General features: G+C 72.1%; 40 protein-coding genes and 1 pseudogene (1 of these 41 cut by a window edge). 24 read left to right on the top strand and 17 right to left on the bottom strand.

Going from position 1 to position 57,671, the window contains the following annotated elements; all coding sequences use genetic code 11:
* Positions 1-914 carry the 5' portion of an MFS transporter gene (locus AC07AB_RS05735; protein WP_478560573.1) on the bottom strand. It extends 343 nt beyond the left edge of the window, so the window shows 914 of its 1,257 coding nt (coding positions 1-914); the start codon lies at positions 912-914; the stop codon falls past the left edge of the window.
* A 78-nt stretch (positions 915-992) separates the two neighbouring features.
* Here AC07AB_RS05735 and AC07AB_RS05730 point away from each other — a divergent pair, with 78 nt between their 5' ends.
* The gene (locus AC07AB_RS05730; RefSeq protein WP_478560569.1) at positions 993-1,916 is read left to right on the top strand and encodes a LysR family transcriptional regulator; all 924 of its coding nucleotides are present in this window, start codon (positions 993-995) and stop codon (positions 1,914-1,916) included.
* A gap of 250 nt (positions 1,917-2,166) precedes the next feature.
* On the opposite strand, the gene AC07AB_RS05725 is transcribed toward AC07AB_RS05730, so the two are convergent.
* From AC07AB_RS05725 to AC07AB_RS05715, 3 genes are all read right to left on the bottom strand, one after another.
* The gene (locus tag AC07AB_RS05725) at positions 2,167-3,285 is read right to left on the bottom strand and encodes a serine hydrolase domain-containing protein (RefSeq protein WP_478560566.1); all 1,119 of its coding nucleotides are present in this window, start codon (positions 3,283-3,285) and stop codon (positions 2,167-2,169) included.
* Positions 3,286-3,549: 264 nt separating this feature from the next.
* Entirely contained in the window at positions 3,550-4,212 is a 663-nt protein-coding gene (locus tag AC07AB_RS05720; protein WP_478560563.1) for an SGNH/GDSL hydrolase family protein, read from the bottom strand.
* A 404-nt stretch (positions 4,213-4,616) separates the two neighbouring features.
* Positions 4,617-5,738, bottom strand: a complete 1,122-nt coding sequence (locus AC07AB_RS05715; protein ID WP_478560561.1) for an FAD-dependent oxidoreductase — start codon at positions 5,736-5,738, stop codon at positions 4,617-4,619.
* Positions 5,739-6,085: 347 nt separating this feature from the next.
* Here AC07AB_RS05715 and AC07AB_RS05710 point away from each other — a divergent pair, with 347 nt between their 5' ends.
* The 8 genes from AC07AB_RS05710 (at position 6,086) to AC07AB_RS05675 (ending at position 18,092) form a co-directional block, all read left to right on the top strand.
* Positions 6,086-9,346, top strand: coding sequence for a BTAD domain-containing putative transcriptional regulator (locus AC07AB_RS05710; protein ID WP_478560558.1), 3,261 nt, complete (start codon positions 6,086-6,088; stop codon positions 9,344-9,346).
* A gap of 30 nt (positions 9,347-9,376) precedes the next feature.
* Positions 9,377-10,804, top strand: a complete 1,428-nt coding sequence (locus AC07AB_RS05705) for a methyltransferase (protein ID WP_478560555.1) — start codon at positions 9,377-9,379, stop codon at positions 10,802-10,804.
* Positions 10,805-11,012: 208 nt separating this feature from the next.
* Complete coding sequence (locus tag AC07AB_RS05700) at positions 11,013-12,038, top strand: methyltransferase (RefSeq protein WP_478560552.1); 1,026 nt, start codon at positions 11,013-11,015, stop codon at positions 12,036-12,038.
* Positions 12,035-13,234, top strand: coding sequence for a prenyltransferase (locus AC07AB_RS05695; protein ID WP_478560549.1), 1,200 nt, complete (start codon positions 12,035-12,037; stop codon positions 13,232-13,234). Before AC07AB_RS05700 ends, AC07AB_RS05695 begins: the two co-directional genes overlap by 4 nt.
* Entirely contained in the window at positions 13,231-14,220 is a 990-nt protein-coding gene (locus tag AC07AB_RS05690; RefSeq protein WP_478560546.1) for a tocopherol cyclase family protein, read from the top strand. Before AC07AB_RS05695 ends, AC07AB_RS05690 begins: the two co-directional genes overlap by 4 nt.
* Positions 14,217-15,380, top strand: coding sequence for a cytochrome P450 (locus AC07AB_RS05685; protein ID WP_478560544.1), 1,164 nt, complete (start codon positions 14,217-14,219; stop codon positions 15,378-15,380). Before AC07AB_RS05690 ends, AC07AB_RS05685 begins: the two co-directional genes overlap by 4 nt.
* 46 nt (positions 15,381-15,426) lie before the next feature.
* A complete protein-coding gene (gene hppD / locus AC07AB_RS05680) occupies positions 15,427-16,755 on the top strand; it encodes a 4-hydroxyphenylpyruvate dioxygenase (RefSeq protein WP_478560541.1) in 1,329 nt (442 codons plus the stop codon).
* Entirely contained in the window at positions 16,752-18,092 is a 1,341-nt protein-coding gene (locus tag AC07AB_RS05675) for an NAD(P)/FAD-dependent oxidoreductase (protein ID WP_478560538.1), read from the top strand. The genes hppD and AC07AB_RS05675 overlap by 4 nt, the downstream gene beginning before the upstream one ends.
* A gap of 262 nt (positions 18,093-18,354) precedes the next feature.
* Here the strand turns inward: AC07AB_RS05675 and argG are convergent, their stop codons facing one another.
* Positions 18,355-19,803 carry an argininosuccinate synthase gene (gene argG, locus AC07AB_RS05670; RefSeq protein WP_478560535.1) on the bottom strand — a complete coding sequence of 483 codons (1,449 nt, stop codon included), beginning with the start codon at positions 19,801-19,803 and terminating at the stop codon, positions 18,355-18,357.
* A 196-nt stretch (positions 19,804-19,999) separates the two neighbouring features.
* Between argG and AC07AB_RS05665 the strand changes: the two are divergent.
* From AC07AB_RS05665 to AC07AB_RS05610, 12 genes and pseudogenes are all read left to right on the top strand, one after another.
* Positions 20,000-20,188, top strand: a pseudogene (locus AC07AB_RS05665) (response regulator transcription factor); the annotation flags it as partial.
* 217 nt (positions 20,189-20,405) lie between these two features.
* Entirely contained in the window at positions 20,406-21,551 is a 1,146-nt protein-coding gene (locus tag AC07AB_RS05660; RefSeq protein WP_478560532.1) for a serine hydrolase domain-containing protein, read from the top strand.
* Between the two features lie 326 nt (positions 21,552-21,877).
* The gene (locus tag AC07AB_RS05655; RefSeq protein ID WP_478560529.1) at positions 21,878-22,234 is read left to right on the top strand and encodes a phosphopantetheine-binding protein; all 357 of its coding nucleotides are present in this window, start codon (positions 21,878-21,880) and stop codon (positions 22,232-22,234) included.
* Positions 22,231-25,683: a non-ribosomal peptide synthetase gene (locus tag AC07AB_RS05650; protein WP_478560527.1), complete on the top strand. Its 3,453-nt coding sequence runs from the start codon at positions 22,231-22,233 to the stop codon at positions 25,681-25,683. The genes AC07AB_RS05655 and AC07AB_RS05650 overlap by 4 nt, the downstream gene beginning before the upstream one ends.
* Complete coding sequence (locus AC07AB_RS05645; RefSeq protein ID WP_478560524.1) at positions 25,680-28,427, top strand: type I polyketide synthase; 2,748 nt, start codon at positions 25,680-25,682, stop codon at positions 28,425-28,427. Before AC07AB_RS05650 ends, AC07AB_RS05645 begins: the two co-directional genes overlap by 4 nt.
* Positions 28,424-31,855, top strand: coding sequence for an amino acid adenylation domain-containing protein (locus tag AC07AB_RS05640; protein ID WP_478560521.1), 3,432 nt, complete (start codon positions 28,424-28,426; stop codon positions 31,853-31,855). Before AC07AB_RS05645 ends, AC07AB_RS05640 begins: the two co-directional genes overlap by 4 nt.
* Positions 31,852-32,709, top strand: coding sequence for a thioesterase II family protein (locus AC07AB_RS05635; protein ID WP_478560518.1), 858 nt, complete (start codon positions 31,852-31,854; stop codon positions 32,707-32,709). Before AC07AB_RS05640 ends, AC07AB_RS05635 begins: the two co-directional genes overlap by 4 nt.
* Positions 32,696-32,884 (top strand): MbtH family protein, encoded by a 189-nt coding sequence (locus tag AC07AB_RS05630; RefSeq protein ID WP_478560515.1) that lies wholly within the window; start codon positions 32,696-32,698, stop codon positions 32,882-32,884. Before AC07AB_RS05635 ends, AC07AB_RS05630 begins: the two co-directional genes overlap by 14 nt.
* Before the next feature lie 66 nt (positions 32,885-32,950).
* Positions 32,951-34,576: an amino acid adenylation domain-containing protein gene (locus AC07AB_RS05625; protein ID WP_478560512.1), complete on the top strand. Its 1,626-nt coding sequence runs from the start codon at positions 32,951-32,953 to the stop codon at positions 34,574-34,576.
* A gap of 21 nt (positions 34,577-34,597) precedes the next feature.
* Positions 34,598-37,687 carry a condensation domain-containing protein gene (locus AC07AB_RS05620; protein ID WP_478560509.1) on the top strand — a complete coding sequence of 1,030 codons (3,090 nt, stop codon included), beginning with the start codon at positions 34,598-34,600 and terminating at the stop codon, positions 37,685-37,687.
* Positions 37,684-38,571 (top strand): TIGR03621 family F420-dependent LLM class oxidoreductase, encoded by an 888-nt coding sequence (locus AC07AB_RS05615; RefSeq protein WP_478560506.1) that lies wholly within the window; start codon positions 37,684-37,686, stop codon positions 38,569-38,571. Before AC07AB_RS05620 ends, AC07AB_RS05615 begins: the two co-directional genes overlap by 4 nt.
* Positions 38,572-38,911: 340 nt before the next feature.
* Positions 38,912-39,547: a helix-turn-helix transcriptional regulator gene (locus tag AC07AB_RS05610; RefSeq protein ID WP_478560503.1), complete on the top strand. Its 636-nt coding sequence runs from the start codon at positions 38,912-38,914 to the stop codon at positions 39,545-39,547.
* 85 nt (positions 39,548-39,632) lie between these two features.
* On the opposite strand, the gene AC07AB_RS05605 is transcribed toward AC07AB_RS05610, so the two are convergent.
* The 10 genes from AC07AB_RS05605 to AC07AB_RS05560 form a co-directional block, all read right to left on the bottom strand.
* Complete coding sequence (locus AC07AB_RS05605; protein WP_478560500.1) at positions 39,633-40,634, bottom strand: alpha/beta fold hydrolase; 1,002 nt, start codon at positions 40,632-40,634, stop codon at positions 39,633-39,635.
* A gap of 133 nt (positions 40,635-40,767) precedes the next feature.
* Positions 40,768-40,953 carry a DUF397 domain-containing protein gene (locus AC07AB_RS05600; RefSeq protein WP_478560497.1) on the bottom strand — a complete coding sequence of 62 codons (186 nt, stop codon included), beginning with the start codon at positions 40,951-40,953 and terminating at the stop codon, positions 40,768-40,770.
* 84 nt (positions 40,954-41,037) lie between these two features.
* Positions 41,038-41,223: a DUF397 domain-containing protein gene (locus AC07AB_RS05595; RefSeq protein WP_478560494.1), complete on the bottom strand. Its 186-nt coding sequence runs from the start codon at positions 41,221-41,223 to the stop codon at positions 41,038-41,040.
* Positions 41,220-42,074: a helix-turn-helix domain-containing protein gene (locus AC07AB_RS05590; RefSeq protein WP_478560491.1), complete on the bottom strand. Its 855-nt coding sequence runs from the start codon at positions 42,072-42,074 to the stop codon at positions 41,220-41,222. The genes AC07AB_RS05595 and AC07AB_RS05590 overlap by 4 nt, the downstream gene beginning before the upstream one ends.
* 306 nt (positions 42,075-42,380) lie before the next feature.
* Positions 42,381-43,382, bottom strand: coding sequence for an aldo/keto reductase (locus AC07AB_RS05585; protein ID WP_478560487.1), 1,002 nt, complete (start codon positions 43,380-43,382; stop codon positions 42,381-42,383).
* The gene (locus tag AC07AB_RS05580) at positions 43,379-44,665 is read right to left on the bottom strand and encodes an MAB_1171c family putative transporter (RefSeq protein WP_478560484.1); all 1,287 of its coding nucleotides are present in this window, start codon (positions 44,663-44,665) and stop codon (positions 43,379-43,381) included. Before AC07AB_RS05580 ends, AC07AB_RS05585 begins: the two co-directional genes overlap by 4 nt.
* Positions 44,666-44,728: 63 nt before the next feature.
* Positions 44,729-45,208: a toxin gene (locus AC07AB_RS05575; protein ID WP_478560481.1), complete on the bottom strand. Its 480-nt coding sequence runs from the start codon at positions 45,206-45,208 to the stop codon at positions 44,729-44,731.
* A gap of 552 nt (positions 45,209-45,760) precedes the next feature.
* On the bottom strand, positions 45,761-47,377 hold the full coding sequence (locus tag AC07AB_RS05570) for a GMC family oxidoreductase (RefSeq protein WP_478560478.1): 1,617 nt from the start codon (positions 47,375-47,377) through the stop codon (positions 45,761-45,763).
* Positions 47,378-47,398: 21 nt separating this feature from the next.
* The gene (locus tag AC07AB_RS05565; protein ID WP_478560475.1) at positions 47,399-49,027 is read right to left on the bottom strand and encodes an APC family permease; all 1,629 of its coding nucleotides are present in this window, start codon (positions 49,025-49,027) and stop codon (positions 47,399-47,401) included.
* Positions 49,024-50,493, bottom strand: a complete 1,470-nt coding sequence (locus tag AC07AB_RS05560) for an aldehyde dehydrogenase family protein (protein WP_478560472.1) — start codon at positions 50,491-50,493, stop codon at positions 49,024-49,026. Before AC07AB_RS05560 ends, AC07AB_RS05565 begins: the two co-directional genes overlap by 4 nt.
* A gap of 477 nt (positions 50,494-50,970) precedes the next feature.
* On the opposite strand from AC07AB_RS05560, the gene AC07AB_RS05555 reads away from it, so the two are divergent.
* Complete coding sequence (locus AC07AB_RS05555; RefSeq protein WP_478560469.1) at positions 50,971-52,098, top strand: DMT family transporter; 1,128 nt, start codon at positions 50,971-50,973, stop codon at positions 52,096-52,098.
* Positions 52,099-52,274: 176 nt separating this feature from the next.
* A complete protein-coding gene (gene murJ, locus AC07AB_RS05550; RefSeq protein WP_478560466.1) occupies positions 52,275-53,864 on the top strand; it encodes a murein biosynthesis integral membrane protein MurJ in 1,590 nt (529 codons plus the stop codon).
* Positions 53,865-53,954: 90 nt separating this feature from the next.
* On the opposite strand, the gene AC07AB_RS05545 is transcribed toward murJ, so the two are convergent.
* Both AC07AB_RS05545 and AC07AB_RS05540 read right to left on the bottom strand, forming a co-directional pair.
* A complete protein-coding gene (locus AC07AB_RS05545) occupies positions 53,955-55,379 on the bottom strand; it encodes a sensor histidine kinase (RefSeq protein ID WP_478560463.1) in 1,425 nt (474 codons plus the stop codon).
* A 3-nt stretch (positions 55,380-55,382) separates the two neighbouring features.
* On the bottom strand, positions 55,383-56,069 hold the full coding sequence (locus AC07AB_RS05540; protein ID WP_478560460.1) for a response regulator transcription factor: 687 nt from the start codon (positions 56,067-56,069) through the stop codon (positions 55,383-55,385).
* Positions 56,070-56,410: 341 nt separating this feature from the next.
* Between AC07AB_RS05540 and AC07AB_RS05535 the strand changes: the two genes are divergently transcribed.
* Positions 56,411-57,671, top strand: a 1,261-nt coding sequence (locus AC07AB_RS05535) for a glycosyltransferase (RefSeq protein WP_478560457.1), incomplete at its 3' end; no start/stop codon positions are given.

The following is a 57,671-nucleotide window of genomic DNA, read 5'->3' as shown; positions in this document are numbered from 1 at the left end:
TCGCCCCCGAACGGCGCGGTGGCCAGCCCGAAGCCGCCCATGCCCACGACGCAGGCCAGCACGCTGGGAACCAGCAGGCGCCCGGTGCCCACCCGGTCGCTGAAGAAGCCCGCCATCCACCGCCCGACGACGACAGCGCCGGAGAGCAGGAACAGCGCGACCGGTGCGGCCGAGGGCTCGCCGAGAGCCAGCGGGAGGAACGACGTCACCCCGCCCAGCGCACACGCCGACGTGATCAGGACGGTGAAGGGCCGGCCGAAGGGACGCAGCGGCACCCCGTCGTCAGCCTTGGAGGCCCGGTCGCCGCTCGACTCCCCCGGACGGGGCCGAACCCTGATCGCCGCCGCGGCCAGCACGCTGAGCGCGCCGGCCGCAACGAAGACCGGGGTGAAGCCCACGTGCTCGGCGAGCCACACTCCCAGTGGCAGGCAGAGCACCTGGGGGAGGCCGACAGCGACGCCGTACCAGCCGACGGCCTTGCCCCTGCTGTGTGCCGGGACCAGTTCGGCCACCAGCGCACTGCCGGCCACCGCGACCATTCCGAAGCCGACACCCCGCACGGCCGAGACGCCCAGGACCCACCCCAGCTCGGCCGAGAGCGGGTACGCGAAGGTGGGCAGCCCCAGCAGCAGCGCTCCGGCCACCAGGACCTGACGCAGACTCATCCGCCGCAGCAGCCATCTCATGCACAGCTGCACACCCACCGTCGTCGCCATCGTCACGCCGGTCACAGCGCCCACCCCGGCGTTCCCGGAGCCGCCCTGAGCGGACCACAGCGGAGCGACCGACAGCAGCGGCGCGTAGTTGGAGAAGGTGCCCACCGTCGCGGCGAGCAGCAGAAGGAAGTCCCGCCCCGCCAGGCCGGTGCGCTCGTCACCGGAAGACCGGCGACGCTGTGTGGTGGATGGGTGCATGCCTGCAGTTTTACGACTTACGTCAATCGCGTCCAACGAACGATTGCGATGGCTTCCATTCGAGAATACGATCGATCTGTGGAGCTGAAGCATCTCTCGACTTTCGTCGTCGTGGCCCAGCGGTTGAACTTCACCGGCGCCGCGCAAGAGCTGGGGTATGTGCAGTCCAGCGTCACCGCGCACATCAAAGCCCTGGAGCGGGACCTCGGCATGCCGCTCTTCGACCGGCTCGGCCGCCGGGTCGTGCTCACCGACGCGGGCCGTGAGCTGCGCAACCACGCCCAGAACCTCCTGAACTACGCCGAGCAGGCGACGGAGGCGGTACAGCGAGCGGGCGGCGACCCGGGGCGAGTGCGCGGCACCCTGCGCATCGCCGCGCCGGAGAGCCTGTGCGCGCACCGCCTGCCGCCGGTGCTGCGCGCGTTGAAGAACAGCTTTCCGCTCTTGCAGGTGGCGTTCGGCGCGGCGAACAGGACCTCACTGATGTCCTCGCTCAGCGAGGGCTACCTCGACGCCGGGTTCCTCCTTGAGGAGGAGGTGAGCGGGCCCATGGTGACCGCCGACCGGCTGGCGGAGGAGGAACTGCGCCTGGTCGCCGGGCCGGACCACCACCTCGCCCGGAGCGAGGTCGTCCGCACCGTGGACCTGGCCGAGGAGACGCTGCTGCTCATCGAGAAGGGCTGCGCACAGCGCGAGGTGATGGACCGAGAGCTGAAACGGGCCGCCGTCCGCCCCGCGACCATGGAGTTCGTCAGCACAGAAGCCCTCAAGCGGTGTGCCGAGGCCGGTCTGGGGGTGGCTCTGCTGCCGCGCACCACGGTCGCCGACGAAATCGGTCGCGGCAGACTCACCGCACTGCCGTGGACCTCCCATCCCGTCCTCGGCGTCTATCTCGTTCTCCACAAAGACCGCCAGCCCACCTCCGCTCTGCGCACGCTCACCGCGCTCGCCCGAGCCGAATGGTCCGACGCGTCGAAGGGCGGTTCGCCTTCCGCGCGGTGATGGCCGGATCCAGTCGGTGACGACCGGCCGGATCGGCCCCGGGATTCGTCCGGCACATCGCTCGGTGGGAGCCGGGTCGGCGGCGCGGGCCGAGCCCGCAGCGACCTCCTCGGCGACCGACTCTCCGGGCTCTCCGGGCTGCGGCCGTTCCCGGGCGAGCCCGCGGACGTCCGCCCGCGGAAGGAGAGGTACGGGCCCCGACCGAGCCGCCTGGGCGGCAGCGCCATCCGTCCTGCCGACTGCTTCCCTCTCAGCGGAGGCCGCGGATGAGATCGCCGATGATGGAGTCCACCTTGTCCGAATCGAACGTTTCCGAGCCGATCAACAGGGTCACGGCCCGTTGGCCGTCATCGGTGACGGCGTTCCTGAATTTGTGGCCGCTCTCCATATGGCCGCTGTGTCCCCAGGTGACGAAACCCGGAGTGTGTTCGTAGCGCTCGACCCCCAGGCCGTACCGCTCGCCCGAGGAGCCGTCCGGGACGGTCCGCTTCATCTCGGCGAGTTGGGCCGGGGCCAGCAGTTTCCCGGCCAGCAGCGCGGTCCAGAAGGTGGTCGCGTCGGCGCCGGTGGAGACCAGGGCGCCCGAAGCGTCGGCCCCGGAGGTGTTCCACTCCGTCCTGTCCACCGACGTTCCGTCCCGGTCCGCATAGCCGCGCAGGTCCGGCTTGGGGAGCGTGGTCCGGTCGCCGGGCCAGTAGGTCTCGCGCAGCCCGAGAGGCTTGATGATGCGCTGCTCGATCTCGGTGCCGATGCCGTGGCCGGTGACCTTCGAGACGACGAGACCGGCCAGGTTGTAGTTGGTGTTGGAGTAGGAGAAGCCGGAGGGGGTCCTGTCATCGGGCGGCGGCAGGGCCAGCGCCTGCTTGACCGTCAGCAAGGGCTCGATGTGATCCCAGCGGCGCGCGTCCAAGTCGTCCCAGAAGGGCGCGTCCAGGTAGTCGGGCAGGCCGCTGGTGTGCTGCAGCAGCTGCCGGATCGTGATCTTGCGCCCATCGTAGAGCTCGGTGCGGACGAGGCCGGGCAGATAGTGGTCCACGGTGTCATCGAGCTTGATCCTGCCTTCGCCGACGAGCTGAAGCACGACCGTGGCCGTCCAGGTCTTGGTGTTGCTGGCAATGCGGCTGTGCTCGTCGCCCACGACCTTACGGCCCGTCTTGAGGTCGGCCAGGCCGACGCCGCCGTTCCAGACGGCGCAGTGCGGACTCTTCACCGTCACGCTGATCCCCGAGGCGCCGACGCCCTCCAGCGCCTTCAGCGCTGTCCGGATGGGTCTGATGTCGCACCGCGGCGCTGTGGCCGATGCGGCAGGCGCCGTCACCAGCGAGGCGGTGATTGCCAAGGCCACGACGGCACTGGTCCCGTATCGCATGATGCCTCCTTTTACAGGAGTGATGTGTGCGGAGATTGGTCGGTTCCGCTGACGGGTTCCGTGCTGTGGGCGCGGCCGGTATTGGCTGGATTCCTGATGCTGGGATGGCCGGCGTCGGAACGGCACTGGGCGGCTCTCCCGGACGCGATCCAGGAGAGCCGCTCATGGCCCGTCCCACCGCCGTGGCCGCGGACCAGGCGGCATCGGGCCGATCGGCGGAGCCTCCTGGCGACGGCCGGTGCGGCGGGCGGTCGCGGGGCCCCGTCACGCGACCAGGCGCAGCCAGGCCGCCGCGAGTGCCGCGTGACCGGCCGGCGACGGGTGCACGCCGTCCGGAGTCCAGTGCTCCGGGCCGGTCGTCGCGGACAACTCGGCGAACAGGCCGTCGGCGGCGAGCAGATGAGCGCCGTACTCGCGGGCGAGCGCGCGTACGACCTGGATCTTCGGGTCCAAGTCGGCGCGCCACGCCCTCTGGCCCGCGATGTCGACGTACATGTCGCCGAGCTCTAGGCTGCGGGGAATCGGCAGCAGGAACGGTTCGATGAGGACCAGGTCGGCACCGGCCTCGGCGAGGGGTGCGAGCAGGCGGTCGTAACCTGCCGCGAACTCCTCCGCGGTGATCGCGTAGCCGTCCGGGTCGTACGTCTGCCAGCCGACGTCGTTGATGCCGACGAGGACCGACACCACGTCCGGGCGCGCGTCGAGCACGTCTGCCTGCCACCGGGCTTCGAGGTCCATCACCTTGTGGCCCGCGGTCCCGGAGTTCAGCCAGGTCACGGGCCGATCCGGGTGCCGGAGCCCCCACTCGCCCGCGATGTGCAGCGGATAGCCGAAGCCGAGACGGTGTTCGCTGTCCAGCCGTTGGCAGTCGGTGATCGAATCGCCGGTGAACATCACGGTGCTTCCCGGCCGGAGGGTGATTGTCATGCGTGCTCCTGGAATTTCAATTGAGGAGAAGGGATTACGGATTGGTCGCGTGCGTTGCTTTCTGACGGCGGATCAACCCCGCCATCTGTCGATCGCCCCGATAGGTGTTGTGCCGCTCACGGCAGTAAGGGAACGGGGTCAGTTTTTCGGGCTGCCGAACCGACAGTGAGCAGCATGCGCGAACGCGCCACGATCAGGGGCGCGATCACCCGCCCGGACGACTACGCCAGCAGGCCGGACAAGCACGCCGCCCGGTCCGAGACGGTCAGGGCTCCGAAGGGCTTCGAGAGCTTTGACCCGGTGCGCGAGATCGGGGGAGGGGACCGGATGTACGCATCGCCGCGCACCGGTGCCGTTCCGCGCGACGACGCGTGGCTCATCGAGGCGTGGCTCACGGGCGTGGCTCATTGGGTCCGCTCGTCCCAGGTGAAGAAGTTGACGGCGTCCTGGAGCGTGGCGTTGGCGGCTGCTTCGGCTTCGGCGGCCGCCGCGGCGCTGCGGCGGAACATGACCTGCTCGTACTCGGCGAGCGCGGCCTCGGCATCGTCGGGGTGAGCGGCCAGGGCCGCGCCGAGTTCGGCGCCGTCCTGCATGGCCAGGTTGGCGCCCTCGCCGTCCTGCGCCGCCAAGTGGGCGGCGTCGCCGAGCAGGGTCGCCCCCGGCACCCGGTCCCAGCGATGCCCGCCCGGCAGCGCATGGTGGGGACGCAGGACCGGTGCGGTGTCGCTTTCGGTGATCAGTGCGGTGAGTTCCGGAGCCCAGCCGTCGAATTCGGCCGCGATCCGCGCGACGGCCGCCTTGGTGTCAGTGAAATCGACGGCGGCGAACCAGTCCTGCGGCTTGGACAGCTGCACGTAGATGTGCAGGGTCCCGCCCATTTCCCGGTGAGCGTGGATCTCCTTCCCGCCTGGGGCGAGCGCGAGCATCGTCCCGTCGCCGACCGCTTTCGCGGCGGCAGGGTGGCGGGTGTCGGCGTCGTGCAGATAGCTCTCGACGAACGACATTCCGATGTACTCGGGGGTGGCGTCGGAGAGCAGCGGGCGGACCCGTGACCAGGCGCCGTCCGCGCCGACCAGCAGGCTCGTGGTGACGGTGGAACCGTCGGCGAAGGCCACCTCGTGACGGCCCCCGCCGAGGGCGCGGGCACCGCCGGCCTTGCGGCCCCACCGGACGGTGTCCGCCGGGATCGAGTCGAGCAGGATCCGGCGCAGTTCGGCGCGCTGCACCTCGGGGCGGCCGCCCGTACCGTCGTCGGCTTTGTCGAGCAGGATGTTCCCGTCCCGGTCGACGATCCGCATCGCCTGGCGGCCCTCCAGGACGATGCCGCGGAACTCCTCCGTCAAACTGGCTTCCCGCAGCGCCAGTTGGCCGTTGTAGTCGTGGATGTCGAGCATCCCGCCCTGGGTACGAGCCGCCGGAGACGCCTCCGCCTCGTAGACCTCGGCCGGGATGCCGTGGACGTGCAGGACGCGGGCCAGCGTGAGGCCGCCGAGGCCGGCGCCGATGATCGTGACAGGGCTGTTCATGGTGGCGGCTCCTTCGGGACGGCGGCCGACCGGTGAGTTCCGGCCGACTGCCTCTGGGTGTCAGGTGCTCAGAGACTGACCCGGGCCGCTCACACGGCGCGCACACGGCGCTGACAGCGGCTCACACGGCGCCGACTCTCCTGCCGCGCGGCAACACGGCCCGCCCGTCCGCCCCGCCGCACGGCGCCCGCCGGCCCGTCCGCCCCGCCGCCACACGGCGCCCACACGCCCGCCCCGAGGCGCGCGGCGCCGACTCTCCCGCCCGCGCCCCCGCCCTGCGGCAGAGGGGAAAGCCAGGGCACCGCCCTGATTTGGGGACTTGAGGCCGCGCGCGGGAAGATCCGGGGATGGACGGGGACACGCGGCTTCGCGTCACCCTGCTCGGCGCCTTTCAGGCGTCTCGCGGGGGCGCCGCCCTGCCCGTCCGAGGCGCGCGATTGCAGGGCCTGGTCGTACGGCTGGCGCTCGCCGGCGGGCGTACGGTCGAGCAGGGCGTCCTGGTCGACGCGATCTGGCCCGAGGCTCCGCCGGCCGGTCCCGCGCACGCCTTGCAGGCCCTCGTCTCGCGGCTGCGCCGGGCCCTCGGCTCGGCCCACGGCGTCGCGCAGGCCGCGGGCGGCTACCGGCTGGACGTCGACGCGGCCGACGTGGACGCGCTGCGGTTCGAGCAACTCGCCGCCGCCGGCCGCGACCGTCTGCGCGCCGACGATCCGCGGGCCGCGGCGGCCGTGCTCGGCGAAGCCGTGACCCTATGGGGCGACCGTCCCGGCGCCGAGCCCGCGGGCGTCGCGGCGGTAGCGCCCGCCGCCGCGATCCGGCTGACCCACGCCTCGATCGAGGCCGTCGCCGACCTCGCCGACGCCGAACTGTCCCTGGGCCGCGCCGACACGGCCGCCGACCGCCTGACCGCGCTGCTCGCCGAGCACCCCGTCCACGAGCGGGCGGCCGCGCTGCTCATGGACGCGCTCGCCGCCCAGGGACGCCAGGCCGAAGCCCTCGCCCTGTACGAGCGGGTCCGCGAAACCCTGGCCGACGTCCTCGGCACCGACCCGGGCACCGCCCTCCGCGAGCGCCACCTGAGCCTGCTGCGCGTCGAGCGGCCCACCCCGGCGCCCGCCCGCGCGCGGAGCGGGCCGAGCAACCTCCCCGCGCCGCTGACCAGCTTCGTCGGGCGTGACGGCGACCTCGCCCGGATCGACACCCTGCTCGCCGCCGGGCGCCTGGTCACCGTGCTCGGCCCCGGTGGCGCGGGCAAGACGCGCCTCGCCGTCGAGGCCGCCCGCCGCCACCGCCACGAGTACCGCGACGGTGCCTGGATGATCGACCTCGCCTCGGTCACCGAGCCGGCCAAGGTCGGCGCGGCCGTGCTCGCCGGGATCGGGATGCGCGGCAGCGTGATGTTCGAGCCCCGGACGCGGGCCGAGGGCGACGAGCTGGACCTGCTCGTCGACCGGCTCGGCGGCAGGGAGAGCCTGCTGCTCGTCGACAACTGCGAGCACCTGATCGACGCCGTCGCCCACCTGGTCGCGGCACTGCTGACCCGCTGCCCCGGGCTGCGCGCGCTCGCCACCAGCCGCGAACCGCTGGCGGTCGACGGCGAGGCGCTCGTACCGCTCGGCCCGCTCGCGCTGCCGGGCCCGGACGAGGGCTTCGAGCAGGCCCGGCAGGCGGCGTCGGTACGCCTGTTCGCCGAGCGGGCCGCGGCCGTGCGCCCCGGCTTCGAGGTCGACGAGATGACGTGGCCCGAGGTCCGGCGGGTGGTCCGCGGCTTGGACGGGATGCCGCTGGCCCTCGAACTGGCCGCGGCCCGGCTGCGGACGCTGTCGCTGCCCGAGCTCGCCGACGGGCTTTCCGACCGGTTCCACCTGCTCACCACCGGCAGCCGTACCGCGCTGCCCCGGCACCGCACGCTCCGCGCGGTCATCGCCTGGAGCTGGGACCTGCTGAGCGAGTACGAGCGTACGGTCGCCGAACGCGTCTCGGTCCTGCCCGGCGGCGTCACCCCGGCCTCGGCCGCCGCCGTCTGCGCCGGCACCGCGGTGCCGACCGCCGAGATCCCCGGGCTGTTCGCCGCCCTCGTCGACCGGTCGCTGCTGCAGCTCGCGCCCGAACCGGGCCGCTACCGCATGCTGGAGACGCTGCGCGAGTACGGCACCGACCGCCTCACCGAGAAGGGCGGCCTCGGGACCGTACGCGACCTGGCCGCCGACCACTTCGCCGAGCTGATGGCCCGGTACGAACCGCGGCTGCGCGGGCCTGGTCAGCCGGCCGCCATACGCGTGATCAGCGCCGAGTACGACAACACGCTCGCCGCCCTGCGCCGGCGGTGCGACACCGGCGACGCCCCCGGCGCGCTCGCCCTCGCCCTGAGCCTGGCCTGGTACTGGCAGATGTGCGGCCGGCACTCCGACGCGGCCTACTGGCTGGGCGAGGCGCTGGCGGTGCCCGGTGGTGAGCCGACGGCCGACCGCGACTGCGCCCGCGCGATCCACCTGCTCAACCGGGTCGGCACCGGGGCGAGGACGACGGAGGAGGGGGCCGCGGACGACCAGGCCGCGATAGGCGAGCTGGCCGACCGGCTGCTCGCCGGCCCGGAGCCGCCGGGCCCGTACGGCGCGCTCACCGCGCTCCCGCTCGCGTTCCTGCGGAGGGAGCGGTCCACGCCCGCGATCATCGAGCGACTGGCCGACGGCGACGACGTATGGCTGTCCGGGCTGGCGCGCATGTTCCGGGCCCAGCTCGCCGAGAACGCGGGCGAGCTCGAACGGACGCGTACCGACGTGGAGGCGGCCCTGGCCTGCTTCCGGCAGGTCGGCGATCACTGGGGCCAGGCCAACGCGCTGCCGATGCGCGCCCAGTTGCGGCAGTACGACGACGACCTCGACGGCGCGCTGGCCGACCTGCGCGAGGCCCGTTCGCTGGCGGCCGAGTTCGGCTCGCTCGGCCTCGGCGACGAGGTGTTCAGCGATCTGCGCTGGATCGACCTGTACCTGCGGCGCGGCGACACCGACCTGGTGGTCGCGATGATCGACTCGGCCCGGGAGCGGGCGCTGCGCACGAACTGGCCGATGATGCCGATCCTGGTCGACGCGTGGGAGGCCGTCTTCCGGTTGCGGCTCGGCGACCTGGACCGGGTGCGGGAACTGCTCGACGGCGCCGAACGGGGGCTGGGGAGCGAAACCCTGTTCCCCGGTGACCACGCGCGGACGCTGGTCGCCGGCGTACGGGCCTCGCTCTGCCTGGAGCTGGGCGATCCGGCCGGTGCGGAGGAGGCCCTGGCGAAGGCGTACGCGGCGGCCCTGGAGACCCGGGACCGGCCGATCCTGTCGCAGGTGGCGGTGAACGTGGCCGCGCTCGCCGAGGCGCGCGGGCGGCATCACGCGTCGGCCGTCCTGCTCGGCGCCGCCTCCCGGCTGCGCGGCGCTCACGACCGTACCGATCGGCAGGTCCGCGAGCTCACCCGGCGGGGGCGGGCCGCCTTGGGAGAGGAAGCCTTCGCCGCGGCCTACGGGAAGGGCTGGGAGCTGGACGGGAAGGCGGCGGTGACCGAAGCCGACCCGGCCCGGCTGACCAGGGCCCCCAGGGCGGCAGGTCCGGGCCCCGGCTGATCCGCCCGGCCACGCATCCGGCCCCACGCCGTGGTGATCCAGGCGGCTGCCGGTGACGTCGGTACGACGATTCCTCCAGATCGTGTGCCACTGCGCGTACGGGCGCTCGACGCCAGGCCGACCGGGGACGCCGATGGCGACGACGCCGGCCGCCTCTCATCGCCGGTGACCGAACGAGACCTCCACGAGGCGATCACGCCGATTGAAGTCGCCTCGCCGCCCCCTGACATACCGTCATGCCTCACCGCTCCCATCGGCTCGCGAGTGCACGCACACACGAGCACAAGCGTTCAACGCGTTCACGCCTTCGTTCCGGCCGAGGAATTCCCACGCGGCCGGGCCGGCAGGAGCATCGATGGCGTGAGAGGCACTCCTTCCACTGGCCGCCTCCATCACGACGGACCCACCAGGAAGAGAGGTCGAAAGACGATGCCGACGGCGGCGGCGGACGCGGGTCCGTTGATGCAACTCGCCAGTTCTTTCTGGGCGTTCAAGACTTTCGCCGCCGCGGTGGAGCTCGATCTGTTCACCCGCCTGCGTGATGGGCGGTGCGTCACGGTCGAGGGCCTCGCCGAGGAGATCGACATTCACGAGCGTCCCGCGGATATGTTCCTGGCCGCGTGCGCGTCACTGGGGCTGCTGGAAAAGAGCGGTGACGGCTACACCAATTCCGCGATGGCGGAGGAATTCCTCGTGGTAGGGCGGCCGCGGTTCTTCGGGGGCTACGTGCGTTTCCTCGACCACCGGGAGTACGCGGCATGGCATGACGTGATCGGCGCGCTGCGCCGCAATCGGCCGCTGACCTGGGATCCGGACAAGCAGGATTCCATCTTCTCGGCCGAGGACGCGGTGATGATGGAGCTGTTCTGGGAGGCGATGCACTCCCTCTCCACCTCGACCGCGCGGGCCCTCGCCGACGCCTACGACATCGGTGCGCACCGGCGGCTGCTGGATATCGGTGGAGGCTCCGCCGCGTTCCCCATCGAGCTGTGCGCCAAATACCCGGGGCTGTCCGCGACGGTGCTCGACCTGCCGCATGTGTGCCCCCTCGCCGCGCGCAAGGTCGAGCAATCCCGGCTCGGGGATGTGATCGACACCGTGCCGGGGGATTTCCTGGCCGACGAGCACCTGCCGGCCGGGCACGATGTGGCCCTGCTCAGCATGGTCCTGCACGACTGGGACGAGGCCACCGGACGGTCCCTGCTCCGAAAGTGCTGGCAGGCGTTGGAACCCGGTGGGGTGGTCCTCGTCGTCGAGTGGCTGCTCAATCCGGAGCGCACCGGGCCGCCGGCCGCGGCGCTGATGGGCATGAACATGATCGTCGAGACCGAGGGCGGCCGGAACTATTCGGAGTCCCAGTACACGGCCTGGCTGACCGACGCCGGATTCCGTGAACCGCAGGTGGTCCGTTTCGACGCGGTGGGCGCCAACGGGGCGGTGGTGGCCCGCAAACCGTGACAGTTCCCGTCGCCGTCCCCGACCCCTGACGCACCACAAGTCTGTCCTGACCGCTGCCGGCCGGTGCCGAGCCGGCCCTGCTGCGCGGCAGCCACACGAAAGGCGATTCGCCATGAACTCGGTCCCCAAGAACTCCACCCCCCTGATACCTTTCGACATCCCCGATCGGAGGAGTGAATCCCAGGGGACGACACTTTCCTCCGACGAATTGTCCTTGCTGCTGATGGGGCACGCGGCGTTCCAGTATTTGTACGCGTCCTGCGAACTCGGCCTGTTCGACCTGATCGCCAAGCACGGTTCACTGGACCGCGCGGACATCAAAGAAGAACTGGGCCTGGCCGACCGGGCAGTGGACATTCTGCTGCTGGGAACGGCCTCGCTCGGCCTGCTCGGCAAGAACGGAAGCCACTACACCGTCGCGCCCGTGATCGCGGAACTCATCGACAGCGGCCAGTGGAAGCAGTTCATCGACGTAGTCGTCTTCGAGCACGAAATCGTCTCCGAGGGGCAGCGCGACCTCCTTGACTCCCTGCGCACCAACAGCAATGTGGGAATCCGGCGCATCCCCGGCCGCGGACACAACCTCTACCAGCGCCTCGCGGAGAACCCCCGGCTGCAGCGGGTCTTCTACCGGTACATGAGGTCCTGGTCGGAACTGGCCCACCGGGACCTGGTCAAGCTCGACCTCGCGGGCGCGCGCACGCTCCTCGACTGCGGCGGCGGGGACGCCGTCAACGCCCTCGCCCTGGCCGCCGTGCATCCGCAACTGCGCATAGCGATCCTGGAGTTGCCCGAAGTCGCCGACTACACGGCGGCCGCCGTCGCGGAGTCCCCCTACGCCGGCCGCATCAGTGTTCTGGAGGGCCACATGTTCACCATGGACTGGCCCACCGGAGTCGACTGCGTCCTGTTCGCCCACCAACTGGTCATCTGGACGCCGGAGGAGAACATCGCGCTGCTGTCCAAGGCCCATGAAGCACTGGCGGACGGCGGGCAGTTGGTGATCCTCAACTCCATGTCCCACGACGAAGGCGATGGGCCCGTGTTCGCGGCGCTCGACAGCGCCTACTTCGCCTCGATGCCCGCGGAGGGCGGCATGATCTACCCCTGGGCCGAGCACGAACGGTGCCTGCGCGCCGCCGGATTCACGCAGATGCGCCGCATCTCCGGCGCCGGCTGGACCCCGCACGGCATCATCGTCGCCACCAAAGAGCCGTCCGGGGCCCGGCGATGACCACCGCGCCGCACGGCTCCGGTCACACCGTACGGGACCGCGGTACCGGGAGCCCGGGGGGTGTCCGCAGCCCGGAGGACGTCCGGAACCCTGGGGGCGCCCGCAGCCTGGAGGACGTCCGCAACCCCGGGGACGCTCGTAGCCCGGAGGACGTCCGCAACCCTGGCATCGTACGGGCGATGGTGCGCCTCGGCCGCGTGAAGTTCCTGCTCCAGAGCACCACCGTGGTGGGCGCCGGGACAGCCGTCGCCGTCGCGGACTCCGGCCGGTTCAGCCCGCGTTCGTATCTGCTGGTGCTGCTGTTCGCCTGGCTGGGCCACCTCATGACCCACTACTGCAACGAGTACTTCGACCTGGACGCCGACCGCGCGAACACGGCCCCCACCTCCTGGACCGGAGGCAGCCGCGTCCTGGTCGACGGCCACCTGCCGCCGCGGGTCAGCCTGTCCGCCGCCTTCATCCTGCTGTTCGGCGCCCTGTACACGGCGATGTCCCTGCCCACGACCGGGGAGCGCTGCGTGGCGGTCACCATCCTCACGGTGTCCTGGTTCTACACCGCCCCGCCGGTGCGGCTGAACTACCACGCACTCGGCGAGGTCTCGTGCGCGACCGTCCTGTACGCGCTCGTCCCCCTGCTGGCCTTCCTGGCCCAGGCGGCGTCCGTCACGCCAGGTCTGATGACGTATCTCGGTGTCGTCTTCACGCTTCAGCTGCTCCGCTGCCTGATCATGAACCTGCCGGATATTCCCGGTGACCGGCGGGTCGGCAAGACCACTCTGGCCGGCGTGCTCGGGCCCACGAACGCCGTACGCGCCTACGCCGGGGGACACGCCGTCGTGTACACGGCCCTCGCCGCGGCCACCGCGACCGGCGCGCTTCCCCCGGCCACCGGCGGGGCCCTGCTGGCGACGCTGCCGATCCCCTTGTGGGTGGCGCTGCGCCTGAGGGCCGGGACCGTCACCGATCAGCGCACCGCCGAACTGGTCACGTTCTGGTCCTCCATGGTCCAGCCGGTCACCTCCTCCGCGGTGATCGTCGGCATGACCGTACCGGCGGCCCTGCACCGGCAGGTCCCGCTGCCGTGGCTGGTGGCGGCCGCGGTCACCCTCGCGCTGTTCGGCACGTGGCTGGCCACGGCGGTCCCGGCGACGGTCGCGCGCTCACGCCGGGCCGACGCGCGAGGGGCCGCGTCGTGAGCGCCGCCGCGGGCCGCCCGCGCGACGCCCTGCGGCGCGCCTGGCGCCGCACCGGCGCCGACCGGCCCGGCGGTGACCCGCTGCCCGCCCACCGCGTGCCGACCGAGGGCTACCTGTGGCGGTTCACCTCGCCCGACAGCCGGCGCGTCATCACCGTCGGCTGCACGGTGAACCGGGACAGACATGGCACCTGGTCGAGCGTCGTGCTGGCCCGGGAACCGGGCGCCCTGCTGCGGTACCGCACCGTCCCCGCCGGGTGCGCGGACCCGGACGCCTTCGCCGTCTCGGCCGGCGACCTGCTGAGCTACCGCGACGGCCACCTGGTCGCGGAGGTCGCGGACACCCGCCTGGACGTCACGATCAGGCCGACCGTGACGTGGCCGCGTGCGGCTCTGCCGCCGGGCGGGGTGGCGGCTCTGCTGCCCTTCCTGCGCACGTACTGGTGCCCGTACCTCCTGCACGGCCGGCTCAGCGGGCAGCTGACGACCGCGGGCGCGACGGCCGACCTCACGGGCGACCAGGTCTACGCGGAGAAGGCGTGGGGGCGCGGATTCCCCGCCCGCTCCTGGTGGGGGCAGGCCCACGGCTTCCCCCGCACCGATCTGTGCGTCGCCTACGCCGCCGCCCCGATCCCCGGAGCCGGACCGGCCGTACTCGCCTCCTGCGTGGTCCGCCTCGGCGACAGCGGATGGAATCTGCCCGCCCTGGCCAACCACGCCACCCGGTACGAGCACGCCGCCGGCTGGACCCTCATCCTGCGCGGGCCCCGGCACCGCATCCGGCTCGACGGAAACGCCACCGAGCCGCCGCTGCCGATGCCACTCCCCGCGCCCGCCGAACGGGCGCTGGTCACCACACCGCAGGCCCTGCGCGGCACGCTGCGGCTCCGCGTCCACCGCGGCGGCCGGCTGCTGCTCGACACGGAAACCACCCTGGCCGGCCAGGAGTCGGGGACGACCCGCCGGGCCGAGGAGGCGTTGACATGACAGAGATATCCGTGACGGCCGATCTGCTGCGCCGCACCGATCCCATCGAAACCCCGCCCGAACTGACGGAGTTGCGCCGCCGGCGACCGGTCTGCCCCATGCGGGGGCTGGAGGGCGGGCCCGCGTTCGTCGTGACCGGCTATGACGAAGTGGCCCGGGTCCTCACCGACGCGGCCTTCAGCCGGGCGGCGGTGGACATGCCCGCGACAGGGTTCGAGAAGACCGGCGGGCAGCTGCTCGACCTCGACCCGCCCGAACACACCAGGCTGCGCCGGGTCCTCAACCCCGCCTTCAGCCGTGCCCGGGTCGCGGCCCTCCGCCCCGCCCTGCGCCGGCTGGCCGACGAACTGCTCGACGGGCTGGCCGCGCAGGGGCCGCCGGCCGATCTCGTCGAGCATCTCGTCGTGCCGTTCCCCCTGACCGTGATCTGCGACCTGGTGGGCGTGGCACGCCCGGACCACCACCACGTACGAGCGCTCACCTCCGCCGCCCTGGACCGCGGCAGGCCCGACGCGGCCCGGGCGGCCGCCGCGGAGCTGACGGGCTTCCTCGGTGACCTCGTCGCGGTACGGCGCCGGCGCCCCGCACCGGACCTGATCACCGAGCTGACCCAGGAGCACGACGCCGGGCGTCTCAGCCGAGTGGAGCTGGTGACCGCGCTGACCAGCCTGGTCAGCCTCGGTCACGAGACCACCGCGGCGTCCCTCGGCCGCGCGCTCGTCACGGTCGTACGCGAACCCGGGCGGCTCGCGACGCTGGCCGACCCGCGCCACACCGACCGGATGGTGGACGAGCTGCTGAGGCTGGCGCCTGCCACCCAGTTCACCCTCGCCCGCGCGGCAGTCGAGCCCCTTTCCCTCGCCGGGGTGTCCGTCCCGGCCGGCGCGCTGATGCTGCCGTGCCTGAGCACCGGCAACCGCGACCCCCGCCGGTTCAGCACCCCGGACGGCCCGGCCGCCCAGTCGCGCCCGCACCTGTCCTTCGGCCTCGGCCCCCATTACTGCCTGGGCGCCCACCTGGCCCGGGAGGAACTGCGCACCGTCCTGGTCGCGCTCGGCCGGCGGATGCCGGATCTGCGCCTCGCCGTGGACGAGCCGGCGCTGGAGTGGGACCGCATGTCCTTGATCGAAGCGCTCGGAAACATCCCCGTCACCTGGTAGTCCGGCGGCGCGGACGCACCGCGCCCGACACGGGAGGATCTCCACGATGAGGCCACCATTCGGCACGACCCGCGAGGACCGCACGACCCGTGAGGGCGGCGTGACCCGCCAGGACCGCACGACCGGCGAGGGCGGCGTGACCGGCGAGGGCCGCACGACCGGCGAGGGCGGCGTGACCGGCGAGGGCCGCACGACCCGCGAGGGCGGCGTGACCCGAGCGGACCGCACGACCCGCGAGGACCGTCCGTACGACCGTAACGACGCCGTCGGCCCCGACGGTGGCCTCGACGGGGCCATCACCGGCATCGACCACATCCGCATGACGGTCGGTAACGCATGGCAGACCGCCTACGTCCTCAGCTCGGCGTTCGGGATGACGCTGTGCGCCTGCCGCGGGCCCGAACAGGGCTACCGCGAACACGCCGAGTACCTTCTGCGATCAGGCCGGGTCAGGCTGCTCATCACCGGTGGCGCCGCCCCCGGTTCGGCCGCCGGCGCGTGGGCGCAGGCCCACGGCGACAGCGTCAGCGACATCGCCTTCACCACGCACGACGTGGACCGGCTCTACGCGCACGCCATCGAGAGCGGCGCGATCGGATACGGAGAGCCCCGCGACCACACCGACGAGCACGGCACGGTGCGTACCGCGGCGATCGGCACCTACGGAGACCTGCGGCACACCTTCATCGACCGCAGCCGCTATCGCGGGCCGTTCCTCCCCGGGTTCGTGGAGAGGGAGCCGTTGGCCGGTCAGGCGCCGCGGGTATGCGAGGACATCGATCACACCGTGGGCTGCGTCGACCAGGGCGAACTGGACGCGTGGGTCAAGTTCTACGAGGCCACGCTGGGTTTCACGCAGTTCGCCGAATTCACCGGCGACGACATCGCCACCGAATACTCCGCCCTGATGAGCACCGTCGTCGCCGACGGCAGCGGCCGGATCAAACTGCCGCTCAATGAGGCGGCTCCCGGCCGCCGACGGTCGCAGATCGAGGAATTCCTGCAATATCACCACGGCCCCGGTGTGCAGCACATCGCCCTCAACACGCCGGACATCCTCGCCGCCGTGGACACCCTGCGGGAACGCGGCGTCACGTTCCTGGCGACTCCGGCGGCGTACTACGACGACCCGGAGCTGGCCGCCCGCATCGGCGAAGTCCGCGTACCGGTGTCCGAGTTGCGGAGCCGCGGAATTCTCGTGGACCGTGACGAGGAGGGGTATCTGCTACAGATCTTCACCACTCACCTCCTCGACCGCCCCACCATGTTCCTCGAACTCATCGAACGCAACGGCGCCACCGGATTCGGCAAGGGAAACTTCAGGGCGCTCTTCGAAGCGGTCGAACGAGAACAAGAGCGACGAGGAAACCTGTGAGCGCCCCGGCCGACGGCCCGGTCGACGGCCCCGGAGTGGTGATCGGCGCGAGCCTGGCCGGCAGCCTCGCCGCGGCCACCCTCGCCGAGGCCACCGGCGAGGTCGTCATCGTCGAACGCGACAAGCTGCCGGCCACCCCCCGGCCCCGGCCCGGCATTCCCCACGGCCGCTTTCCCCACCTGCTCCTCCCCGCCGGGGTGCGCGGCCTGGAGAGACTGCTGCCGGGCATCGTCCCGGAGCTGATCTCGGCGGGTGCGGCCCCGGTCGCGATACCTCAGGACGTCCGCCTCCTGACGCCGTTCGGCTGGTTCCCCGAGTTCCCCTCCGACCTGTGCGCCCTGGCCTGCTCCCGGCCCCTGCTCGACCACCATGTACGTACCCGAGTCCTGAACGACCGGCGCATCACCGTGCTCGACCGCACTGCCGCCGACGGGCTGGGGATCGCCGAAGGCCGGGTCCGTACGGTGCTCACACGGGCCCGGGGCGGCACCACGGCCACGGAGATCCCGGCCGCCGTGGTCGTCGACGCCGCCGGACGACGCTCGTCAACCCTGGAGTGGCTCGGGCGAGCCGGGTATACGGGCCGTCCCGCGCAGTACGTCGACGCGGGCGTCAGCTACGCCGTCCGCAACTACCCGAGCCACCCGCCGGAGCCCGGCCACCGGCGCCCCGCGCAGGTCCTCAGCCTGCAGGCCGCCCCGCCGGCCGATCTGACCTTCAGCATTCTCATACCGACCGAGAACGGCGACCGGCAGGTCGGAATCGGCGCCATGCGGCCGCGCACCGCGCCCCGTACCGCCGACGAGTTCGCACAGGCGCTGTCCCGGCTGCGGGACCCGGCCCTGATCGAAGCTCTGGACGGCGAGCCCGCCGGACCTGTCCGCACGTTCTATCCGGGGGCCAGCCGCTGGAACCGGTTCGACCGCTGGCGCAACTGGCCGGACGGCCTGATCGTGCTCGGCGACGCGCTCTGCACGGTCAACCCCGTCTACGGACAAGGCATGTCCGTCGCCGTCAACCAGGCGCTCACCCTGCGCCGGGCCTTCAGCGCCGGGCGCCCCGCTGCGAGCGCGTACGGGCGTCTCCGCCGCGACCTCGCTCGCACCGTCCGACCGGCCTGGACGCTCTCCGGCACCGCCGACTGGCGATTCCCGCACACCAGCGGTCAGTTCAGCCCCTTCAGCAGCCTGATGCACCGGGTCCTGGATCACTTGCTGCCGATCGCGATGACCGACCTCGCGCTGGCGCGCCACCTCGCCGAGATCTTCGCCTTGACCCGGCCGCCCTCGTCCCTGGCCAATTTCGACGTCCTGCGTGCCGCGGTCGGCCGGCACTGAACGTGCCGATCAGTCGGCACTGAACCTGCGGGAAGTGCCCGCGGGGCAAGCCGTTGGGGCCGCCGAGGCGACCTATGTCCCTCGGGGCAGGTGGCCCCGGCCCGGAACAGACCCGGTCTTGTGCGCGGGCCGGTCGTGGTCCGCGCACAAGACCGGTGGTTCCTCAGGACGGCGAGCTCAGCCTGAGGCCCCTCTGCCTGACGTCCTCAGCTTGAGGCCCCCAGCTTGAGGCCCTCAAGCTGAGGGCCCCAGCCTGACGTCCTCAGTCCGTGCCGAATTCCATCGCCGCGCGGTCGAGCAGCTTCTCGTCGCCGGAGACCTCGCCGCGCGAGGCGATGGCCTCCGCGCCGCCCTGCGGCATCGCACCGATCAGCCCGGTCGAGGCCGCCTGGGCGGCGCCGACGAGCGCGGCCTGGCCGGTGCCGACCATGCCGAGGTCCGCGTACTGCTCCAGCCTGGCGCGCGAGTCGGCGATGTCGAGGTTGCGCATGGTGAGCTGGCCGATCCGGTCCACCGGGCCGAACGCCGAGTCCTCGGTGCGCTCCATCGACAGCTTGTCCGGGTGGTAGCTGAAGGCCGGGCCGGTCGTGTCGAGGATCGAGTAGTCCTCACCGCGCCGCAGCCGCAGCGTGACCTCGCCGGTGACGGCCGCGCCGACCCAGCGCTGGAGCGACTCGCGCACCATCAGCGCCTGCGGGTCCAGCCAGCGGCCCTCGTACATGAGGCGGCCGAGGCGCCGGCCCTCGTTGTGGTACTGGGCGACGGTGTCCTCGTTGTGGATGGCGTTGACGAGGCGCTCGTACGCGGCGTGCAGCAGGGCCATGCCGGGCGCCTCGTAGATGCCGCGGCTCTTGGCCTCGATGATCCGGTTCTCGATCTGGTCCGACATGCCCAGGCCGTGGCGGCCGCCGATGGCGTTGGCCTCCATCACCAGATCGACGGCGGAGGCGAACTCCTTGCCGTTGATGGTCACCGGGCGGCCCTGGTCGAAGCCGATCGTCACGTCCTCCGCGGCGATCTCGACCGACGGGTCCCAGAACTTCACACCCATGATCGGGTCGACGGTCTCGACGCCCGTGTCCAGGTGCTCCAGGGTCTTGGCCTCGTGCGTGGCGCCCCAGATGTTGGCGTCGGTGGAGTACGCCTTCTCGGTGCTGTCCCGGTAGGGCAGGTCGTGGGCGAGCAGCCACTCCGACATTTCCTTGCGGCCGCCGAGCTCGGTCACGAAGTCCGCGTCGAGCCAGGGCTTGTAGATCCGCAGCTGCGGGTTGGCGAGCAGGCCGTAGCGGTAGAACCGCTCGATGTCGTTGCCCTTGAAGGTCGAGCCGTCGCCCCAGATCTGGACGCTGTCCTCAAGCATCGCCCGGACCAGGAGCGTGCCGGTGACGGCGCGGCCGAGCGGCGTGGTGTTGAAGTAGGCGCGCCCGCCGGAGCGGATGTGGAAGGCGCCGCAGGCGAGCGCGGCGAGGCCCTCCTCGACCAGCGCGGCGCGGCAGTCGACCAGGCGCGCGATCTCGGCGCCGTACGTCTTGGCGCGACCGGGCACCGAGGCGATGTCGGGCTCGTCGTACTGGCCGATGTCGGCGGTGTACGTGCACGGGACGGCACCCTTGTCGCGCATCCAGGCGACGGCGACCGAGGTGTCGAGGCCGCCGGAGAAGGCGATGCCGACGCGCTCGCCGGTGGGCAGTGAGGTGAGGACCTTGGACATAGGAAGAGTATGTATCACTCTGCATGATCATGCAAAATCCTGGATTTCGAGCCCTCCGGCCACCGGCCACCGGCAAGCCGCGGTGGGCTTCCTCGCCGTCGCCTCGGGCGCCAACGCTCTGCTCAGCCCGCCGGAGTGCACCCTCTGGACCCACCGCCACCGCGGCCCGGGCCCGCCTCGCCTCGCTCACCCCTCGCTCACCCCTCGCGAACGCGAGGTCCTGGCCCTGCTGGCGGAGGGCGAGACCAACGCCGACATCGGCAAGCGCCTCACCATGCGAGGGGGCGCCGTCAAGGCTCACGTCAGCCGTATCCTGGCCGCCCTGGAGGTCACCAACCGTGTCCAAGCGGCCCTCCTCGCCCGTGACGCGGGTCTGACCTCCTGACCCCGGGGTCCAGGCCGGGGCAGCCGAGGTCGGCCGGGGCGGCGCGGCCGGTGGCGTGGCGGTGGTCCGGGACGTCGGCGAGGGCCGGGCCGCTGCGCCGGACACGGTCCGGCGCGGCCGTCTGATGTCTCGCGGGGCGTACCGGGCCCTTGTTGGCGAGGCTGGAGGTGATTACGTTGCGTGGGGATGAGGCCATAGCTCGTTGTTGAGGAGTCCGATGTCTTCCCAATCGATTGATGGCACGTGCGACGCGGCGTTCGCCGGTGTGCGCGATGTGTTCGCGCAGCACTTCGCCGACGGCCTGGAGCTCGGCGCGCGGGTGGCGGTGGTGCTCGACGGGGTCACGGTCGTGGACCTGTGGGGCGGGTACGTGGATCCGGCGCGCAGTGTTCCGTGGAACGCCTCGACGCTGGTGAACGTCTGGTCCTCGACCAAGGGAGTGGTCGCGCTCGCCGCCCACCTGCTGGCCGACCGGGGGCTGCTGGATCTGGACGCCCCGGTGGCGCGGTACTGGCCCGAGTTCGCGGCGGGCGGCAAGGCGGAGCTGCCGGTGCGGTATCTGCTGAACCACCGGGCCGGTCTCGCCGGGTTGCGGGAACCGGCCACCGTGGAGGACCTCTACGACTGGGGCGCCATGACGTCCCGGCTGGCGGCTGCCGAGCCGCTCTGGGAGCCCGGGACCGTATCGGGCTACCACGCCTTGACGTACGGCTATCTCATCGGCGAGGTCATCAGGCGGATATCGGGCCGAACCGTCGGGGACTTCATCCGCACCGAGCTGTCGGGCCCCCTCGGCGCCGACTTCCACGTAGGGCTCGCCCAGCGGGAAGACGGGCGCGTCGCCACACTGGTGCAGGCGCCGCCACCGCCGGACAGCGAACTGGCGAAGACGTTCGCGCAGTTGAGCCCCATCGCGCTCGCTGTCCTCGCCAACCCCGCGGTCGGACCCGAATCCGCGAACACCCCGCAGTGGCGGCGCGCCCAGATCCCCGCCGCGAACGGACACGCCACCGCGCTCGCCCTGGCGCGGCTGTACGGCGCCTACGCGGGCTCTTCCGCCGTGATCAGCGCCCGGCAAACCGACCTCGCTCGGCAGGGGCAGGGCCGCTGCCTCGACCTGGTGCTCGGCGGCGCGCTCGGGCGTGAGTCCGAGTTCGGACTGGGCGTCATGCCCAGCGGAGAAGAGGGCGGTTACGGGCCCAACCCGTGTGCCTTCGGGTTCGACGGCTATGGCGGTTCCTTCGGGATGTGCGATCCCGAGGCGAATCTGGGTATGGGGTACGCCATGAATGTGATGGGCCATCATGTAGTGAACGACCCACGGAAGACGGCTTTGATCCACGCCGTGTACGCGGCGCTCTGATCCGGCGGGCCCCCGCCATCCGGTGGTACGGGGCCGCCCGGCGACTCGACCCGCACGGCTGATCGGCTGATCAGCCGACCTCGGACGGGCCTCAGCTCATCGGCCGTGCGGGCGGCCGACCTTATGGGCCCGCCGTATGAGCCCGCCGTGTGAGCTCATCGCATGAGCCCGCCGCCCCCTGCCCAACAGTGCAGCGGCCGCTTCCCCTTCGGGTACCCCGCTTGGCTCCCCTCCGTCCGCCCGGCAGATTGTGGCGAGGACAGAGGTTTCGCGCGCTACGCCGGGAAACCACCCCACCCTCCAGGGCCGGAAGGGGTCTTGTAATCATGGTTTCCGAGGCCGAGCCAACGCGGCACATCTCACGCGACGACGTGCGCGACACGATCGGCCGAATCTGGAAAGAGGTCCTCCGCCTCGAAGAGCTCGGCGACAGCGACAACTTCTTCGAGCTCGGCGGACACTCGCTGACGGCGTCGCAGGCGATCGCCCGCATCTCGCGCACGCTGGGCGTCGAGGTCCCGATGGCCGACTTCTTCGAGCGACCCACCGTCGACGACCTCACCGACTTCGTGACGCGGCGGCGGGGAGCCGACACCCAAGCCTCCGCCTCGGTGACGCGGCAGCGGGGGCCCGAGGCACAAGCCCCCGCCGCGCTCGTACCCGAGAAGGGCGCGTCCACATGAGCGCGGGCGCGCTCTCGGCGCTCTCCTCCGCTCAGCAACGGCTGTGGTTCCTCTGGCAGTTGAGGCCGGACGGCAACGAGTACAACGTGCCGCGCGCCACGCGGCTGCGCGGCCCGCTGGACGTACCCGCCCTCCAGCGGGCCCTCGACCGGCTGGTCGAACGGCACGACGTGCTGCGCGCCACCTTCCCGACCGTGGACGGCGCGCCTGCCCTGCGGATCGCCCCGCAGGGCAGGGTGCCGCTGACCCTGACCGACCTGAGCCGGTCGCCCGCGGCGGCCTGGGAAGAGGCTGCGAGCCGCGAAGAGGGCATGGCCCGCGACGAGGCCGTGGCTCGCGAAGGGACCGTGGCTCGCGAAGAGACCGCGGGCGAGGCCGCGAGCGGGGCCGCGGCACGCGAAGCCGCCATGGGCGAGGCCGTGGCCCGCGCCGCCCTCGCCCCCTTCGACCTGGCGAACGGCCCGGTCTTCCGGGCGGACCTGATCCGGCTCGCCGACGACGACCACGCGCTGGTCCTCGCCTTCCACCACATCGTGGTCGACGGCTGGTCCCTCGGCATCCTCGACCAGGAGCTGTCCGCCCTGTACCGGGCCGCGTCGAGCGGCGACGCCGACCCGCTCCCCGAGCCCGCGCGCTCGTACCGGGAGTACGTGGCCGCCGAGCGCCGGCTCCTGGACGGGCCGCGCAGCCGCGAGGCGCTGGACTACTGGCGCGCCGAACTCGACGGCGCACAGCTCAAGTTGCCCCTGCCCACCGACCGGCCGCACCCTCCGGCGCAGAGCTTCGACGGCGACAGCCGGCCCTTCGCCATCCCGCCTCGGCTCGGGCAGCAGCTCGAAGCCGTCGCCTCCCGCTACCGCGGCACCCGGTTCATCACCCTGCTGGCCGCCTACGCGGTCCTGCTGTCCCGGCTGGCCTCGACAACCGACCTGGTCATCGGCGTACCGGTGAGCGGCCGCACGGAGCTGGAGGTCGAAGGCACCGTCGGGCTGTTCGTGAACATGCTCCCGCTGCGCGTCCGCTGCGCACCAGAGACCCCCTTCGGCACGCTCGTACAGCAGGTGCGCGACACCTTCCTCGCCGGTCACGAGTACCAGGACCTGCCCTTCCAACTGCTCGTCGAAGAGCTGCAGCCGGACCGCTCGACCGCCCGGCACCCGCTCTTCCAGACCGTGGTCACCTACGAGGACCTGCCCGAAGCGGGCGCGCTCCTCCCTGGGCTCGACTGCTCCGCGCTGCCGCTGCCGACGGAGACCGCCAAGTACGAGATGGCGCTGCACCTGGCGTGGCACCGGCAGGGCGCCGAGGGGTGGGTGGGCTACCAGACGGACGTCTTCGACGGCCGCAGCGCCGAGTTGACCGGTCGGCGGTACGTCCGCCTGCTGGCCGCGGCCCTCGCCGCGCCGGAGACCCCCATCGGGCAATTGCCCGTGCTGGGAACGGACGAGGAACGGACGCTGATCACCGAGTGGTCCGGCGCCGCGGAGTGCGCGCGCGAACCCGCGGGGGAGCGCGTCGACCGGCTCTTCGAACGCCAGGCCCGCGCTCACCCGGACGCCGTCGCCGTACGGACCGCGGAGGGCCGCCTCACCTACGCCGGGCTCGACCGCGCCGCCGACGAGGCCGCGGCCGGGCTGCGAGCGGCGGGCGCGGGGCCGGGCGCCCTCGTGGCGGTCTGCCTGCCGCGCGGCGCGGAGTTGGTGACCGCGCAGCTGGCCGTCCTCAAGTGCGGTGCCGCCTATGTCTCCCTCGACCCCGCACACCCCGCCTCCCGGCTGAACGCGATCCTCGACGAGGCGCGTCCGCTGCTCGCCCTGACCGACGCCGAGCATGCCGGGTCTCTCGACGGTACGAGCGTCCGTACGCTTGACTCCCTCCCCGCTCGGGGGGCACCGGCGCCCCCGGCTCCGGAGGCCGGGCCCGGCGATCTCGCGTACGTCATGTACACCTCCGGTTCGACCGGCCGCCCCAAGGGCGTCATGGTCGAGCACCGCGCGCTCGCCAACCTGGTCACCTGGCACCACGAGGAATTCGGCCTCGCGCCCGGCGACCGCGGCACCCTCATCGCCGCCCCCGGATTCGACGCCTCCGTCTGGGAGATCTGGTCGGCCCTGACCGCCGGCGCCACCCTGGAGGTGCCCGACGCCGAGACCGTGCCGGACCCGTCCGCGCTGCGCTCCTGGCTGGCCGAACGCCAGGTCACCAGCGCCTTTCTGCCGACCCCCCTCCTGGAGCGGATGATCGGCACCCCGTGGCCCGCCGGATCGGCACTGCGGTCGGTGCACACCGGCGGCGACCGGCTGCACGGAACGGGCGGACATGAGCTGCCCTTCCGACTCGTCAACAACTACGGCCCCACGGAGAACACGGTCGTCGCCACATCGGGGACGGTCACGCCGGAGGGCGAGGCGCGCGGAGCGCTACCCGGCATCGGGCGGCCGATCACCGGAGCCGAGGCGTACGTGTTCGACGCCGAGCTGCGGCCGGTGCCGGTGGGCGTGCCCGGTGAGCTGTACCTGGGCGGCGCGGGCCTGGCCCGCGGCTATCTGGGCCAGCCGGCTCTGACCGCCGACCGGTTTGTGCCGCACCCGTACGCGCCGGTCCCGGGCGCGCGCCTGTACCGTACGGGCGATCTGGTGCGCTGGCGGGCCGACGGGAGTCTCGACTTCCTCGGCCGCAACGACCACCAGGTCAAGATCCGGGGCGTACGCATCGAACTGGGCGAGATCGAGAACGTGCTGCGCGCCCACCCGGGCGTACGGGAAGCGGCCGTGATCGCCACCTCCCCGGCCGCCACGGCCGCCACCGACACCACGGCCACCTCCCCGGCCGCCACCGAAACCACGGCCCCAGCCATCACGGCCGCCTCCCCGGACAGCGCCGCCGGAACCGAACTCGTCGCCTACCTGGTGTCCGCCGACGACTCGACCGCCCCTCAACTCGCCGGTCTGCACGACCACATGGCACGGCATCTGCCCCGCTACATGCACCCGCGCAGATACCTCGCCCTGCCGACGCTGCCGCTCACCCCCAACGGCAAGATCGACCGTACGGCGCTGCCCCAGGACGCCCTGGAACTCGCCGCACCACCCGCCGCCCGCCGCCGCGCCGAGGCGCCGCTGGAGCGCCGGATCAGCGCCGTATGGGCGGCGGCGCTCGGCCACGAGTCCTTCGGGGCCGACGACAACTTCTTCGACGTAGGCGGCCATTCGCTGCTGCTGGCATCGGTCCGCGACCGGCTCGCCAAGGAACTGGGCGGACCCGTGCGGATCGCCGACCTCTACGCGTACCCGACCATCGCCGCCCTCGCCCGGCAGCTGACCGGCGCCGAGGCCCCGGCCCCGGACCGCACCGGCGGCGAGGGGCGCACAGCCGGGCGCCGCCGCGGCGCGGCCCGGCTGACGGCCATGCGGGCACGGACCTCCCACGGAAGGGCAGAACGACAGTGACCGCCGAGCACATCAACGAGAACGCCTACGAGAACGCCGACGCCGGTAACCACCTCGCCGAGGACGACGACACCCACATCGCCGTCGTCGGCATGGCCTGCCGCTTCCCCGGAGCCGTCACCCCGGAGGAGTACTGGCACAACGTCGTGAACGGCGTCGACGGCGTACGGACCCTGACCGACGCGGAACTGGCGGAGTGGGGCGAGGACCCCGAGCGGATCAAGGACCCGCGCTACGTGCGCCGGCACGGCGTCGTGGAGAACATCGGCGACTTCGACGCGGACTTCTTCGGCATCACCGCCCGTGACGCCGCCCTGCTCAACCCCCAGCACCGGATCTTCCTGGAGTGCGCGTGGGAGGCGCTGGAACGGGCCGGGTACGACCCGCGCGCGGTCCCGGGCACCACGGGGCTGTTCGCGGGAGCGGGCCGCAACGGCTACGCCTCGGTCGTACGGTCCCGACCTGACCGCTTCCCCGGCGTGGACGACCTCACCCTCAGCCTCGCCAACGACCCCGAGCATCTGTGCACCCGCGTGTCGTACCTGCTCGGCCTCACCGGCCCCAGCGTGGCGGTCATGACGGCGTGCTCGACCTCCCTGGTCGCGGTCCACGAGGCGAGCCGGGCGCTGCTGGCGGGGGAGTGCGACACGGCGCTGGCCGGCGGGGTCACCCTGCGGGCCCCGCTGTCCGGCTACTGGCACCGGGAGGGCGGCACCATGTCGCCCGACGGCTACTGCCGTACGTTCTCCGCCGACGCGCGGGGCATCGTGGCCGGGGACGGCGCCGGGATCGTCGTCCTGCGCCGGCTGCGGGACGCGGTCGAGGACGGCGACCACGTGCACGCGGTGCTCCGCGGCTCCGCCGTCAACAACGACGGGCGCGAGCGCGCGGGCTACACCGCCCCCGGTGTACGCGGCCAGGCGGAGGTCATCCGCCGGGCGCACATCGCCGCCGACGTGTACCCCGGCGACATCTCCTACGTCGAGGCGCACGGCACGGGCACCCCGGTCGGGGACCCCATCGAGGTCACCGCGCTGGCCCAGGCGTTCCGCGACGGGTACGCCGAGGACGAGACGGCCGCCGACGGGACCGTGGGCCTGGGCTCGGTCAAGACGAACATCGGGCACACCGACACCGCCGCCGGAGTGGCGAGCCTCATCAAGGCCGCGCTGGCGCTGGAGGACCGTACGCTCCCGGCCACCCTGCACTTCACCGCGCCGAACCCCGCCATCGGCTTCGAGACCACCCCCTTCAGCGTCAACACCCGCACCCGCAAGTGGGAGACGACCCGGCTTCCGCGGCGGGCCGGCGTCAGCTCCTTCGGCATCGGCGGCACCAACGCCCATGTGGTGCTGGAGGAAGCCCCGGCCCCCGCGCCGCCCGTGCAACTCCCCTCTCCCGCAGCGCAGTTGCTGGTGCTGTCGGCCCGCACTCCCGCCGCGCTGGACACCATGGCCGAACGGCTGGCCGACCACCTGCGGCGCCGGCCGGAGCTGCCGCTGGCCGCCGTCGCCCGGACCCTCCAGGTGGGCCGGCACACCTTTGAGCACCGCCGCCACGTCGTCTGCCTGGACCACGCGGAGGCCGTCGCGGCGCTGTCGGCTCCGGCCGTACGACACGACGGCGCCGTACAGAGCGAGGGAGCCGCAGAGTCGCCGACCGTCTTCTCCTTCCCGGGCGGCGGCGCACGGTACGCCCGTGACGCCCGCCCGCTGCACGCGGCGTACCCGGCCTTCCGGGACGCGGTCGACGCGTGCTGCCAAGCGCTGCCCGCGTCCCTCGGCCCCGACGTGCGGCGACTGCTGACGCCCCGTACGGACACCGAGCCCGACCCCGCGCCGTCCCCGGAACTGGAGTACGCGACCGGCTTCACCGTCGAGTACGCGCTCGCCCGCACCCTCATGGACTGGGGTGTCGTCCCCGCGACCGTAACGGGGCACGGCGTGGGCGCGCCGGTCGCCGCGAGCGTGGCCGGAGCGCTGCCGCTCACCGACGCGCTGACCATCGCCGTGTCGGCGGCGCGGGGCGGGACCGCCCTACGCGACGCGGTCGAATCGGCCCAGTGGCGGACCCCGTCGACCGGCTGGACACACCCCGCCTCGGAGCTGCCGGTGACGCCGCGGGAAGCGGCCGACCCCGACTTCTGGGCGGGCCTCCTGGACGGGAGCGCGCCGCGGACTGAGAGCGACTCGGCGGCGGACGGTACCGGCCGGCTCCTCGTGGAGATCGGGCCGCGGCAGCCGGGCGGCGATGCGCTCGCCGCTCTGCTCGACGCCGTGGGGCGGGCGTGGCGCGATGGGGCGGCGATCGCCTGGGACCGCCTCCACGACGGCTCGGACCGGCGCCGGGTGCCGCTGCCCACCTACCCCTTCGAGCGCCGGTCCCACCTGGTGCGGCCCGAGCCCGTCACCGGGGCGGACACCACCCCGGCCGCGCCCGCCGACGAGCCCGTGGCGGACGGACCGGTGGATGTGGACGCGGCCCTGCTCGTCCTCTTCCGGCAGGTCCTCGGCGTCGCGGAGGACGTCACCGACCCGGACTTCTTCGAGCACGGCGGGGACTCTCTCGCGGCCGTCGAACTCGTCTCCCTCATCGAGAACGCCTTCGGGGTGGCGCTGCCACTGGAGGACGTGTTCGAGACTCCGACGGTCGCCGGCCTCGCCCGCGCCGTCGAGGACCTGCGGGCCGCCGCCGACGCGGTGGCGAAGGCCGACGGCGGCGCCGAAACCGGGGGGCTCGCATGATCGACCAGGCCACCCTCCCGGCGGAGCCCGCCGAGCCCGCGGAATCCGTCGAACCGGCTGAACCCGCCGAACTCGCCGACGCGGCACGGACGTACAAGCTCCTCCCGGCGTCCTTCGCCCAGCGGCGGCTGTGGTTCCTGGACCAGCTCGACGCGGGCAACAGCGCCTACAACCTGGTGGCGGCCCTGCGGCTGCGCGGGACGCTCGACCTGCCGGCGCTGCACTGGGCCCTGAACCGCATCGTGGACCGGCACGAGGCGCTGCGCACCGTGTTCCGGGCCGACGACGCGGGGGAGCCCCACCAGTACGTCGCGCCCAGCCTCACCATCCCGCTCCCCGTCACCGACCTGACGCGGGAACCCGAGACCGGGCGTGCGGAACGCGCCCGGGCCCTCATCGAGACGGAGACCGAGCACGTCTTCGACCTCGCTCGGGGGCCGCTCGTCAAGACCCTGCTGGTGCGCCTGGGCGAGCGGGACCACGCCCTGGCCGTCATCTGCCACCACACCATCTGCGACGGCTGGTCCATGGCCCGCCTCTTCGAGGAGCTGTCCGAGCTGTACGCGGCCCGTACGGCCGGGCGCGAGCCCTCCTTGGCACCGCTGCCGCTCCAGTTCGGCGACTACGCGGCCCGTCAGCAGCGCGAACTCGCCGGGCCCGAAGCTGAGAAGGCCCTCGACCACTGGCGTACCCGACTGGCCGACGCGCCCGCGCTGCTGGAGATCCCCACCACCTACCCGCGACCCGCCGTGCAGGGCTTCGACGGCACGTCGCACACCATGACGCTCAGTCAAGAGACCTGGCAGGCGGTACGGGCCACCGCGCAACGGCACAAGGCCACGCCGTTCATGGTGCTGCTGTCGGTGTTCGCCCTCCAGCTCTCCCGGCTGTCGGGCACCGAGGACCTGGTCATCGGCAGCCCCAGCGCCGGGCGCGGGCGATCCGAACTCGCCCCGCTGATCGGCATGTTCGTCAACACCCTGCCGCTTCGCGTCGACTTGACCGGCGACCCCGCGTTCGAAGAGGTGCTGCGCCGGGTCCGCCGCAGCGCGCTGGACGCCTTTCCCCGTCAGGACGTTCCGTTGGAGCGGATCGTCACGGAGCTGGGGCCGGAGCGCGAACGGAGCCACGACCCGCTGTTCCAGGCGATGTTCGCGGTACAGCAGCCGCTGACCATGCCCGATCTGGCCGGTCTGGACGTGGACGTCTTCCCGGTCATTCCGCGGACGACCTTCACGGACCTATGGCTGGAGATCCGGCCGCACGACAACGGCGCGGACTGCTTCTTCCGCTACCGCACCGAGCTGTTCGACGCCGCGGCCGTGCGGCGCCTCGCCCGGCAGTACCGCCACGTTCTGCGCACCGCCCTGGACGACCCGAGTACGCCGCTGTCCCGGTTCTCCCTGACGGACGAGGAAGAGGCGGATCTCCTTCTCGGCCGGTGGAGCCGGGGGCCGGCCGCGTACCCCTGGGACGGCCCGGTGCACGAGGCGATCGACCGGCAGGCGCGGCGCACCCCCGACGCCACCGCTGTCCTCTTCGAGGGGGAACGGCTGAGCTATGACCAACTAGCGGGCAGGGCAGGACAGTTGGCGCGCCATCTAGTAGGGAGCGGCGCGGGTGCGGACGCCCCGGTCGCCGTCTGCCTGCCGCGCGGCCCCGGCCTGGTGACGTCCGCGCTGGCGGTACTCGCCGCCGGGAGCGCCTATCTGCCGCTGTCCCCCGAGGACCCGCCCGCCCGGCTCGTACGGATGCTGCGCGCGGTCGGCGCGGCGCACCTCCTCGCCACCGGCGAACTCGCCCCGCTGCTCGCCGACGCAGGGGTGCCCGTCACGGCCGTGGACGCCTTCCCCTGGGCGGAGGGGCCGCGGGATGCGGCGCCCATGGCGGCAGGCCAGGTCGGGCCCGACCACCTCGCCTATGTCATCCACACCTCCGGCTCCACGGGCACGCCGAAAGCGGTGGGCGTACCGCACCGGGGCCTCGCCAACCGGGTCCGTTCCATCCAGGCCACCCACGGTCTGGACCCCTCGGACCGGGTGCTGCACAAGACGCCCTGCACCTTCGACGTCTCCGTCACGGAGCTGCTGTGGCCGCTGACGACGGGCGCCGCCCTCGTCGTGGCCGCGCCGGGCGGGCACCGCGACCCCGCGTACCTCGTCGAGGTGATCGAACGGGAGCGGGTGACCACCGCGCACTTCGTGCCGCCGCTGCTGGAAGCGTTCCTCGAAGAGCCCGGCCTCGACCGGTGCGCGTCGCTGCGGCGGGTGCTGTGCAGCGGCCAGGAACTGCCTCGTACGACGCACGACCGCGTCCTCGCCCGCCTCCCGGCACGGCTGTACAACGCGTACGGGCCGACGGAGGCGTCGGTCGAGGTGACCGAGTGGGAGTGCGCGACGACGGCCGACGACGCGATGCTCGCCGAGGAGGTACGGGTACCCATCGGGCGGCCCGTCGCGGGGGCCGAGACATATGTGCTCGACGGTGAGTTGCGGCCGGTGCCGGTGGGCGTGCCCGGTGAGCTGTACCTGGGCGGTGAGGTGCTCGCCCGCGGCTATCTGGGCCAGCCGGCTCTGACCGCCGACCGGTTTGTGCCGCACCCGCATGCCTCGGTCCCGGGCGCGCGGCTGTACCGTACGGGCGATCTGGTGCGCTGGCGGGCCGACGGGAGCCTGGACTTCCTCGGCCGCAACGACCACCAGGTCAAGGTTCGGGGCGTACGGGTCGAGCCCGGTGAGATCGAGAACGTGCTGCGCGCCCTCCCGGGCGTACGGGAGGCGGTCGTGATCGCCACTTCCCCGGCCGCTGCCGATGCCGCCGGAACCGAACTCGTCGCCTACCTCGTACGGCAGGGGGCCGGGCGGCGGGTTCCGGAGCCGGCGGGCGCCACCGGTGATGGTGCTGTCTCCACCGCCGGTACTGTCTCCACCAGCGGCGATGTCTCCGCCACTGGCGGTGCCTCCGTCATCGGCGATGTCTCCGCCACCGGTGACGACGACGCCTTCGTCACCGCTCTGCGCGCCGATCTGCGCGACCGCCTCCCCGGCTACATGGTCCCGGCCCACCTCATGGTCCTGCCCGCGCTGCCGCTCAACGCGAGCGGCAAAGTCGACCGCGCGGCCCTGCCCGCCCCCGCCGCGGCCCCCGCGCACGACCGGGTGGGCCCCAGGGACGATACCGAGCGGACATTCGCCGACATCTGGGCGCGGGTGCTGGGCCGCCCGCAGAGCGACGTCAACGAGGACTTCTTCGCCGTCGGCGGTGACTCCCTCAAGAGCATCCAGCTGGTGCACCGGGCCCGCGAAGCCGGGATATCCCTGCGCGTCAGCGATGTCTTCCACCACCCCACCATCAGCGAACTCGCCGACCACGTAAGGCAGTCAGCGGTGACGCACTCCGCACCGCCCGAACCCCGGGAGGCCCGGTGAAGAGCCCCTGGCTGCTGCGCTTCCCGCCGCGCCCCGACGCGAAGGTGCGCCTGGTGTGCCTGCCGGGGGCGGGCAGCTCGGCGTCCATGTACTACCCGTGGTCGACGGCGTTCCCCGCGGAAGTGGAGGTCTGCGCCGTCCAACTGCCAGGCCGTGGCGGCCGGTTGCGAGAGGCGCCGTACCGGCACATGGACCCCCTGGCCGACGCGCTGGCCGAGGTGGTGCGCGCCGAATGCGACCGACCCCTGGTCCTCTTCGGCCACAGCCTCGGTGCCCTCATCGCGTACGAGGTGGCCGCCCGCCTGCGGGATCTGCCCGGCCGCCCGGCCGCCCTGACGGTGGCCGCGCACAAGGCCCCCCACCTGGGGAACGCCCGCGTGTCCGTGCACGACCTGACGGACCACGACCTGCTCGCCTTCATCGATCAGCTCGGCGGCACCTCACCGGGGGTGCTGGCCCGTCCGGAGATCAGAGCGCTGGCGCTCCCCGCCCTGCGCGCCGACTTCGAACTCGACCACACCTACGCATACCGCGAGCGGCCGCCCCTGGCCATCCCGGTCAACGCGTTCGGCGGCACGGCCGACGCCATCGTGTCCGAGGCCGAACTGGCCGCCTGGCGGCCGCTCACCACCGGCGACTTCACTCATCAGCAACTGCCCGGCGACCACTTCTTCCTCACCGCACCCGAGGGTGCCGCGATGCTGTCGCGGATGCGGGGCACGCTGCTCGCCCTCGCCGGTTGCGAACGGTCCGAAGAGCTCGCATGGCCCGAACCACCCGCACGGCCGGAATCCGGCGCCGCCCCCGGCGCCCGGCTCAGCAGAGAGGACCGCGTTTCCCATGTTCGAGGATGACGACCGCCGATACACCGTGGTCCGCAACCACGAGGACCAGTACTCCATCTGGCCCGAGGACCGCGCGGCCCCCGACGGCTGGGAGCCCGTGGGCGTGACGGGCTCCAAGAGCGAGTGCCTGTCCCACATCACCGTCGCGTGGACCGATCTGCGGCCCCTGAGCCTGCGCCCATAGCGCCCGCCCGCCCGCGAGGCGGCGCCGAACCAGCGTATCGAGCCGTAACGAGGAGGAAGGCAGCACGTGTTCGCCCAGCTCACCCTGCACCGGATATTCGAGGAACAGGCCGCGCGCACCCCCGACGCACAGGCCGTGACGGACGGTCGGGAATCCCTGACATATCGCCAACTGGAGGATCGGGCCAACCGGTTGGCCTCCGCCATCACTCGGCACGCACCCGACCCGGGCGCCCGAGTGGGCCTGTATCTGCGGCGCGGGAACAACGTGGTGGCCGCGGCGATCGCGGTCCTGAAGGCCGGCTGTGCGTACGTACCGCTGGACCCGGCGTACCCGCCGGAGCGGGTGCGGTACATGGCGCACGACGCGTCCCTCGATCTGGTGGTGGCGGACCAGGACGCCTCCGCGGTGCTGCCGGACGCCACCGTCATCGACGTCGAGGACGCCTCCCGGCAGGCCCCGGAGCCCCCTGCCGCGCAGGCGGCGGTGGCTCCGGACGCACCGGCCTACGTGATCTACACATCGGGGTCGAGCGGCGACCCCAAGGGCGTCATGGTCTCCCACCGCAACGTCACGGCGCTGCTCGACGCCTGCGACCGGGTGTTCGACCTGCGCGGCGATGATGTGTGGACGCTGTTCCACTCCCCGTGCTTCGACTTCTCCGTATGGGAGATGTGGGGCGCGCTCGCCCACGGCGCCCGGCTGGTCGTGGTGCCGACCGAGACCGCCCGCTCGCCCGACGCCATGCTCGACCTCGTCGTCGCCGAGCGCGTCACCGTCCTCAACCAGGTGCCCTCGGTCTTCCGCTACCTCTCGCGGTCGGCGGTGGCCCGAGCGGAGGAGACGGGCAGCGTGCCGGATCTGCCGCTGCGGTACGTCCTCTTCGGCGGCGAGGCGGTCGATCTCGAAGCGGTACGCGCCTGGCGCCGTGTGCACGGCACGGGGGCCGAGTTCTTCAACATGTACGGCATCACCGAGACCACGGTGTTCGCCACCTGGCGGCGGCTGCCCGAGAGCGAGATCGACGCGCTGCGGGACGGGGCCCGCGGCGTATCGGCTCCGACGGGCGCGTCGGCGCCGGCCGGCGTCACCCCGGACCCGGAGCTGAACATCGGCCGCCCGCTCGACGGCTTCGAGGTGGTGCTGCTCGACGAGTGGGGCGGCCGTACTCCGACCGGACGCATAGGTGAACTCTGCCTGGCGGGCGACCAGTTGGCCATCGGGTATCTCGGACGGCCGGAGCTGACCGACGAGCGGTACCCCCTTCTCGACCTCGCGGGCACCGGGGAGCCCCGGCGCTACTACCGCAGCGGCGACCTGGCCGTGGCCCTGCCGGACGGCACTTGGGAGTTCGCGGGCCGGGCCGACGACCAGGTGAAGATCAACGGCTACCGGATCGAGACCGGCGAGATCGAGAGCGCGCTGCACGGCACCGAGGGCGTACAGGACCTCGTGGTCCTGCCGGTGACCAGCCGCATCGGCGAACACATGCTCACCGCCTTCTACGCTCCGGCCCCCGGCGCCGATGACGGCGACGGCGGGCGGGACGAACTGGCCGAACGGCTCACGGCCCGCGCCAAGGCGTCGCTGCCCGCCCACATGGTGCCCCGCCGTTTCGTGCGGGTGCCCGCACTGCCGCTGACCCCGTCGGGCAAGACCGACAAGCGCGCGCTCACCGCGCAAGCGTCATGACCCACGCCTGGAGGACGACCCATGGCTGACACGACCGACGACCGGCCGCACGGCCCGGCCACCGGGTGGGCCGCGCCGCGGGACGAACTCCCGCTGTCCGCCGTACAGGAGGCCATGTGGGTCTCCTGGCAGCGCGACCCCCAGCGGTGGGAGCACATCATCCCGCTGGCCCTGGACGTGAGCGGCGACCTGGACGCGAAGCGTCTGCGAGCGGCCATCACGGAACTGACGCGACGTCACCCCATGCTGCGGGGCCGCGTCGCCGAGACCCGCACCGGAACCCGCCTGACCTGGGCCGGCGCGGACCCCGTCCCCGTCACCGTCCGTACGGTGACGGCCGGGCGCTACGACGCCATCGTGGCGGCCCGAGCCCCCTTCGACCTGAACCGGGGGCCGCTGGCGCGGGCGGAAGTGCTGCACGGGCCGGACTACACCCTGCTGCTGCTCACCGTCCACCACCTGGTCCTGGACGGCACCTCGATCCCCCCGCTCCTCGACGAGCTATGCAGGGCCTACGGCGGAGAGCGGCTCGGCGAGCCGGACGCCCTCGGCCCGTACGTCGCCCACGCCCAGCGCTCGTGGGAAATGGCCCTCGGCGCCGGAGGCCGGCCGCTGCGGGACTACTGGCACACGGCCCTGAGCGGCGACGCACCGGCCCGACCACTGCCCGTACGGGCCGAGCCCGACGGCTACCGGCAGCTGCCGCAGCCCATCGATCCACAACTGCCGCAACAGGTACGGGCATTGGCGCGCGAACTGGGCGTCACCTCGTTCACCGTCATGTTCGCCGCGCTCTTCCTGACGCTGCACCGCCACACCGGCTCCGACGACCTGATCGCGTCGGCGCCCTACCACGGGCGGTCGGACCCCGCCCTCGACGGACGCGTCGGCTTCTTTGTCAACGTCCTGCCGTTCCGGCAGCGGATCGACGGCTCGCGCACCTACGCGGAGTTGGCCCGCGATCTGCGGGAGCAGGTACGCGCCGGGTCCGGCCACGGAGACCTGCCGCTGCCCGCGATCCTCCGGGCGGCGGAGCTGACCGGTCCGGCGGACCGCGACCGTACGCACCAAGTCGTCCTCCAATACGTGCGGTTCGGGCACGCCGAGGACGGCGCTGGGCGCGGCGGGCCCGACGTGGGGCGGTTGCGGTTCGACGGCGGCGACGCGCCGTGCGAGCTGAGGCTCCTGGACCTCATGGACGTGCCGGACTACCGGCTCACCGTCCTGCTGGCGGAGGACAGCCATGGCAGCCGCATGCTGTGGAAGGACCCCGACGGCTCCCTCGGCCCGGAACTGCTCGCCTCGCTGGCCCGGGACCACCTGGCCGTCGTGGCGGACATGATCGCGGCCCCGCACCGCACCGTCGAGGAGGGCCTGGCGCTGCTGCCCGCCGTCAGCGTGCCGCCCGCGGAGACCGCGGCCGTGGCGGCTCCGCCGGTACGGGCTCACGGAGACGGGCATCAGGCGTCGGACACCGCCCCGGCGCCCTCGCCCGCGGCGACCCGCGGGCTCACCTCGCCCACCGCCGTCGGGCTCGCCACGATCTGGCAGAGCGTGCTGGGCGTGCCGGTGGCCTCGGTCGAGGACTCCTTCTTCGAGCTGGGCGGACACTCCTTGCTCGCGACCACGCTGCTGACCCGGGTCGGCAGGCGCTTCGGCGTCGATCTGTCGATCCGCGACCTCTTCACCCACCCCGGCTTCGGCGAACTGGTGGGCGTCATCGACCGCGCGACGGCCGACGCGCCGCCCGCCCCGGCCGACGCCGCCCCGGCGCGCCCGGAGCCTGGCGGCGCCTTCGCGGCCTCCGGATTCCAGGAGAGCATCTGGCTCGCCCAGCGCCTGGACCCGGTCCACGCGACGTACCACGTGCCGCTGTCTTGGGAGGTGGAGGGGGAGTTGGACGCGCGGGCGCTGCGCGACGCACTCGCGGCGGTGATCGGCCGCCACGACATTCTGCGCACCCGCTTCCTGGACCGTGACGGCCGGCTGTTCCAGGAGGTGATGCCACCGTGGATCCCCGAGGTCGAGCGGGCCGACCTCACCGGGCTGACCGGCCCCGAGCGGGAGGCGCGGCTCGGCGCGTGGGCGGACGGGGCCGCGGCCACTCTGGTCCCGGCGGACGGACGCCTGCTGCGCGCCGCGCTGTTCACCGTCGCACCACGGCGCCACGTGTTCTCCCTGTGCGTCCACCATCTCGTGCTCGACGGGGAGTCGGTGCCCATACTCGTACGGGAGTTGGAGCGCTGCTACGCGCCGGCGGACCCGGACGCGGGTCCGCCGCCGCCCCGGAACCAGTACCGCGACCTGGTGGCGGTCGAGAACCAGGAGGCGGGGGCGGCTGACGATGTCGCTTACTGGTGCCGCCAGTTGAAGGGAGCTCCGAGTTCTCTCGGGGTCAACGCCCCACTGCGTGAAGAGTCGTTGGGGAACCTCGGGCTGAGCCTGGAGCCTGGGATCGTGCGCGAGCTACTGCCCGTACAGCGTGCGGAGAAGGTCTCGGCCTTCATGATCCAGGCGACCGCGGTCGCCGCGGCGCTGCACCGCTGGACCGGGCTCACGGACCTCACCTTCGGGATCCCGGTGGCCCATCGGGGGCCGTCCGCGTTCCAGGACGTCATCGGGCCGTGCCTGAACACGCTGGTGCTGCGCTCCCGGTGCGCTCCGGGGACGACGTTCGCCGAGCTGCTGCGCGTGCTGCGGGAAGAGATCATCGATGCCTTCGAGCACCGCGCGGCTCCGTTCGAGGACGTGGTGCGCGGCCTCGCGCCGAGACGGTCTCCCGGGCACACGCCCTACGCCGACGTTCTCCTCAACAGCGTCAGCCTGACCAACTGGTCGGGGCGGCTCGGTGACGCCCGGATGACCCCCGTGGATTTCGTCGCGCGGCGTACGGAGACCAGTAAATTCCCTGTGACCATCACCTTCGCGGAACGGGACGCCGCCCTGCGCGGCTCCCTGGCCTACCGCGGCGACCGGGTCGGCGCCGACGCCGCCGGACGGCTGGCGGACGGCCTTTCTGCAATCCTCAACCATTTCCGGACGCTGCTGCCGGAATCGGTATTCGGCCAGGAGGCGGACGGGCCGTCCGGAAGGAACGGAGTGAACTCATGAGAAAATTTCGGTTCGGCGTCAATCTGAATTCAGCCACCGGCCATCAGGAGTGGACGGACAAGTGCCGTGCCGCGGAGTCGCTCGGATTCGACGTCCTCACCGTTCCGGACCATCTCGGGGTGCAGGCCCCGTTCCCCGCGCTGGTCGCCGCGGCGGCGGTGACGGAAAGCGTGCGAGTTTCAACTTTCGTACTCAACAGCGCTTTCTGGAACCCGGTTCTGCTGACTCGCGAGGTCATGACAACCGATCGGCTCACCGACCGGCGGCTCGAAGTGGGTCTGGGTACGGGATACGTGCGCTCGGAGTTCGACAAGGCCGGTGTGGAGTGGGGCACCGCCGGCAGCCGGGTGGACGGATTGGAGCGGACGGCCGCCGAACTGACCCGGCTGCTGGACCACCCCCGAGAGTTGGGGGACACCCAGCCCCCGTCCCGGCCCCCCATTCTCATCGGCGGCAACGGCGACCGGGTGCTGGGGCTGGCCGCGCGCCACGCCGACATCGTCGCGTTCACCGGCGCCGTGCTCAAACGCGGCGCGACGCGCGGCACCTTGCAGCTCCTTGACGCGGACACGGTCGCTGAGCGGGTCGCCCACTTCGAGGCGGTCGCCGGTGACCGGGCCGCCGGGATCGAGCGCAACATTCTCATCCAGGCGGTGGTCGTGACGGACCGGCGGCGGGAGGCGGCGGAGACGCTGAGCCGCCGGATGCCGCACCTGACGGCCGAGCAGGCCGCGGACGCGCCCACGGTGCTGATCGGAACGGTCGCGGAGATGGCGGAACAGCTGCTGGAACGGCGGGAGCGCTACGGCTTCTCTTACGTCAGTGTGCACGAGTCGGCCATGACGGAGTTCACACCGGTCATCGAGTCACTCACCGGACGGTGAGTTTTTGGACAGCGAGTTTCCGGGCGGCGCGATACCGGGTAGAGGAGTGGCGGTCACGGCGCGCTGTGGCGCCCGTGTCTCGATCGGTTAGGGATGGCTGAAAATAGGCATCCTGACGCGACATCTCAGCCTAAGACTTGACACTCTGTATATGGAATACAGGATTCCATCAGGTTAGTTTGATCGGGACCACGTGATCCGTGCATGCCTGGGAGTGCAGTCTTATGTCCGTCGCGCAGTTATCCCCTTGTGGCCTGACTCCGCTCTCCGCAGAGGGTCGTCCTCCCGCAGGGGACGACGGGCGGATTGCGCAGGGCGCGCGTAAGGGGAGTCCTTGAGAATGTCGATTGCCGTAGCCGTGCTCGCCGATGACCCGATAACCGAAGAAGGGGCCATCGTGCGCTTGAACTCTTGTGACGAGATTGCCGCGCGTTCCCTGGATTCGCGCCACACCGCCGATGTCCTGCTCGTGTTGGCCAACGAGGTGACCGGGGACATGCTGACCAGAGTGGCGCGGGTGCACCGGGATAGCGGCGGCGGAGGGCGCAGCCTGCCCGTCGTACTCGTGGCCAACGAGTTCCCGGAACACTCCATGCTGCGCGCGATCAGCCTCGGGCTGGTCAGCCTGCTGTACCGGAAGGAGAGCAGCTTCAACGCCATCGCGCGCGCCGTCGTATCGGCCGCGCGCGGCGGCGCGAAGCCGGGCGACGGGGTGCAGCAACGGCTGATCGGCCAGATCAAAGCGATCAGGGACAACGCACTCATCCCGCACGGCCTCAATGTCGCGGGCCTCGGAGCCAGAGAGGTCAATGTGCTCAGACTCCTGGCCGACGGCTTGAACACCAAGGAGGTGGCGGGCCGGATCGGCTGTTCCGAGCGGACCATCAAGAGTGTCATCCACCAGCTCGTGGCCCGCCACAACCTCAAGAACCGCACCCACGCCGTGGCGTTCGCGCTGCGCACCGGAGTTCTGTAACGCGCAGGTGTCACCCCCCACCCGCGGCCGGCGCCGGCCGCGGGTCTTTCGCGCACATCAGAGCTCTACGGGCTCCTTGCGCGGATTACGCGGAGCCCCGCCCGGAGTCCGTCAGACTCCCCAGGAAGTCGATCAGCGCCGCGTTGACCTCGTCCGGCCGCTCCTGCTGGGTCCAGTGACCGCAGCCGGGGAGGAGTACGCTGCCGCGCAGCTTCGGGGCGACGGCGGACAGGTTCTTCAGGTGCGCCTCCATGCCGTGGAAGGACGTCACCAGGTCCCGGTCCCCGTAGACGTACAGCGCGGGCACGTCGATACGGAGGCCCTGGAACACGGTCATCAGCTCGTGGTTGCGCTGGATGTTGCGGTACCAGTTGAGGGGGCCGGTGAAGGCGCTCTCCCCATGCTCGGCGTAGTCCCGCGCGAACGTCTCGATGTCCTCCGGCGTCAGCCAGCCGGGCAGCCGCTCCGGCTCCGGGATCGTGTCCAGCAGCGTGGCGCCCTCGGGAACGACCCAGGGGCGGGGCGCCTCGGTGGCCGGGTTGTCGCCCGACCCGCTGTACAGGATGCGCCGGAACGTCGACGCCGGGTCCCGCGCCAACTCGGCGTCCGCTACGCCCGGTTGCTGGAAGTAGAGCTGATAGAAACCGTCGCCGTAGTGCTCTCGGCTGGCCTCCAGCGAGCCCAGCCCGGCGGGCGGCCCCGGCGGCACACTGAGCCCGGCGACGGCCCGTACGACATCGGGCCGGAGCAGCGCGCTCGCCCAGGCGACCGGCGCACCCCAGTCGTGCCCGACGACCACCGCCCGCTCCTCCCCGAGCGCGTGGATCAGGCTGACCACATCGCCGGTGAGGTGCAGCAGGCTGTACGCATCGACGTCCTCGGGCTGCTCGCTGCGCGCGTACCCCCGCTGATCGGGAGCCACCACCCGGTAGCCGGCGGCGGCCAGCGGCGCGAACTGGTGCCGCCAGGAATACCAACTCTCGGGAAAGCCGTGCAACAGCACGACCAGCGGCCCCTGCCCCTGCTCGGCGATGTGCAGCCTGACTCCGTTGACCTCGACAAAGCTGTGTTCGACCGTGGAGCTCACGCATCCTCCAAACGTGCCAAAGGGGATTGGACTTTACCCGTCACGGCACGCGCTCGGCGAGGGGGCGGCACGCACGGAAGTGAGAGCCGACAGCTCGGCGCTCACCCCGTCATGTACGCGCCCTGCGCGGCCATCAGCTCTCGGCGGCGTAGCACACGAACCGCGCCCAGTCGTGGGGCTTGATGGTGAGGTGGGGGCGGGTGGTGTCCTTGGAGTCCCGCACGTGGATGGCCTGTTCGGTGGCGGCGACCTCGATGCAGTTATCGCCGGCCGTGCCGCTGTGGCTGGACTTGAACCAGGCCGGTTCGGTCGTGGTCATAGCCCTCCTCCGATCTGCTCCGCCAGGCTCACGGAGCCCAGGTGTTGCGGGCTCGGTACGGAGTGCCGCGCACTCGCGTGGCTGTCAGCCTTCAGCGGCGTAGCGCACGAACCGCGCCCAGTCGTGGGGCTTGATGGTGAGGTGGGGGCGGGTGGTGTCCTTGGAGTCCCGTACGCGGATGGCCTGTTCGGTGACGGCGACCTCGATGCAGTTGTCACCTTCGGTGCCGCTGTGGCTGGACTTGAACCAGGCCGGTTCGGTCGTGGTCATAGCGCTCCTCTGATCCGCTCCAGCAGGCCCACGGAGTCCAGGGGGCTGAGGGCCTGTGAACGGAGTTTCGCATATCGCTGGTGCAGAACGGCGGCCTCCTTCGGCTCCGCGATCAACCGGCCGTTCTTCTGCCCCTCGGAGTATGCGAGCCGCCTGCCGTCCGCTGTTTCCAGAAGGGACAACGGGCCGTCCAGACCCGCGTGCCGAGGGCTGAGCGTAGGCATGATCTGGATCGACGTGTTGCGCAACGCGGCGAGGGCCAGGATGTGGTCCAACTGACCCATCGTGACTTCGATCCCGCCGAGGCCGCGTCGCAAGACGTGCTCCTCCACGATGAAGCTGAATTCGGTGTTGGGGCGTTCCTTGAGCAACCGCTGACGCTCCATGCGCGCGGTTACTTGTGCCTCCATCTGCTCGTCCGACAGGGGAGGGACGCGGTTCTCGAAAGCCGCGCGGGCGTACGCTTCCGTCTGCAACAGCCCCGGTACCAAACGGCACTCGTACGTGCCCAGGGCCGCCGCTACCTTCTCCAGCCTCGCCCACTCCCGGAACCACGCGGCCAGTCCCGGTCGGCGCGTCAGATGCCTCGCCGCTTTCCGCAGGGCGCCCGTGTTCCCCAGTGCGGCCTCCGCCCGTTCCACGAAGTCCTTGTCCGGCATGCGGCGCCCCAACTCGATGGACGCCACGGTGTGTTGGGAGAACCGCACCAGCCTGCCGAGTTCCATCCGGCTGACCCCCGCGTGCTCGCGCAGGGCCTGGACCACCGCCCCGAAGGTGCGCATGCTGTCCGAGGAGTCCGGTTCTCTCTCCCATTCAAGCGTTTCGTCCGCCGAGTCCGCCATGTCAGTCATACGCGGCCACCTCCAGGTGACGTGATTTCTCCGCGCTCAACTCACCCAGCGTGACCACATGCTCTGTGCGCTGTCCATACCTGAACCGCGTACGCTCGCCGCCCGTACGGCTTCCCTTGCTGGTGAATGCCCTTTCGTGCCCGTGAGGGTGGATGTCGTGCGCCTGGACCCGGTACAACTCTCGATTACCGTACGTGCGTTCAGTCGGCGGTTTTCCGCCAGTGACCCGGCGGCTCAGTGACCCAGCGGCTCAGTGACCCAGCGGCTCAGTGACCCAGCGGCTCAGCGGCTCAGCGGCCCAGCGACTCAGTGCCCCAGTCGTGCCAGCGCCTGTTCCGGGTAGCGGCCCCCGGCCACCGCGTCGTCCGGGACGGTCGCCCGGAGCAGGGCGATCTGTTCGGGGGACAGGGAGACATCCGCCGCCGCGGCGTTCTCTTCGAGGTAGCGCGTGCGCTTGGTGCCGGGGATGGGCACGATGTCGTCGCCCTGCGCCAGCAGCCAGGCCAGCGCCGCCTGGGTGGGGGTGCAGCCGATCTGCGCCGCCACCTCGCCGATGGCGCGCACCAGCGCCAGATTGCGGTCGATGTTCTCGTCGGAGAAGCGCGGCCAGCGACGGCGGTTGTCGTTCTCGCCCAGGTCCGCGCGGGAGGCCACGGACCCCGTCAGCATGCCGCGGCCCAGCGGAGAGTACGCCACGACCGCGATACCCAACTCCCGGCAGGTGTCGAGGAGTTCGCCCTCCACCACATCGCGGGTGAACAGGGAGTACTCCAGCTGGATCGCGCTGATCGGGTGCTCGGCGTGGGCCCTGCGGAGGGTGTTGCAGTTCACCTCGCTGAGCCCCAGGTGGCGCACCTCGCCCGACTTCACCAGCTCGGCCATCGCGCCCACCGTCTCCTCGATGGGGACCTCGGGGTCGCGGCGGTGGACGTAGTAGAGGTCGAGATGGTCGGTCCCCAGGCGGCGCAGGGAGGCGTGGCAGGCGAGGGGTACGTACGCGGCCGAGGTGTCCACGCCGTCGACCCGCCCCGTCTCCGGGTCGTGGCGCAGCCCGAACTTGGTCGCCAGCACCACCTTGTCGCGCCGCCGCGCGCCGCCGCCCAGCCAGCGGCCCACCAGCTCCTCGTTGGCGCCGCGCCCGTACGCGTCCGCCGTGTCCAGCAAGGTGATGCCCAGTTCGGCGGCCCGGTCCAGGGTCCGCTGGGACTCCGCCTCGTCGGGGACCCCGTACGCGATGGACATGCCCATGCAGCCGAGGCCGATCGCCGACACCTCCGGGCCGCCGGTTCCCAGCGTGCGGTACTTCATCGCGTGCTCCTGTCTTCGGGGGATGCGGGGTTTTCGTTGTCTGTCCGGTCCGCGGGGGCGGTCGGGTCCGCGAGGACGGCCGGTTCCGGCGGCAGCGTCGCGTACGCCCGTGCCACGCTCAGCAGCCACGCCACCTCGCCCGCGTAGTCGCCCTCGTCGGTCGAGGACGCCCCCGGCGGCACCGGGTGCGCGCCGGCGGGCGCGTTGTCGCGCTTCGCGCGCAGCGCCGCGTGCAACGACGTGGCGTGCACGGTCGCGCGCAGTTCCTCGCCCGCCAGCCCCGCCCGCTGGGCCTCGCGGCCCGCCGCGGCCATGACGGCCGGCTCCATGTACGGCCTGAGGACGAGCAGCCCGTCCTGGATCTCGATGACCTTGCGGTAGAGCCGGTAGTTGATGTCGCGCGGCAGGAAACGGGACAGCCGGGCCAGGCGCGTCGGCGGCTCCGGGCTGAGCGCGATGTGCGGGAGCGCCCCGTACAGCGCGAGCCACAGCGGGTGCAGCCGCTGATAGGCCAGGAAGTTGCGGAGCAGTCGCCGCCAGTCCGAGAGCCGGGGCCCCCAGGACGGCATGGTGAGCCCCGCCACCAGGAAGGAGATGCCGATGCCGTTGGCCACCGGCGTCAGGAGCTCCCAGTCGAGGGGTTCCAGCCCCGACTGCACGGCCAGCAGGGACGCCGCGCGGTTGAGACAGTAGATGAGGCACGCCCCCGCGCCGATGCCCGTGCTGAACAGGCCCCGGCGCAGCCACTGCCGGCCGGCGACCCGCCCGTACCGCCCGCACAGGCGCATGATCTCGACCATCCCGGCGCCGAAGGCGCTGACGTAGAGCAGGAGGTACGTGGCGACCAGCGGACGGTGTGCGTTCTGGAGCAGGTAGTGCGCGCTGCGGCCCTGGGACTGGGCCCCGGCGACCGCCCACAGCGTCAGCATGGCGGCCGCGCACAGCACGGCGATCACCAGCCGCACCAGCGCCCGCCGGCCGGCCTCCTCGCGGGGGTAGACCCAGTAGACGATGGCGATCAGAAAGGCCGCGCTGGAGGCGACGCCGCCCAGCAGGTGGATGCCCAGCGCGCCGAGGTTGGGGATGCCCAGCGCGCTGTCCACGGCCGCCGAGACGGTGGGGGTGGACAGCGTGAAGGAGATCCCCTTGCAGGAGAAGGCGATGAGCAGGGCGATGAGCGCCGGGTCCCGCCGGTGGTGGCGCACATCGCGAAGTTTGTAGAGCAGGGCCAGCGCGCAGAGAGCTGCGCACGCCGGGAACACGACACTCTTGACACCAAGCAACAGGTCCTCCGGGCCGTCACAACACTGCCATCGATGATGCGCCGCAAGGCGTGGTGCGCGGGCTCAGTCCGGCGGATTCAACGAGTGCTCGATACGGGCGACGGCGTCCGCGTGATCGGACGGCACGGCCCATACGGACTCCACCGGCGGCCGGGTGACGCGCTCCAGGATCAGCGAGGCGACCGTCTCCGCGGCCTGTTCCTCCTCGGTGGTGTAGCTGGTGCGGCCGAGCACGTCCCGTACCCGCTGCGGGTCGAGGTGCGGCACGAACAGCTCGATGCTCGTCGAATCGGCCCCGGCGGCGTCGGAGTGGCAGCACAGCATGTGCGCGAGCTCATGGGCGACGATGTGGTCCCGGTGGAGCGCGCTGACGTTCGCCTCGACGACGATGAGGTCCATGTCGTCCATGGCCAGCCACATGCCGCAGGGGCTCTGCGCGCCCAGGGCGACCGACATGAGCTGGATGGGCCGCCCGCGGTCGCGGCTCAGTTTCTCGGTGAGCGTGGCGATCGTGCACCCGTCGGGCAGGTCCAGGCGCGCCAAGTGCGCTTCCGATGCGCGGCGTAGTTCCTTATAGTCCTTGTGGCCCTTTTTGCGTGGCCTGCCATGGGCCTCTGAGGGGTGCGAGTCCTGCGACATGCGTCCTCCTCGAAGCCGCCGAATCCGATGCTCCACTGCCGAGCGATGGTAACTACCCCAGTCGGCCACAGGACAATGGTCTTGGCCGAAACCCCCTGTTGGCCGGAACCGCCCGCCGCGTCGCGAGGCCCCGGCGGGGGCACGGTACCCGAAGGTCGCCGGGGTGTCCCGGCCGTACGGTCAGTGGCCGGTCCATTCCGCTCCGTGGGGCGACTGTCTTAAAGAGACGCTTCGGCGGGGGACGGCGGTTGAGAGGGGAGCGGCGGAAGCAGGGAGAGAAGCGAATGCGGGGGCAGCGGCGGAAGAGCAGGGGGAGAAGCGAATGCGGGGGCAGCGGCGGGAGCGCCGTCGGCGGCGTTCGGGGCGATGGAGCGAGGCCCGGGTCCGTAGAGCGAGGCCCTGGGCCGTAGCGCGAGCCCCGTCGCCACAGCGGCACGGGAGCCGCCGGAGCGCCGGCTACCGCCGAGCGTCCTCCTTGACCATGTCGGCGCACTTCTCGCCGATCATCATCGTCGTGATGCACGGATTGACCGCGGGCAGGAACGGCATGACGGACGCGTCGGCGACCCGCAGCCCCCGCACCCCCTTGACCCTCAGCCGCGGGTCGACGGCCGCCGCCGGATCGTCGGCCGCGCCCATCCGGACCGTGCCCGCCGGGTGGTAGACGGTGTTGTGGGTCTTGCGGAGGTAGTCCAGCAGTTCCTCGTCGGACTCGGCGCCGGGGCCGGGGGCGAGCTCGGCGCCCGCCCAGTCGGCCATCGGGGCCCGGGAGACGATCTCGCGGGCGAGCCGCAGCCCGTAGGTCATCACCCGCACATCGTGCTCATGCGTGAAGTACCGCGGATCGACCCGCGGCTTGTCCCGGAAGTCCCGGGTCCGAAGCCGTACGGTGCCCATCGAACGGGCCCGGGTGACGTTCGGCGTGAGGCAGAAGGCGTTCTCCGAGGTCGGGTAGCCATGCCGGTACGTGTTCATGTCGAACGGCACCGAGCCGTAGTGGAACATCAGGTCGGGGCGGTCCAGGCCCGGCTCGGTGTCCGCGAAGACGCCGATCTCCCACCACTGGGTGGAGCGGGTCACCATGGGCTGCCGCGCCTCCCACATGACCAGGCCCTCCGGGTGGTCCTGGAGGTGGGAGCCGACCGCGGGGGCGTCGACGCTCACCTCGACGCCGGTCTCGCGCAGGTGCGCCGCCGGGCCGATGCCCGAGAGCATCAGCAGCTTCGGGGAGTCGATGGCCCCGCAGGCGACGACGGTCTCGCGCCGCGCGGCGACCGCATGGGTGCGGATCAGGTCGGGCGCCAGGTACTCGACCCCGGTGCACCGCCGCTCGCCGTCCAGGACGAGCCGCTTGGCCTGGAGCCCGGTGCGTACCTCAAGGTTCGGCCGCCTGCCCAGGACCGGGTGGAGGTACGAGACCGAGGCGGACGAGCGGGTGCCGTCCTCGCGGGCGTTGATCTGGAACCAGTTCGCGCCGCGCACCACCGTGGTTCCGGTGTTGAACGCGGTGGTGGGGATACCCGTCGCCGCGCAGGCCGCGAGCAGCGCCGAGCCGCAGGGGTCGTTCGGCGGCACCGTGCGGATGGTGACCGGGCCCGTACGGCCGTGGTGGTCGCCGGGCGCGTCGTTGCGCTCCAGCCGCCGGTAGAGCGGGAAGCAGTCCGCCGCGCTCCAGCCCGTACAGCCATGCGCGGCCCACTCGTCGAGGTCCTCGGCCGGGGCCCAGAAGGCGATGCAGGAGTTGTGCGAGGAGCAGCCGCCGAGCACCTTGGCGCGGGCGTGGCGCATGAAGCTGTTGCCGTTCTCCTGCGGTTCCACCGGGTAGTCCCAGTCGTAGCCGGACTCCAGCAGCCCCATCCACTTGTCGAGCCGCAGGATGTTCTCGTCGCCGACGTCGGACGGACCGGCCTCCAGTACGCAGACGGTGACGTCCGGGTCCTCGGACAGCCGCGCGGCGACGACCGCTCCGGCCGTGCCGCCGCCGACCACCACATAGTCGAACTCGTCGCGGGCGGACGCGGCGGACGCGGAGTGCGCGGCGTCCACCGGCTCCACAGGGTTCTCTCGCGGCATGGCCGTACTCCAGACTCCAGGTCAGGGGGTGCTCGGGGCGGTGGGCGGCTCGGCGGCGTGCCCGGCGAGCACGCCCGTATGTTTGCGCTGGACGAACCAGTAGTAGGCGAAGCCGCCGACGGCGACCACGCCGATGAACAGGAACGCGCCCCAGCGCAGATACCAGTGCTGCGGGCCGGTCGCGTTGTAGACCGCCGCTCGCGGCCAGGCGAGGTTGAGCGACATGGCGCCGCCCCACAGCACGGCCAGCACGTTCACCGGCAGACCGAACTTTCCGAGCGAGAACTTGCCCTGGGCCGGTTCCCACCGGCCGCGCAGCCGCTGGACCAGCATCGGCAGGGTGACCAGCAGATACGCCAGATAGATCATGATGATCGCGATGCTGGTGATCACCGAGAAGATCTGCGGCTGATTCACATTGATCACCAGGATCGCGACCCCGATGATCCCGATGACGACCGCCGGCAGCACCGGGGTCTGGAAGCGCGGGCTGACCCGGGCGAGCAGCGAGGCGGCGGGCAGATTGGTGTCCCGTGCCATCGCGAACGCCAGCCGGATGCCGGCGGTGTGCACGGCCAGCGCGCACACGGTGATCGCGATGACCACGCACCACAGCACGATCTGCCCGATCGTCGAGCCGAGGGTGCTGAGCACCACGTACTGGAGGCCGTCCACGGAGAGCTGCCGCGCGTGCAGGTCGGGCACGGCCAGCAGGGCGAACAGCAGGATGAGCCCGCCGATGAGGAACGAGGCGAAGAGCGCCCGGAGGATCGCTCGGGGCGCGTTGCGGCCCGGGTCCACGGATTCCTCGCCGAGGGAGGAGGCCGTGTCGAAGCCGTACATGACGTACGCGGAGGCCAGCGCCGCGGTGAGGAACGCGCCGAGGTAGCCGAACGAACCGCCGCCGCCCAGCCCGTTCGTCTCGGTCACGGCGGCGGGGCCGCGGGTGATGTGCGCGGCCAGCAGCACGATCAACGCGACGGCGGCGACCAGCTCGATGGCGACGCCCGCCGAGTTGATCTGCGCCATGAGCTTGACGCCGAAGGCGTTGACGATGGTGGTGAACGTGATGAGCACGGTGCCCAGCAGCACGGCGTTGGCCGCCGCGTCCGTCTTCCCGGTGCCGTCGCCGATGAACTGGAACCAGCCGGAGATCTGCGGCAGCGTGACCTGGTACGCGAGGGCCACCGCGGCGAGCGACACCATGGTCGCGGTCATCATCATCCAGCCGCCGAGCCAGCCGACGTGCGGGCCGCCGAGCTTCTTGGCCCAGTTGTAGACCGACCCCGCGACCGGGTAGCGGGCGGCCAGCTCGCAGAAGCACAGGGCCACCGTGAGCTGTCCGCAGAAGACGATCGGCCAGGACCACCAGTAGGCCGGGCCGCCGTGGCTCACGCCGAAGTAGAAGAGCTGGAAGGTGCCGGTGAGGATGGAGATGTAGCTGATTCCGGCGGCGAAGGTGTGGAAGTTGCCGAGGGTGCGCTTGAGCTCGGGGCGGTAGCCGAGTTCGGTGAGCGAGTCGTCGTCGTGCGAGCTGTCGTCGTGTGACGCGTCGTGGTGTGTGCCGTCGTCGCGCGGGCCGGGGTCTTGCGGGCTGTCGTCGTACGCGCCGTCGTGCGGCCCGTCGACCGAGCCGCCGTATGAGCTCACTCGAACCACCGCTGCGGGCGGGGCGCCGTGTTCCGCCAGATGTGCTTGGCCTCCTGGTACTCCGCCAGTCCGGCCGGGCCCAGCTCCCGCCCCACGCCCGACTGCTTCATGCCGCCCCACTCGGCCTGCGGTACGTACGGGTGGAAGTCGTTGATCCACACGGTGCCGGCCCGCAGCCGCGCGGCGACGCGGTGCGCGCGTTCGCCGTTCTGCGTCCAGACCGCGCCGGCCAGACCGTAGACGGTGTCGTTGGCGAGGGCGACCGCCTCGTCCTCGTCGCGGAACCGCTCGACGGTGAGCACCGGGCCGAACGACTCGTCGCTCACCACGGACATCCCCGGCGTGCACTCGTCCAGGACGGTCGGCGGGTAGTAGAAGCCGCCGCTCAGCGCCGGGTCCTCGGGGCGCGCGCCGCCGAGGCGCAGCACCGCGCCCTCCGCCAGCCCCGCCGCCACGTACGCCTCGACCTTGTCCCGGTGCGCGGCCGAGATCAGCGGGCCGGTACGGGCGTGCTCGTCGAACGGGCCGCCGAGCCGGATCTCCCGGGCCCGCCGCACCACCTCGCCGACGAACTCGTCGTGCAGGGCGTCCTCGACCAGCAGCCGCGCTCCGGCCGAGCAGACCTGCCCGGAGTGCAGGAACACCGCCATCAGGGCGTAGTCGACGGCGGTGTCGAACTCGGCGTCGGCGAAGACGATATTGGGATTCTTGCCGCCCAGTTCCAGGGCGATCTTCTTGACCGTCGGCGCGGCCGCGGCCATGATGCGCCGCCCGGTGACCAGGCCGCCGGTGAAGGAGACCAGGTCCACCCGCTCGTCCGAGGTGAGCGGCGCGCCCGCGGCGGCCCCCGTGCCCAGCACCAGGTTTGCCGCGCCCTCCGGCAGCCCGGCCTCGGTGAGCGCCCGCATCAGCAGGATCGCGGTGTGCGGGGTCAGCTCGCTGGGCTTGAGGACGAAGGTGTTGCCGGCGGCGAGCGCCGGAGCCACCTTCCAGGCCGTCTGGAGCAGCGGATAGTTCCAGGGCGTGATCAGCGAGCAGACGCCGACCGGCTCGTGCACCACCCGGCTGTCGGTCTCCGGGCTCCCGGCGTCGACGACCCGGTCGGTGCCGCCGGCGGCGCCCAGGTTGCCGAAGTAGCGGAAGCAGTTCGCGATGTCGTCCATGTCGTACTCGCTCTCCACGAGCCGCTTCCCGGTGTCCAGGGATTCGGCTCTGGCGAACGCGTCCTTGTCGCGTTCCAGCAGGCAGGCGACGCGCAGCAGCAGTCGGCCGCGCTCGGCGGCCGGGGTGCGGGGCCAGGGCCCGCGGTCGAACGCCTCACGGGCGGCGGTCACGGCGGCGGCCGCGTCCTCGGGGCCCGCCTCGTCCACGGTCGCCACCAGCGTGCCGTCCGCGGGACAGCGGATCTCGCGGGTGCCGCCTGCGGCGGCCGCGGTCCACTGACCGCCGATGAACAGCTCCGGCATGGGGTCCCTCCGGGCTCATGTCGATGTGTGCGGGTTGGTGTACACCGGTTGTATTGATGTGTACGGGTCATGTGAATCGCATGCATGCGGGTCGGCAAGGGCTCACGCAGAGCCTAAGTGGCGTGGGTCACACGCACACGGTGTGCGCCGCCGTTCGGCCGAGGGGCGGCGGGCGGGCGACGCTCGGCGTCGGGCGTCCGGCGCGCGGTGCTTCGAGGGGATGCCGCGCCCGGCCCGGGGCGTGCCCAGCGGTCCAGGGGCCCGGAGGGCCCGGGGATTCCGGCTGATCATCCGGGCGGTAGACGGTTCTGGGTGGACTATCGAGGGACCCGGGTGGACTAAAGATGGGGTGCCGCCCGATTCCGTACTGCCGAAAGAGTAGGTGCAAGTCCCTCCGTGCGGACGACGCAGGAAGTATCGGCCGCGAGTCATTGTTAGAGGTATGAACGATGACCGACGGACCCGGCGAGGCGAGACATGAGCCCACTCGTGCTCTCGGTACTGCTCTGCGTGGTCTCCGCCGCCTGTTACGCGGCCGGAGCCATCGTGCAGGAGCGTGTCGCAGCCACCGGCCCGCACGGTACATACGCGCCGCTGGGCCAGCCCCGCTGGTGGGGCGCGGTGGTGCTGACCGGCGCGGGGGCCGGGCTGCACGTGGCGGCGCTGGCCTACGGGCCGCTGAGCCTGGTGCAGCCGCTGGGGGCCCTCACGATCGTCTTCGCGCTCCCGATGGGCGCCGTCGTCGTCCGCCGCCGGGTCGCCGCCGCCGGCTGGCACGGCGCGCTCCTGGCCTCCGTGGGGCTGGCCGGACTGATGTCGCTGACGGGCGAGGCACGCTCCGGGGAGTCCTTGGACACCGCCGAGCGGCCGGTGCTCGCCGTCGGGGTGCTCTGCGCCGCCGCGCTGCTGGCGATCGGGACGCGCTGGATGCGCCGCCCCGTCGTCCGGGGCGTGGCGCTGGCCGGGGCGGCGGGCGCCGTCTTCGGCATGGCGTCCGTATTCACCAAGACCGTCGCCGAGGGCTGGGCCGACGGGGACTCGCTGTCGGTCCTCATGCCGAGCATGGCGGCGGTCGCCGTACTGGCGGTGTCGGGACTGCTGCTCTCGCAGGCTTCCTACCGCGGGGCGGGGCTCGCGGCGCCGCTCGCCACGGCGACGGTCGTCAATCCGGCGGTCGCGGCGGCCGTGGGGATAGTGGCGATGGGGGAGCGGTTCCGGTACGGGCTGCCCGGCGGTCTGCTGGCGCTCGCCGCCGCGGCGGTCGCGGCGATCGGAGTGGTCATGCTGACCGTGGAGGGCAGCAAGCAGGAGCCGGAGGGATCGCAGGGGCCGGAGGGCTCGGGCGGGCCGCACTCGAAGACGTCGGTGCCCCGGCCCGCGCGGGAGCTGTCGCCGGCCGCGCCGACGGGGTCTTCCGCCTCGGCTTCCCCTTCCCATTCCGCATCGCCTTCCCCTTCCGCTCCGTCTTCGTCTTCGTCTTCGGTGGAGCGCAGGTCGCGGCTGCGCCTGCCGCGTAGCGAGCGGCTTCCCGCGCGCAAGCAACCGGAGAGCGGGGATGCCGAGGGCGGCCTGGTGGCGGCCGGAGCGAAGACCGCCTCGAAGTAGCGGGCACACGGGCGACGCGGCGGGTACGGCGGACGTGGCGGGGCCCGGCAGTCGGCTCGTCCGAGGCGCCGTGGGTCGCCCGTGCCGCCGCGGAGCCGTTCGGGCCCGGCCCCCGGAGCCGCCGTTCCTTGATCAAGATTACTGAATTGTCAGTGCCGCCTCGTATGTTGATCCGCATGAAGCACGGAAAGACAAAGGGGCTGGCGCGCTCGTCCGCGCTGATGGCGGTGGGCACGGTGGTGTCCCGCGCGACGGGGATGATCAGGCTCCTGCTCCAGGCGGCGGCCCTCGGATCGGGGCTGCTGGCCAGCACGTACACCACGGCCAACACCGTGCCCGCGAGCCTCTACTTCCTCATCATGGGCGGGGCGCTCAACGCGGTGCTGGTGCCGCAGCTCGTACGGGCCCGGCTTGAGCAGCCCGACGGCGGGCGGGCGTACGAGCAGCGGCTGGTCACCCTCGTGGTGAGCGTGCTCGTGGTGGGTACGGCGCTCGCCGTGTGGGCGGCCCCCGAGATCGTCAGCGTGTACATGCGGGACACGCCGGACCAGCACGCGGCATACGAGCTGACCGTGGTCTTCGCGCGCTTCCTGCTGCCGCAGATCTTCTTCTACGGGCTGTTCGGCATACTCGGCCAGATCCTCAACGCGCGCGGCAAGTTCGGCGCGATGATGTGGACGCCGGTGCTCAACAACCTCGTCCTGATCGCCATGTTCGGCCTCTACCTCGGCTTCGTCGCCACCCCCGACAGCGTTCAGGACATCACGGCCGCACAGGTGCGGCTGCTGGGCATCGGCACCACGGTCGGCATCGCGCTCCAGGCCCTCTCGCTGATCCCCTACGTACGGGACGTGGGCTTCCGCTTCCGGCCCAGGTTCGACTGGCGCGGGGCCGGGCTGCGCAAGAGCGCCGCCGCCGCTCGCTGGACGCTGCTGTTCATCCTGGTCAACCAGGTGGCCATGACCGTCGTCACGAACTACGCCAACGCCGCCGACTTGGAGAGTCCACAGGGTGGAGTGGGCAATTCGGCCTATTTCTACGCACAGAACATCTGGACCTTGCCACAAGCCGTCGTAACCGTCTCAGTGGTCACCGCCTTGCTCCCCCGACTCACCCGTGCCGCCGCCGAACAGCGGCTCGACGACATGCGCGACGACCTCTCCCGCGCGCTGCGCGTCAGCGGCGTCGTCATCGTCCCCGCCGCCTTCTTCTTCCTGGTCTTCGGCCCGCAGCTGGCGGCCCTGCTGATCGGCCACGGCACCGGGGACGCGGCCTCCGCGGAACCGGCGGGCAACATGCTCCAGGCGTTCGGCCTCGGCCTGATCCCCTTCTCCGCGCAGTATCTGCTGCTGCGCGGTTTCTACGCTGTCGAGGACACCCGCACGCCGTTCTGGATGGCCGTATGGATATCCGGCGTCAACGTCGCTCTCGCCACCGCCTGCCATCAACTGCTGCCCGTGCGCTGGGCCGTGACCGGCATGGCCGCCGCCTACGGGGTCTCGTACGGCGTCGGCCTCCTGATCACCGCACTGCTGCTGCGCCGCAAGCTGGCCGGGCGGCTCGATGGGAAGCGGCTGTTCCGGACGTACGGCAAGCTGACGCTCGCGGCGCTGCTCGCGGGCGCGGCCGGGCTCGCCGCGGCCCATGTCTCCAGCGCGCCCGCTCCGGCGCTGGCCGCCGGGGGAGTGGTGATGGCCGGCTTGTTCGTGCTGCTGGCGAAGGCGCTGCGGATCGGCGAACTGCGCAGCCTGCCCGGCCTCGGCTGAGGCGCGGTCGGGCGCGGGGCGGGGCCGGGGCGGCGCCGTCCCCGCGCGGCGGTTCTCCGGGATACTCAGTGACGGCCCACCCGGCCGCTCTCAGGAGCGTTCGGTGAGGATCAGGTGCTCGGGGGGCGTCATCGGCAGGGTGAAGCCGATCTCGGCGCCGCCGCCCTCGCGGTTCGCGGCGTGCACGGTGCCGCCGTGCACCGCGGCGACCTCGCGGACGATGGCGAGGCCGAGCCCCGAGCCGGGCAGGCTGCGCGCGCCGGGGGCCCGGTAGAAGCGGCCGAAGATGTGCGGGAGGTCGGCCTCGTCGAGGCCGGGGCCCCGGTCCCGTACGTCCACCCGCCCGCCCGAGACCACGATCTCCAGCGGATCGGCGCGGTCCTGGTCGAACTTGGCGGCGTTCTCCAGCAGGTTGGAGATCGCCCGCTGGACGGCGGGCGGCCAGCCCATCACGGTGGCCGGGGCCGCCGTCCGCACGGTGACCGTACGGCCCGTGCGGCGGCGCGCCAGCGCGGCGGCCCGCTCGGCCGCCTCGCCCAGCGCCACCGGCACCGGGTCGCCGGCCTCGCCCTGCCCGGCCGCCAGCTCCACCAGCTCGTTGACCAGGTCCGTCAGCTCCCGCGCCTCGTCCGTGAGGTCGGACAGCAGCTCGTCGCGGACGTGCGGCGGCAGCTGGTCGTAGCGGCGCAGGGTGGAGAGGTTCGTGCGGAGCGAGGTCAGCGGCGTGCGCAGCTCGTGCCCGGCGTCCTGGACCAGGCGGCGCTGGTCCTCCTCCGAGTGCGCGAGCCGCCCAAGCATGTCGTCGAACGCCCGGCCCAGCCGCCCCACCTCGTCCTGCCCGCCGACCGGCACCTCCATGTCCAGCCGCCCCGTCGCCGCGACGCCCTCGGCGACGCCCGTCAGCCGCACCAGGCGGCCGGTGATCCGGCGCGCCAGCCACCAGCCGACGATCGAGGACGCGGCGATCAGCGCGGCCACGAAGAGGACGGTCCGCTTCTGGAGGTCGTTGAGCAGGTCCTCGGTATCGCTGAGCTGCTGCGCGACCTGCACCGCGCCCCGGGCGCCGCCGAGCGAGACGGTGGCCTGGCGGTAGTCGTCGCCGTCGACCTCGCCCGCCACGAACCGGACCACCCCGGCCCGGCGGCTCTCCGCCAGGGACCGGTCGGTGGCGGACACCGGCAGCGTGGGCTGCCCGGTGTCCGCGATCCGCCCCTGGGCGCCGAGCACCTGGACGACCGTACGGGTGGGCCGGATCAGGTCGTCCCGGGGGCCGTCGTGGTCGGGGTCGCCGGAGACGTAGTCGGCGGGGAAGAGCGCCTTGTGCGTGACCTGCTGGCGCAGGTCCTGGACCACCTGCCGGAAGACGGACTGCTGGTCCACTCGCACCAGATGCGCGGCCGCGTCGTAGCTGAGGAACCCCACCAGCCCGGTGACCACCGTGGTCACCAGGGCGAACGAGGCGGCGAAGACGGTGCGCAGGCTCGGTCGGGGGCGCGGACGCAGACGCAGGTTCACGGGTCAGGAGGCCCGCAGGGTGTAGCCGACCCCGCGCACCGTATGGATCAGCCGGGAATGCTCGGGCCGATCGACCTTGCGGCGCAGATAACCGATGTAGACGGCGAGGTTCTTGGAGCCCGGCCCGAAGTCGTAGCCCCAGATCCGGTCGTAGATGGTCGAGTGGTCCAGCACGATCCCGGCGTTGCGGACCAGCAGCTCCAGCAGGTCGTACTCGGTCCGGGTCAGCTCCAGCTCTTGCCCCGCCCGCCACGCCCGCCGCGCCGACGGCTCCAGCCGCAGATCCGCGACCTCCGGCACCGCCCCCGTGACCGTGGGGCCCGGCGCCACCCGGCGCAGCAGCGCCCGCAGCCGCGCGAACACCTCGTCGACGTCGAACGGCTTGGCCACATAGTCGTCCGCGCCCGCGTCCAGCCCCGCGATCCGGTGCGCCGTCTCCACCCGGGCCGTCAGCATCAGGACCGGCGTCCGGTCGCCCTCGGCGCGCAGCACCCGGCACACGTCCAGCCCGTCCAGGCCCGGCATCATCACATCGAGCACGATCACGTCCGGTCGACTGCCGCGCGCGGCGGCCAGCGCCTCCGCGCCGTCGGCCACCGCCGTCACGCGGTAACCCTCCAGCGTCAGGGCGCGTTCCAGCGCGTGGCGGATGGCACGGTCGTCCTCGGCGAGCAGCACGGCGTAATTCACCGGGCCAAGTCTGCCAAGACGACAACGGGCCATCGGCGCTGCCCCCGTCCGCTGCGTCCCGTACGCACCTGTCGTCCCCCTTCTCTTACCCGGCTCTTAATGCGGTCACGCAGCCGGCTTACCTGCCTCGGCCACCGTGAGCACGACGCTGGGAGCGCACCGAAGAGCCGTGCCGGGCTCGTGATCACGCAAGGCTCCCGATGCCGCGCGACCCCCGACCACGCGGAGTTCCCGCCTACGCGGAGCCCCCGATCACGCAGAGCCCCCGATCACGCAGAGCCCCCGATCACGCAGAGTTCCCGACCACGCAGACCGTTCGGCAGACCCCGGAAAGACACCGCATGAAGATCGCATTCCTGCTGCACAACGCCTACGGGATCGGGGGCACCAACCGCACGACCTTCAATCTGGCGGCCGCCTTCGCCGACCGGCACCAGGTGGAGATCGCCTCCATGACCCGCCACCGGGACGAACCGGCGCTCGCACTCGACCCGCGCGTACGGATCGTGCCCCTGGCCGACCTCCGGCCGCCGGGCGGAACGGAGCAGGCGGCCGACCACGGCGCGTTCACCGAAGGGCCCGCGCCGGCCGCCCTCGCCGCCGAGCGCCACCACGGCCCGTACAGCAGGCTCGCCGAGCGGCGGATCGCGGACTATCTGCGCCACTGCCCGGCCGACGTCATCATCGGCACCCGGCCCAGCGTCAACATCCACCTCGCCCGCTTCGGACCCCGGCGGACGCTGCGCGTCGCGCAGGAACACCTCTCGCTGGACGCGCACCCCGAGCGGCTCCGGCGCGAACTGGCCCGACGCTACCGCTCGTTGGACGCCCTCATCACGACCAGCGAAGCCGACGCCGCCGCCTACCGGGAGCGGATGCCGCTGCCGGGCGTACGGGTCCTGGCGGTGCCCGACAGCGTTCCCGAGCCGCCCGGCGCACCCTCCGACGGCACCGCCAAAGTCATCGTGGCGGCCGGGCAGCTCGCCCGCGGCAAGCGGTTCGACCTGCTCATCGAGGCGTTCTCGGCCGTCGCCGCCAAATGCCCCGACTGGCGGCTGCGCATCTACGGCGGCGGCGCGGAACGCGACCGGCTCGAACTGCTCACCGCCGGCCTCGGACTCGGCGGCCACGTCGAACTCATGGGCCCGCACGCCCCGATCGAGGCGGAGTTCGCCAAGGCGTCCATCGCGGCCTTCGCCTCCGAGACCGAATCCTTCGGCGTGACGATCATCGAGGCCATGCGGTGCGGGCTCCCCGTCGTCTCCACCGACTGCCCGCTCGGACCCGCCGAGATCATCCGCGACGGTGTTGACGGGCTGCTGGTGCCGACGGGCGACGGACAGGCCCTCGCCTCGGCCCTCCTCGACCTCATCGGCGACGAGCCCCGCCGCCGCGCCATGGCCGCCGCCGCACGGGACGGCGCGCGCCGCTTCGACCCCGCGCCGATCGCGCGCGGTTACGAGCTCCTCTTCGCCGAACTCGCGGCCACCCGGCGCCGACGCGCCGTGCGGCGCGGCTACGCGGCGGCCCGGGGGGGGGGGGGGGGGGGAGAGGGGGGGGGGGGGGGGGGGAGAAGAGAGGGGAGGCAAACGCACCACAGCG

This window comes from Streptomyces sp. NPDC044033 (genome assembly GCF_056434425.1).
The sequence above is the reverse complement of the archived record's forward strand: the minus strand, read 5'-3'. Positions and strand labels throughout refer to the sequence as shown.

Excerpts from the sequence above, each read along its gene's own strand:
- hppD (WP_478560541.1), top strand. The coding sequence starts at position 15,427 with ATGAGGCCACCATTCGGCACGACCCGCGAGGACCGCACGACCCGTGAG.
- AC07AB_RS05590 (WP_478560491.1), bottom strand. The coding sequence starts at position 42,074 with ATGACTGACATGGCGGACTCGGCGGACGAAACGCTTGAATGGGAGAGA.
- AC07AB_RS05725 (WP_478560566.1), bottom strand. The coding sequence starts at position 3,285 with ATGCGATACGGGACCAGTGCCGTCGTGGCCTTGGCAATCACCGCCTCG.
- AC07AB_RS05610 (WP_478560503.1), top strand. The coding sequence starts at position 38,912 with ATGTCGATTGCCGTAGCCGTGCTCGCCGATGACCCGATAACCGAAGAA.
- AC07AB_RS05650 (WP_478560527.1), top strand. The coding sequence starts at position 22,231 with ATGAGCGCGGGCGCGCTCTCGGCGCTCTCCTCCGCTCAGCAACGGCTG.
- murJ (WP_478560466.1), top strand. The coding sequence starts at position 52,275 with ATGAAGCACGGAAAGACAAAGGGGCTGGCGCGCTCGTCCGCGCTGATG.
- AC07AB_RS05620 (WP_478560509.1), top strand. The coding sequence starts at position 34,598 with ATGGCTGACACGACCGACGACCGGCCGCACGGCCCGGCCACCGGGTGG.
- AC07AB_RS05710 (WP_478560558.1), top strand. The coding sequence starts at position 6,086 with ATGGACGGGGACACGCGGCTTCGCGTCACCCTGCTCGGCGCCTTTCAG.
- argG (WP_478560535.1), bottom strand. The coding sequence starts at position 19,803 with ATGTCCAAGGTCCTCACCTCACTGCCCACCGGCGAGCGCGTCGGCATC.
- AC07AB_RS05615 (WP_478560506.1), top strand. The coding sequence starts at position 37,684 with ATGAGAAAATTTCGGTTCGGCGTCAATCTGAATTCAGCCACCGGCCAT.
- AC07AB_RS05715 (WP_478560561.1), bottom strand. The coding sequence starts at position 5,738 with ATGAACAGCCCTGTCACGATCATCGGCGCCGGCCTCGGCGGCCTCACG.
- AC07AB_RS05685 (WP_478560544.1), top strand. The coding sequence starts at position 14,217 with ATGACAGAGATATCCGTGACGGCCGATCTGCTGCGCCGCACCGATCCC.
- AC07AB_RS05660 (WP_478560532.1), top strand. The coding sequence starts at position 20,406 with ATGTCTTCCCAATCGATTGATGGCACGTGCGACGCGGCGTTCGCCGGT.
- AC07AB_RS05595 (WP_478560494.1), bottom strand. The coding sequence starts at position 41,223 with ATGACCACGACCGAACCGGCCTGGTTCAAGTCCAGCCACAGCGGCACC.
- AC07AB_RS05655 (WP_478560529.1), top strand. The coding sequence starts at position 21,878 with ATGGTTTCCGAGGCCGAGCCAACGCGGCACATCTCACGCGACGACGTG.
- AC07AB_RS05695 (WP_478560549.1), top strand. The coding sequence starts at position 12,035 with ATGACCACCGCGCCGCACGGCTCCGGTCACACCGTACGGGACCGCGGT.
- AC07AB_RS05585 (WP_478560487.1), bottom strand. The coding sequence starts at position 43,382 with ATGAAGTACCGCACGCTGGGAACCGGCGGCCCGGAGGTGTCGGCGATC.
- AC07AB_RS05640 (WP_478560521.1), top strand. The coding sequence starts at position 28,424 with ATGATCGACCAGGCCACCCTCCCGGCGGAGCCCGCCGAGCCCGCGGAA.
- AC07AB_RS05560 (WP_478560472.1), bottom strand. The coding sequence starts at position 50,493 with ATGCCGGAGCTGTTCATCGGCGGTCAGTGGACCGCGGCCGCCGCAGGC.
- AC07AB_RS05630 (WP_478560515.1), top strand. The coding sequence starts at position 32,696 with ATGTTCGAGGATGACGACCGCCGATACACCGTGGTCCGCAACCACGAG.
- AC07AB_RS05570 (WP_478560478.1), bottom strand. The coding sequence starts at position 47,377 with ATGCCGCGAGAGAACCCTGTGGAGCCGGTGGACGCCGCGCACTCCGCG.
- AC07AB_RS05600 (WP_478560497.1), bottom strand. The coding sequence starts at position 40,953 with ATGACCACGACCGAACCGGCCTGGTTCAAGTCCAGCCACAGCGGCACG.
- AC07AB_RS05555 (WP_478560469.1), top strand. The coding sequence starts at position 50,971 with ATGAGCCCACTCGTGCTCTCGGTACTGCTCTGCGTGGTCTCCGCCGCC.
- AC07AB_RS05720 (WP_478560563.1), bottom strand. The coding sequence starts at position 4,212 with ATGACAATCACCCTCCGGCCGGGAAGCACCGTGATGTTCACCGGCGAT.